This window comes from Halobellus ordinarius, assembly GCF_031823395.1.
Classification (GTDB): Archaea; Halobacteriota; Halobacteria; order Halobacteriales; family Haloferacaceae; genus Haloquadratum; species Haloquadratum ordinarius.
Genome location: NZ_JAVQKJ010000007.1, coordinates 54,170 through 109,238, shown reverse-complemented (window position 1 = coordinate 109,238; position 55,069 = coordinate 54,170). Strand labels below are relative to the sequence as shown.

Below are 55,069 nucleotides of genomic sequence, written 5' to 3'. Positions count from 1 at the left end.
GACGCGGAGCCGCGTTCGGACCTCCTCGGGGGAGAGCACCGTCGCCTCGCCGGGCACGTCGTAGTAGGTGCAGTAGGTGCAGGTGTAGCGGCAGGCAGTCGTGAGGGGGATGAAGACGTTCCGCGCGAAGGTGAGTTCGCCGGCCGCGTCGACGTCGTCGGGCGTCACCGCCAACAGCCGCTCGACTGCCGGCTCCGAAACGTCGACGTCGACTGGGTAGTCGTCGGCCGCGGGAAACATCGTGTGTACGTCCGGTGTCTGGGTACAGCTACAAAAACCGTCGTGCTTCCGGCGGCGTGTGCCGGCGTTTCGCGGTGACTCTCTCACCGTCCTTCGAGGCGGAGGCCCCGCCCTCAAGGAGCAAGCCGAAAGGCGAGTGAGTAGGGCGGGGTAGTTTACTCGTCCGTTGGTATTCCTTCAGAAGAGTCGAATTCGCCGTCCGTCGTGGGCGTCACCGTAGACTCTCCGTCGGTCTGTTCAGGTTCCTCGGAACCATCTTTTGTCTGAAAGAAAGGTCTTCCTTCGCCGCGAGAGACTGCTGGCTGATAGGTATAGAGGTAGCCGTCGTGGACCACGTAATATGCGCCGTCGTCCGGATCTTCGATGACGCTATTGTCGGTGTCGATTGCAAAGTCCACGAGTGCGCCAAGTGACGCCGCCTCGGCCCGTGGGAGATCAAATGCTTGGTTCGGCAGTTTGATCGTCGAAATCCACTCGTCAAAGTCCTCGCGCTCGTCTTCGTAGGCGAGCAGTTCCTGTTCTGTTGAGGAGAGAGCAAGTCGGCCCCTTCTCCGGGCTGCAACAAGACCTCCAAGGACCACGCCGGACCCGAAGAGGAGAGCAGGGCCACCGATAGTCCGTAATGGTCCGTATGTCTGCTGGACCGTTACTGTCCGAGTCGCCTCGTACCGATCGGTTATTCTTCCCTGATCGGTTGGGCGGTAGGTTCCCTGCTCCAGCGCGACTGGTAGCGTATGCTCTACTACCTGGTCAACCTGCTGGCCGTTGACCGTTCCTTGGATATCGACAGTAGCGTGGATCACTATTTCCGGTTGTCCTGGGGGATTGTCGAGTTGTTCGTCAATTTCCTCTGTTCGATTTATCGCCTCGTTCATATTGACCGAAAACGGCACACGGATCGTCTCTCCGGGCTGGATCGAATCACTGGACGTTGTTTCTAACGATCTATTGGTCTGCCAGACCACAGTCGTGCTTTCCTGATTTTCCTCGACACTCTGCAAGACGAGCTGGAGGGCCACCCTCCCGTTCAGGTCGCCACGCTCGCTCGCGTCGTACCTGAATGTGTACGTCCCGTTGAACCACGGCGAAATATCCGTAAAGTAGATCGAGCGGTTGGTGAGCGTGGTGCCGACAGGATATACAGAATTATCCTCTGTGACCGTTGCGGAATGGTCGAACGAGCCTGTCGTCTGCCAGGAGGAGACGATACGCTCTTCAGTGGTAGTATTAGGACTGGCGTGGGTCGTGTAGGTGAACCATCCGCCCACAAGCGCCAATACGACGAGTACAGCAACGACCACCACAAATTGCTTGTCGAGAAGCGCCCGAAGCCGAAGTAGCCAGTCAGCCATCTTGACAGACTACTATGACTCACGTGTTTGTAATGGGATTCGTAATTGTTGAAAGAGATTATTTACCCTGATTAAGGTGACCATATGTTGTAACCCTCTTCTTCCTAAATCCAGCTCTAGAGCGTGTTTGTTATTCATAACTTTCCGTGTAGAGAGTATGCTCCTCCCGACGGAAAGCCAAAGATGAGGACAATTACTCGCCTCCCGAGTAGACCGCTCCGAAGACGAGACGTCGCTGCACTTGACGACGACCGCTTTCAGGTCAGCACCTATGGCGGTATCGTCGAGGAAGACGAGATTCGCATCTACGCGATCAAAATCGCCGCGGGCGACACGGCCTATGCACTCTGCTTCGACGACTCACGGGAACAGTGGCAGCATCTCGCATCGGTGGACGCCGGCGACCTCGCTGCGGCCGACGAGCAACTGGACGCCGCGATCGACGACTGGGTACAGGACAACTACGGTGGACGGTTCGAAGTTCTCAAGCCCCGATGAGGGGCCGACGACTGCCGGTGGCCGGGTACCCTCGGCATCACCGGTAGAGGCCCTGAACCACCCGCCGGATCCGCGTGAACGTGGAGACGTCCCGGCCCCGGGATCGTCGCCGGATGCGACCCTTCCCGACGAGCGCCACGCCGACGAGGTAGAACGGCACCGCGATCAGCGTGTCGATGACGACGATCGGTGCCCACGGATGGAGTTCGTAGAGGCCTCGTATCAGGGGGTGAGGGAGTACGGCGAGGTACCGGTGTTCGGTCACGAACCGCCGGTAGTGGCCGGTCTCCGGCGGCGCGTGCAGCGTCACCGTCGCGTTCGCCACACTTCGCCCCTCGACGTATAGCTCGCGGGGCTGGACCTCGACGCCCTCGCTCGCGGGTTCGAGGTACGTCACGACTGGAATGAAGCCGCCGTTCCCGACCACATAGCGCTGACTCTTCGACTCGCCCGCCGGAATGACGCTCGGACGCTCGGAAGTGAAATCCGCGCTCACGACCTCGTACTGCTGGGTTCCCGCGGGTCCGACCATCGCCGCCGTCGCCCCCACGACGAGCATCGCGGCGAACGCCCCCATCACGAGCCGGCTGTCGACGCCCGCCATCCGCGACGTGATGCGGTCGCGCTCTTTCCCGTGCTTGGCGCGCCACTCCCCCACGACGTACCAGAGCAACGTTCCCGCGAAGAGGAGATACGCGAGGCCCTGGGTTCCTGAAAGCCCGGATATGCCCAGGAGGATAGCGAGCTGCCGCTGGACGGCCGAAAGGACTGACTGGATGCCCTCGACAACCGTGCCGAGATGCGGGATGACGACGACGTTACCGTTCACCTGTAGCGCCGTGGCGACAATCTGCGCCCGTTTCACGGGTGGCTCCTCATCGCTCTGGTCAGTGAACGGGTTCGCGTCCCCCTTCGTTATGAAACCGCGCTCCGTGTCGTCCACGACGCGGTGGGTCGTGAGACCGCCGCCTTGGAGTTCCTCGGCACGAAACACGATGACGTCACCCGTTCGTACGGAGGAATCGATCTGTACGGGGACGGCTATGAATCCGTCACCGGGTTCCAGCGTTGGGGACATACTGTCTGTCTCGACGTATCCCAGGAGGATCGGTTGGCCGAGGACGGACCCGAGAACCAGGAATAGCACGATGAGAAGGACCGCGAGTTGTAGAACTGCACTCCCCACCTTCCTCGGTCCCATATCGGGACGGAAATGTCACTACAGAGGTTTTGTTATGCAGTTGTTTCGATTATCGAAGTGAATCACTCTGGGCTTACGAGGGTAGAAAATTCAGAGACAGTCTGAAAGCCCAGGTAGAGAGAGGCGATCTTCGATGTCCTAATTAGTTCCGCGCGGTTGCGCTAATGCGTCTCGACTGCAGTCGCGGCCCTCTCCGCAAATAGAGAATGTACTCCTGAGTGTTATTGGCCAAAAATGGGAGGAAAGGGGCGCTACAGCCGAGAGTTACGCACTCAAGACGCTAGGCGCTTCCGTACGGCCCGTCGGCATCCGTGACGGCGAATGTGATTTCGCCACCTTGGAGGCTGGTCTTGTCCCGGGCGTCGATCGCCACACCAACCAGCGTAGAGCCGCCTGAGGAAAGGCCGCCTCCGCTTGCGTTGGTGGACTCGTACCCCTGGTAGTTGTCCCAGCTCGGGTAGAAGCTATCTTCGGGGTAGCTGCCACTGTACTCTTCGTACACTTCTTTGGGGACGAAATGCCATCTATCGGGATTGTTCAGCCCGGATTTGTCGATAGTGATGTCGAGGTTGTTCGGGCCGTTATTGGTCATCTGGAAAACGCCATCGAAAGTCGTCACCGAGTCGGGATTGATACCGTCGCCATCGCCATTGTCACTGAAGTCCAGAACGAGTTGCTTCCCGTTGTGCTCCGCGTACGGTGACATTTCCTCCAGACCGAGATACGCGCTCTTGTCACCTGTCACATTTACCCCGACTGTCCGAGTCGCCTCGACACTGGCAAACGCACCTGTACCCATTGCAGCCGCCGAGCCGGCGGCGAGCGATCCGAGTCCGACCACGAATTTGCGTCGTTTCATTGGTTTTCTACCTCGTTTGTCGCGCCAGCGAGCACCGACGTGGCCTCCGTCAGCATCGTTCTCGTCGGCCGCAGCGCGCACTCATCGCTTCCGTAGCCAGGGATATCGTATTCCGGCGCGAGAAGCCGTTTCTCGGGGGTGACGACGTTTTTCTTGGAGTCCAAGCGACTGCCTATACGAGTTTCGTGGAGAGCGAGAACAGTCACGCGCACTCTTCAATTGTCTGTTACTATCGTCTTACTAAAAAAATCACAAAATAACATTGTATGGGGTACACGAAGGCTCTCTCCGTATGTCCCGGACGGGGGAGGTGGCCAGTTCAAACGTCCCTAGCAAAGCGGAGCCGGATAGTGAGAATCCTACGGCGGATGAAAATAGTGAGACTCCTTCAGCCGATGAGTTATACGACATCCTTGCGAACAGACGACGGCGCTACACGCTTCACTATCTGCAGCAGGTAGACGGACGAACCGACTTGGGAGAGATGGCTGAGCAGATCGCAGCCTGGGAGCACAGGAAAGCACGACAGGAGATCACCTCGAACGAGCGGAAGTACGTGTACTCGGCACTCCAGCAACGGCATCTCCCGAAGATGCACGACGTCGGTCTCGTCGGGTTCAACAAGCGTAATGGCACTGTCGAACCCACTCCTACCTTAGACGAGATTGACGTCTATGCGGAAGTCGTCGAGAAAGGCAACGTTCCGTGGGGGATATATTTCTCTGGTCTCTCTGCGGTGCATTTCGTATTGCTCGTTCTCGTCGGCTTCAACGTGGCGCCGCTGACGGCGTTCTCCGACTTCGAGTGGGCTCTTTTTTTCGCGGCCTCGTTTCTCGTGTCATCTCTCGTGTTCCTGTACGACACCAAGCGTATGAAACTCGGCAACAGTGGCGCCCCACCGGAGGTTGAACGTCGATGACGTGGAGGCGATATCTTTTACTTGTCGTCGCGCTGCTTGTTGCAGGATCTCTCATTACACCGACTGCGGGGTTTAGTTCCGCGGCTGCTGATCGGAACGTAGACGTTGCTGTTGTATCCGATGATGAGGCCTATCTTGGCATCCAGAGAGAGTGTAGTGACAATACATTACAGGTGACCGTAACCAATCGGTTTTCCGCCGGGACAACGCTGGATGTCGACATCGCCGTCAATGGAACGACCAAAACAATCGACGACCTTTCATCGGGGGAGTCACAGAGCAAGGCGTTCAATGCGTTCGATACAAACGACACAGCTACGATTGCTGCGTCCGGTTCGGGGATCTCGGTTCATTTGACGCGGTCACTACCGACGGGATGCTGATTCCGCCCGAGTCTTTAAACTGGTTTCTACGGGCGGTTCATTACCCCCGACACGATACGTAACGAATCCACTCGGACGGACAGCGTCTAACTTGGAATTCTGATACCTCGGCTGAACAAGAGTAATCAAAACAGATTATATGAATGACTGAAAAGAACCCTCGGTGAGTATTTCACCTCATACAATTATACGCCCAATCCGGAGGTTAATATCCGATCGGGCGGCCAGCCGTCGTGTGACGTAGCCATCGACCTGCGCCGGGCAGCGATAGTTCGGCACGTCGGCGTGGGGAGCGGTGATCGTGCCGACTGTTCGCCACAGGACACGCTTCTCTCGTCGGAGCTGCCGCAAACTGCCACTGCACGACTCACGACCGGGTGATACCGACGCGGCCGTCGTCGTCCGCGTCGATCTCGAATCCGGCGTCGACCAGCCACTCGCGGGCCCGACCGCGGCCGTGCAACAGCACTTCCACCAGATCGGTCGGTTCGTCGACGTCGGTCGCGAGTCGCATCGAATCGACGACGTCGGCAGAGAGCCCCGCCGTCGCAGCGATCTCCCGGTGATCCCGGACGGACGCGCCGTGGTAATCCACCGAGAACGCCGGGTCCCGGATCACGAGCGCGTTCGTCCCGCCGCCGCGCCCCGGTGCGATGGCGACGTCGCCGCCGCCGGCGAACAACCGCCGCAGCGCCGTCGGCGTCGCGAGCGCGAGGTCGGCCATCACGACCGCCAGTTCCGACGCTTGGCCTCGATCGAGTCGGTCGAGTGCGGCGTTCACGGCGACAGTCAGCGGTCTGTCGTCGACGGTTTCGGAGACGCCGTCGAGGACGTCCGCCGATCCCCCGTTAGCGACGGGATCGTCCGCGGTGACCACGGGATCGGGGGCGAGAAGTTCGGGAGTCCCGCCGGCCTCGCGGACCGCTTCGACGACGTCCCGGAGCATCGCGAGCGAAAACTGGCGGCGCTCGGGCGTTGAGAGAAGTGCAGAGAGTCTACTCTTCGGATCGCGGCCGGTGTAGGGAACCAAAACCTGCATCGAACGGATGGCCCGGCGATCAGCCGAGTTTGTCCGGACCGCCCTGCTGGGAGCGCCAGTAGAGGAACCCGCCGACGAGAAGACCGATCACGACGAGTCCGCCGACGCCGTACAGCGCCAGCCGGAACCGCTGGTTCGATTGTTGGGTCTGTTCCGCCTGCTCTTGGGCCTGTCCGGCCAGGTCGGTCGCGAGGGAGAACTCCTCGCCGTTGTAGGCCTCCTTGGCGTTCTGTAGCCGTCGTTCCGCTTCCTCGTCGTCGACCTGCTCGACTGCCGCGGCGGCGTCGCCGATCGCGTTCCGGGCCTCCCGGCTCTCCTCGGTGTAGTGCGTCGCGGACCAGGTGTCGATCTCGTTGGTCGATCCGCCCTCACGCGTCTGTTCGAGCGCGATGACAGTAAAGGACTGCGCCGGGTCGTACGAGTAGTCGTCGACCGCCGGGACGGTGCCGGTGATGCGGATCTCGACCTCGCTGGTACCGTCGTCGGCGACGACCGATGCGCCGGAGAAGGACTGGCCGTCGTAGGACTCCTGAGAGACCTTCGAGCCGGTCTGGTCGTAGTAGACGACCGTCCAGGTGACGTCTGTCAGTTCGGTGTTGCCGGCGAGCGTCCACTCCTCCAGTGAGGGGTTCTGGTACAACTCGGTCAGCGTGACTGTCGCGGTGACCTCGGTTCCGACCTCCGCGTCGCTCGTGACGGTCGAGTCCCCCACGGAGACGGCAGCGGCGGGGACCGTCGCGACGGAGAGGACGAGGAGACAGGCCAGCGCGAGCTTAGAAAAGCGACTCCAGCTCGTCTTCGTCATCATTAACTAGATTTTCGAGGTTGTCTTCGCTCTCCGATCGGATGTCGTCGATGTTGTCCTGTGCTTCGATGGCGACCTGCTGAAGCTCCTTGATTCGGGGGACGTTCGTCACACCCGAGAGCAGCACTACTGAGGCGACCCGATTCGTGTCTCCCATCGGGTAGTCACCGCCGCGGACTTCCATACTACCGGTCTGCTCTTCGATCCATTTCCGCCCGCGCTCTATGCCTTTCCGGTTGAGATGCCGCGGGGGACCAGCCAGAACCAGCAGGGCTCGTTCGGAGCCTTCGATCTCGCAGGGAAGCGTCAGCCGGCCGAGTGCGGCCTTCCGGACCAGCGACGTGATCCGGTTGGTCGTGTGAGCGGTATCGAGGTTGTCGTCCTCGTCGCTGCCCGTGATCCGCGAAAGTAACCCGCCGCCGGAGGAGTCGGTTTCGACCGTCTCGGAGGCGTAGCCGATCGTCGAGATGCCGCCGCCGGAGAGCGTGTTGATGATCTCCGAGGAGTCGACGACGCTTTCGGCGACCTCGCCGCCCTGTCCGACCTCGCCGGCGCCGAAGAGGACGCCGAACCGGGTGACGATCTCCTCGTTGATCTCGTCGTAGCCGCCCTGGACGGACTCGCCGGTCTTCCGCCAGGCGTCGTTGTCGAAGACGAGGAGGTTGTCGACCTCCCGGACGAACGTCTGGAAGGATCGAGCGGCGTTCAGCGTGTAAATACCGCCCTCGTCGCTGCCGGGCAGGACCCCCAGCCCGTAGACGGGTTCGGTGTAGATCCGCTGGAGGTGTTTCGCGAGCACCGGCGACCCGCCGCTTCCCGTCCCGCCGCCGAGCCCGGCGACGATCAGGAAGGCGTCGATCTCGTGGACCGGGATGCTGTCGATTGCGCCCTGTACTTCGTCGATATCCTCTTCTGCGACTTCCGCGCCGAGTTCGTTGTCGGCGCCGACGCCGTGACCCTTCACGCGCGACTGGCCGATGAGGACCCGCTTGTCCTTCGGGATGTGCTCCAGTCCCATCAGGTCGGCCTTCGCCGTGTTGACAGCGATGGCCGCCCGGACGATGTTCGAGTTGTGGCGCTTGTCGTATTCGACAAATTTGTCGACGATCTTTCCCCCGGCCTGCCCGAAACCGATCATTGCAAGCTTCATATAATGGGTCCCCTCGCCATTGGGTGTATACCAGTGCGAAGGCGGACATAAACCTTGTGATGGGGGGAAATCGGCGGCTCGGCACTCAAACCACAGAAAACGCACGACAGCGGCGGCATCTTAATGACACCTTAGGGACGGTTCTGTCCCGTTGGCGGCTGCATTTATCAGTCTTCATAATGAGAGAACGAGACACTCGGCAGAGGACCTCCCTGAGCGGCCGGAACAGCGTCTCTGATTCGGCACGCGAAACCGCCGCAGTAGCTGGTGGCCGCTGCGAGCAGTACAGATATAGTAGCGTTTGCAACTGGTTGCACATCCGATCGCACGACCGCGTGCGATCGTGTGAGTGAAGACTTGCAAACGCTACTATAGTCGGGTGTCGTGTCACTCCGGTTCGGTGGCCGAGAGAAACCGCCGTATCATACTGATTGCTCCCGTCTCTTCCCGCCGAGCGCAGTCAAGGGGGTTCGCTTGGCGGGAAAAAGGGAGAGTAACCAGTATCAGTCTGCCGCCGCGGCGGTGTCGCTTTTTTCCGTTCCGGCCCGACCGTTCAGATACGCGTCAAGCGTCGTGAGTTCGCCGGTGCCGATCCCGAACGCCTCGATATCGTTGTCGTCGGTGACGTTGTCGAACTGCAGCGAGCGGTACTGGTCTTTCCCCATCGGGAAGCCTGGGAGCACGTCGCCGATAGAGAGGCCGATCTTCGCGAGCGCCATCGGAAGCGGGACAACCGTGGTCGACCGTCCGTCTGAGCTGTGGATCAGCCGGGCGATCTCGGCGAGGCTGAGCTGATCCGGCCCGCCGATCTCGTAGATCTCGCCGACGTGGTCCTCCGCTTCGATGGCATCCGCGAGCATCGGGACTAAGTCGCCGACCCAGATGGGCTGGAACCGGTTTCGGCCACCGCCGGGGAGGAGACTGACGTAGGGGGGCGCGAGCAGTTTCGTGAAGGAAACGAACTCGCCGCCGTCGCCGAACACGACCGAGGGGCGGAAGATCGTGTAGTCCAGGACCGAGTCGGTGACGATCTCCTCGGCTTCGCCCTTCGCGCGGATGTACGCCGTCGGGCCGTCGGGATCGGCGCCGAGTGCACTCATCTGGACGAACCGGTCGACGTCGTGCTTCTCCGCCGCGCGCACGACGTTTTCGGTGCCGCGTCTGTGGACTTTGTCGTGCATCTCGTCGCCGCCGCTCGGCTTGAAAAGCGGCGAGAGCGCGACGAGGTTGTAGACGGCCTCTTTGCCCTCGAAGGCACCCTTGATCGTGTCGTACTTCCTGATGTTTCCCATCACCTTGTTGACGCCTTTCGGCAACTCGTCGCTGCTGGGACTGCGCGAAAGCGCCGTCACATCGTGGTCCCGGTCGAGCAGTTCCCGGCAGAGCGTGCTGCCGATGAAGCCGCTGCCGCCGACGATTAGTACTTTCATACCCGTGATAACTCTCCGGGTGGATGTAAAGGTAATTGCCGGGGTCCGATCAGCGTCGAACCCGGGACCCAATGGGTTTTAACGAGCGTGCCCGCCACGTCGAACTATGCTCATCACGCTGGAGGGACTCGACGGGAGCGGCAAAACCACCGTCTGGGAGTCGCTCCGGGAGGGACGGCCCGACGCGGTGTTCACCTGCGAACCGACCGAGTCGTGGTACGGCGACAGCGTCACGCGATCGATGCAGGACGACGACGCCGACCCGCTGGCGGAACTGTTTCTGTTCACCGCCGATCACGCCGACCACCTCTCGCGGGTCGTCCGCCCCGCGTTAGCCGACGGCCAGGTCGTGATCTCCGATCGGTACACCGACTCGCGGTTCGCCTACCAGGCGGCGTCGCTCGCAGATTCGCCTCTTGCCGACGAACTTGACCCGCTCGAATACATTCAGTCGATCCACGCGCCCTTCACCCGCCCGCCGGACGCGACAATCTATCTCGATATCGATCCCGAGACGGGGGCCGAGCGAGCGGGCGCGACCAACAAGTTCGAGCGGGCCTCGTACCTCGAAGCAGTAGGAGAAAACTACGAACGCCTGATCGAGGCCGACCCCGAGCGGTTCGTCCGGGTCGATGCCGCCCGGTCGCCATCGGCGGTCGCCGAGACTGTCGAGCGACGCGTCGACGAACTGATCGACGACGAGCGATCGTAGTCCTCTACGATTGCGACGACGCCCTACTGCCGGTCGGGAAGGTCGTACTCCTCGGGAGCCGGGACGTAGAGCGTATCGATCGTGAATCCGAGCGCCAGCGGAATGCCGATGGCGGCGCCGAGCAGCGCCGTCGCGCCGAGATTCAACCCGGCGCCGATCGGGAAGACGCCGAAGAACACGAGCGTCGTCACGAGCAACACCACGGGGATGAGCACGAGCGAGTAGATCACGTACCCCCAGCGCGTCTGCAGGCGGAGGCGGAAGAACCGGGTCAACACCGCCGCAAAGAGCGTGTGAAGGGCAAGCACCGCCCCGAAGAGGACGAGTCCGAGGACCGAAACCATACCGGGGATAGACAGGCAGAGAACTTTACGCGTTCGGCTCCCGGTCTCGGGGCTCCATTGCAGTCTGCGGTGCTGCCGGTTCACCCGACCGGCGGTAGTTAATCGTCCATCGAGATGTAGGTCTTGGTGTCGGTAACGCCCGCCAACCCCTGAATCCCGCTTGCCGAGGCATCGAGAATCTCGTACACCGCATCCGCACTCACCTCGGCGATGAGATCGTAGGCCCCCGCGACGACGTGTGCCTCGGTCACGTTCGCGAGCCCGCGGACGTCGTCGAGGACCCGTTCGGACTCCCCTGCGCCGGTCTTTACCAGTATGAACGCGTCGACCATACAGTCGCGGTACGTGATACCTTCCCATAGAGTTTGTGCCGTCGGTGGAATCCCGACCGGTCGTTCCGGAGAAACATTATTCACGCCCGGCGGCGTACGTCGTTGTATGCGGTTCGTTATCATTGGTGCAGGTCGTGTCGGACTCCGGACCGCCCGGGTCCTCAGAGACGAGGGACACGCCATCACGCTCGTCGAGCGGGACCGCGACAACGCCGAGCGCGCCCGCGATCTGGGGTTCGACGTCGTCGAGGGCGACGGCTCCCGCGAGTCGGTGCTCTTCGAGGCCGGCATCGAGGACGCCGACGGTCTCGGCGCGCTGACGAGCGACCTGAACGTCAACTTCGCGGCGTGTTCGATCGCGAAACACCACCGCACGTGGACGGTCCTCCGGGTCGACGAGGACTACCGCGAGGAGGTCTACCGCGAGTACGCCGACGAGGTCGACGAGGTCGTCTACCCCGAACGCCTCGGTGCGATCGGCGCGAAGAACGCGCTGCTCGGCGGGTCAGTACGGGCGATCGCCGACGTCGCCCAGCACATTCAGGTGGTCCTGATGACGGTCACCGAGGACTCGCCGATGCTGGGCTACACGATCGAGGAGGTAGCGTTACCCGCGAGTGCCCGCGTTCTCGCGTTCGGGAAGGCCGACAATCCGATGGGGTTGCCACTCTCGGACGACTCCTTGGAGGTCGGCGATCGGCTGGCCGTCATTGCGGACTTCGACGTTTTAGAGGAGGTCAGACAGCTGATCGTCGGTGAGACGCTCTCGCCCGAAGGAGGGACGGCCTGATGGTCACCGCCTACGTGATGGTGAAGGCGGCAACCGGGGAGGTCGACCGGCTGAAATCGGAGATGTCGGAGATCGACGGCGGCATCGAGAGCGTCAGCGTCGTCGCCGGCGACGTCGACTACATCGTCAAAGTCAACGTCGGGGGCCCGAGCGACGTGAAGTCGGTCGCGACGTCGATCCACGAACTGAGGGGGATCGAGGACACCCAGACGTACATCGCGATGGAGTAGCGCCCCGCCGTCGACTGGAGCCGCTCATAATGGGTACTCTCACGTTTTCCCGCCTAGCGCCGTCAACGGGGGTGGCGCTCGGCGGGAAGAGACGAACGTAATCAGTATCAAAGCGGCGTACCGCCCGGACTCCCGCCCGCAGCGTCGGCCGCCTGTTCGATCAGCCCCGTCACTGGCTCCGTGTACTGGTAGCCGGGGATCACCCCCTGCACGTACGTCCCTTCGACGTACTCGACGGCCGCGACGGCATCATCGACTGCGCGTCGTGCGTCGAGACCAGTGAGCGTGATCCGGACGATCACCGAGTCCGCCGCCCGATCGACGTCGACGGCCGGATCCGAGCCAGCGACCGCGCTGTCGACGTCCTCGGTCCGGAGCGCGAAGGTGTCGAACCAGCCGTCCTCGACGACGGGCGCGACCCGGTCTTCCGTCACAGCATCGAGAGTCGGAACCCGGACAGTCAGCGAAACGACTGCGGCGCTTTCGTCGCTCCCGAGTTCGATCTCCCCCTCGAAGGCTGTCGTCGTCACCGCGTAGTGATCCTCCCGGCGCTCGATCGAGTCGTGGCTCCCGGCGGCGCGTTCAGCGCGCGCGAGTGCGTCGTCCCCGTCGCTTTCAGTCATCGTCTGCAACAGACGCCGCGACGACAAAAGGGTCCCGCGTCCGGGCCCCGCCCGGTCCGGTCGGAGGCAGCGGTCGAAAAAGCCGCCTGGAGATTGTCGCGTCCTCACAGGAGATATTCGCATCACGGCGTCGTAGACGTATCAACCAGCTAATCGTCGTTTCCGAGTGCGGCACGTTTAAGTGTCTACCAGCCGTTCGCTAAAACGACGCTTCGTCTGGAGGGCCGAAGCGTCAGCGGGGACCAATTCAGGGCGGCAGCGGCCGTCCGGGCTGTTCCCGGACGGCTGCTCCCTTTTCGAGGAACTACCGACGGAGAGTCGTCAGTCTCGTTCGGTCTGCTGCCACCGGCCCCGCGACGAGACGACAACAACCCGTAGCGGCGCGTGAGCCGACCGACTGTAGCCTCTGCTGGAGGGAGTTCGACACGTCCCCACTTCGAGCGATTGAAGTACTCACCCGGCCAGTTACCCCGTATGCAGGACCAAGGACGTTCCAAGCGGAAGCGAACCGGCGGTCGACGCCGACGCTCGCACGACAAAAAGCGCCACCAGCTGGGCCGGCAGCCCGCCGAGACGACCGTCGGCGAGCCGCGGTTCCAGGTCATCGATGCTCGCGGCGACGACCACAAGATCCGGGCACTCTCGGCGAACGTGGCGCAGGTCGCCATCGACGGCGAGGTGACCGAAGCCTCGATCGAGAACGTCGTCGAGAACCCGGCCAACGTCAACTACGCCCGGCGGAACATCATCACCAAGGGTGCGATCATCGAGACGGACGAAGGGCGCGCCCGCGTGACCTCCCGACCGGGCCAGACGGGACAGGTCAACGCCGTTCTGGTCGAAGAATAGCGTCGGTCGGACGGCGACGTCAGGGCGACGGCGCGGCTTTCTGGAGCGCGGTCTCGGCGATGTTGCCCCCGTAGTCGGCACTCCGCGAGACCGAGTCGACGATCAGCCCCAGCAGCTGCGCCCGTGCCGGATCCAGTTCCTGCAGCAGTTCGTCCACGTCGCGCGCCCGTTTGTCGATCCCCTGCACCGACTCCCGGGCGTCGTTCGCGAGCTCCGTCGCCTCGGCGCTATCCTCGGTGAAGAGCGCGTTCATTCCGTCGTCGATAATGGAGTGTGACTCCTCGCGGAGCTTCGTGAGCGCCTCGACGACCTCCTCGGGGATCGGCTGCTCGAACTCCAGGGTGAGGTGTGCGATCTTCGTCGCGTGGTCGGCGATCCGTTCGAGCTGACGGGCCGCCGACTGGTAATCGAAACAGACCTCCCGAGTGACGCCGAGTTCCTCGGCGGCCTTCGGCGTCCGGAGCGTCGATCGGAAGATGCGCGAGACCACCATCCACAGCCGGTCGACGTCGTCGTCGCGCTGGATCACGTCGCGGGCCATCTCCTCGTCCAGTTCCGCGAGCGCGTCGACGGCGTCGGAAAGCATCGAAAGCGAGATGAGCCGCATCCGCCTGACTGCGGTGTGGATCGAAAGCTCCGCCGAGTCCAAGAGATCGCGGATGACCACTTCGTCTCTGGTCTCTTCGAGGACTTCGAGGCCGACGAGACTCTGGGTCGCTTCCCTGATCGTCTTCCGTTGACCGGTCGTGATGCGTGAACTCTGCAGAGAGATGATGTCGAAACCGCTGACGTACATCGTCATCACCGCGCGCGTGAGTTCCTCGCCCTCGAGGTCGGTCACGTCGAGCGTTCCCTCGGTGCGTTCCTCGCCGTTTGCGGGCGCCAGAAACAGGGAGTCACCCTCCGGATAGAACTCGACGACGCTCCCGGCCGAAACGTCGTTTTCAGTCGCCCACTCCTTCGGAATCGACACCGTATACGTCGATCCGCCGGTGACCTGCACCTTCCGGGTTTCCACCATAGCCGGCGGTTGGGAAGCTCCCAATATAAAGTTGCTCATATCTATATAGATCCGTGATCTCCTGCCATCGCTGGCGTCGGTATGGCGTCGAAGTCACGGCGGCGCGACGTCGACCCGGAAGATCTGCCCAGTCTGAACCGAGCCGAGCCGCTTCACGCCGGGATCTGTTTTCAGGGGAGAAGAACACCGGGTTCGGGGATATTTTCGCGATTTCGAGTTAAGTACACCGGACCCGGAGCGGGAACTGGACGGCTCTGCCACGGGAAACGTTACCGGGGACCTCGGACGCTCGGTAAAATATAGAACGGTATTTCATCTATATAGCCATATTAGTAGCGGTTTTATTATCCCTACGGATACGGAGAGATAATGAGTCGCGAACCCAGATGCGACCGGACTTTTTCGCGCCGCGATCTCCTCGCGGGGATCGGCGGCCTCGGCGTGCTCGGTCTTGCCGGGTGTACCCAGCGGAATCCGAATCTCGATACGGCTGCGGAACCGACAGCGGCCGGTTCGGGCGGAGGCGACAGCGGGTCGGGAACCCTCTCGGGCGTGATCGACATTGCGGGCTCTTCGACAGTGTTCCCGCTCGCGACGGCGATGTCGGAACGGTTCGAGGCGAAACACTCCGAGGTGGACACCAGCCTCCAGTCGACAGGCTCCGGCGGGGGCTTCGCGAACTACTTCTGTACGGGGGGGACCGACTTCAACAACGCCTCCCGGCCGATTCAGCCGGAGGAAGAAGAGCAGTGTGCCGACACGGGCGTCGAACCGGTCGAACTGAAGGTCGCGACCGACGCACTGACCGTCGTCGTCAACAACGACAACGACTTCATCGGCGAGGGGCTGACCGTCGAGCAACTCCGGCAGATCTGGTCGGCCGAGTCGGCCCCGGAGACGTGGGCCGACGTCAACGACGAGTGGCCCGACGAACCGCTGGAACTGTACGGCCCCTCCGACGCGTCGGGAACGTACGACTACTTCAACGAGGCCGTGATCGGCGAGGAGGGACCGGGCCACAGGCAGGATTACTCGCCGACAGAGCAGGACCGGACCATCCTGCGGGGGGTCGCCGGCTCGACGTATGCGATGGGCTATCTGGGCTTTGCGTACTACAGCCAGAACGACGAGACCGTTCAGGCGGTCCCGATCAGCGAGGGCGACGGCGACTACGTCGAGCCGTCGCTGGAGACCGCCCTCGAAGGGGAGTATACGCCGCTCTCGCGACCGCTTTTCACGTATCCGAAGGTTTCTGCGCTCCGGAAGGAGCACGTCGAGGCGTTCGCCCGGTTCTGGATCGACAACGCGACCAGCCGGGAGATCGTCGCCGACGAAGTCGGCTACGTCCCGCTGAGCGAGGCCGAACGGGAACAGATGTTGGGGCGGATCTATGCGGCTGTCGAGGGGCTGTCGGACGATGACTGACTGCATCCACGGCTGTCAGGCGATGACTGACCGCAGCCACGGCCGTCGGACGACGGCTGACTGCATTCACGGCTGGATGGGCGCTCCCACGGAGGCACATAGATGAGCACGGACGAGTTGGAGACGGACATCACGACGCAGACGGCGAACGCGCCGAGAGAACTCCTGACGCGGACGTTCTTCTTTCTGTGCGCCGCGCTTTCGATCGTCACGACGGTCAGCATCGTCGTCCTCCTCGTCTCGGAGGCGTCGAAGTTCTTCACGGTCACGGCGCCGCTCTTCGGCGTCACCGGGGAGACGGCGTCGCTCGTCGACTTCCTCACCGGCACGACCTGGGAGATAACGAGCGGCGAGTTCGGCGTCCTCGCGCTCGTGTCGGCGACGGTGATGGTCACGATAGGCTCGGCGGTGATCGCGATCCCGCTCGGCGTCGCGACCGCGATCTACCTCAGCGAGTACGCCACCCCGAGAGCGCGGTCGGTGCTGAAGCCGGCCTTGGAGATCCTCGCGGGCGTCCCGACGGTCGTCTACGGCTTTTTCGCACTCATCTACATCACGCCCGCGCTGTCGGTCGTCTTCCCGTCGATCGGGACGTTCAACATGCTCTCTGCGAGCATCGTCGTCGGGATTATGATCGTCCCGATGGTCGCCTCGATCAGCGAGGACGCGATGTCGGCCGTGCCCGACGACCTCCGGCAGGCGGGCTACGGGATGGGGGCGACGAAGTTCGACGTCGCGACCGGGATCGTCGTCCCCGCGGCGCTGTCGGGGATCTTCTCCTCGTTCATCCTCGCGCTCTCGCGGGCGATCGGCGAGACGATGGCCGTGACCATCGCCGCCGGGTCGCGCGCGCAGTTCCTCAACCCGGTCAACCCCGCGTCGTTCCTGGACGGGTCGCTGCCGATGACGGCCGCGATGGTCCAGTTGCTCCTCGGCGACATCACCGGGGGCGGGCTGGCCTACCGCAGCCTGTTCGCCATCGGCCTCGTCCTGTTCGTGATCACGCTGATAATGAACGCCATCAGCGACCTCGTCGCACAGCGATATCGGGAGGAGTACTGAGATGGCTGCCGGAACCGACACCATCGAGAGTTTCGGACAGGTGAGTCGGGTCGCGGACACCGTCTTCCGCTATCTGCTCTTCGCGGCGACGATGGTCGGCATCGTCACGCTCGCGATCCTCATCGTCTACGTCGCCAACGACGCGGTCCGGCCGCTGACAGCGGACCCCGGCTGGCATCTGACTTTCTTCCTCACGCTCGTCGCGCCGGCGCTGCTCGTCGGCTGGATGGTCCGCCGTCGTGACCCCGGCGCGCTCACGTTCGGCGCCCTGTTCGTCGGGATGCTGGTGGTCTCGCTGATGTTCAGCGGCGGCGTCGCGCTCCTCCTGATCGACGTCGTGTTCCCGATCGACGCCGTCGCCGTCGCGCTCGGAGTCGGCGTCCCAGCCGCGGTCGCGGTCGTGCTCACCCGGTACGCCCACCGGATTTCCTTCACCGCGCGACTGCTCGCGACGACAGCCGCGTTCTACCTCTCGCTTTTCGGCCTGCCGGGCCCCGTCGGCAACACCCTCGGCGTCCCGCAGTTACTTCCGAGTCTGGTCCGGTTCGTCCGGTTTTACCCCGTGATCCCGCTCGATTGGATGCTCGTCGTCGCCGTCGTCGGCGTGGGCTCCGCCGCCGCAGTCGGTTCGTTCGTGGCCGGAGTCCAGAACCGAAAGGCAGGACTGATCGCGGGCGGCGCGGCGCTCCTCGGAGCCGTCGCTGCGGGCCTCGGCGGCCCGTTCGTCGGCGTCGATCCGGTCCCGGCGGTCGTGATCACCGGCGTCGCGTTCGTGCCCACCGTGACGTACGCCTGGCGCGGGGCGACAGCCGAGGAGGGGTCGCCGCTGGGACTGGCGTTCGCCGCGACGGTCGTCGGCGGGGCACTGGTCGGCGCCGCGGCCGTCGACGCCCTCGGGTTCGCCGGGCCGCAGTCGTGGGTCGACTGGGGATTCCTGACTGGGGCCCACAGCGGCACCGCCGAGGCAGCGGGCCTGTACCCCGCCATCGGCGGTTCGATCCTCCTGATGGTGACGGTCGCGGCGCTGTCGTTCCCGCTGGGCGTCGGTGCGGCGGTGTACCTGGAGGAGTACGCGCCGGACAACGCCCTGACGCGCTTCGTCGACGTCAACATCTCGAACCTCGCTGGCGTGCCGTCGGTGGTCTACGGGCTGCTGGGTCTCGGGGTGTTCGTGACGTACCTCGGGCGGTCGGCGGGGACGGTACTCGTCGGCGGCGCGACGCTCGCGCTCTTGATTCTGCCGATCGTTATCATCTCCGCGCGCGAGGCGATCCGGTCGGTCCCAGCGGATATGCGGCAGGCCTCCTACGGGATGGGCGCGACCCGGTGGCAGACCGTCAAGAACGTCGTGCTGCCGGAGGCGTTCCCGGGTATCCTGACCGGCACGATTCTCGCGCTCGGCCGCGCGATCGGCGAGACGGCGCCGCTGATTATGATCGGCGCGCCGAACGTCGTCTTCAACCTCCCGACCGGGTTCGGGTCGAAGGTGAGCGCGATGCCGCTGCAGGTGTACGCGTGGTCGACCCTCTTCGCGAGCGAGGACTTCTATACCAAGGCGGTTCCCGCCGGGGTGGTTGTCCTGCTTGCGGTGCTGCTTGCGATGAACTCCGTCGCGATCGTCCTGCGGAACCGATTCGAACGGACTGACTGACAATGAGCAAGGAAACACACGACGAGCGGACGGCACAGGAGAATCGAACGAGGGATCCGACCGACGATGGGATGTCGATCCGGACGGACGTCAGCGGGAGCGTCACCGCGAGTGAGACAGACGCCTTCCGGGACCGCCAAACGGTGGTCCGGGCGGACGACATCAGCGTCTGGTACGGCGACGATCAGGCGCTTTCGGGAATCACGATGGACATCCCCGAACAGAGCGTGACCGCGATGATCGGTCCCTCGGGCTGTGGGAAGTCGACGTTCCTCCGGTGTATCAACCGGATGAACGACCTCATCGACAGCGCGCGCGTAGAGGGCGACCTCTATCTCCGCGGGAAGAACGTCTACGACGACGACGTCGACCCGGTGGCGCTCCGGCGGCGCGTCGGGATGGTGTTCCAGGAGCCGAACCCGTTCCCGAAGAGCATCTACGACAACGTCGCCTACGGGCTGAAGATCCAGGACAAGCCCGGCGACTACGACGAGATGGTCGAGGAGTCGCTCAAGCGCGCCGCGCTGTGGGACGAGGTCAACGACCGCCTCGACGAATCGGGGCTGGAACTGTCCGGCGGCCAGCAGCAGCGGCTCTGCATCGCACGAGCGATCGCGCCCGATCCGGAGGTGCTCCTGATGGACGAACCAGCCTCCGCGCTGGATCCGGTCGCGACCTCCCAGATCGAGGATCTGATCGAGGAACTGGCCGAAGACTACACCGTCGTCATCGTCACGCACAACATGCAGCAGGCCGCCCGCATCTCGGATCAGACGGCGGTGTTTCTCACCGGCGGCGAACTCGTCGAGTTCGACGACACCGGAAAGATTTTCGAGAACCCCGAGAGCGGTCGAGTCGAAGACTACATCACCGGAAAGTTCGGGTGATCGATGGATGGGCATCCATTCATCGCCGTCGACGTCAGCCGATAAGCCGGCCTCGACAGCCTTAAACCGCAATCGAGTGATCCGATAGTTATGCCCAGAGAGGAGTATCAGGAGTCGCTCGCGAGCCTCCGAGACGACGTTCTCTATATGAGCGAGGTCGTCGCCGAACGGCTCCGCTTGGGCCTCGACGCGCTCGAACAGAAGGACAGCGAGGTCGCCCGAGAGGTCGTCGAGGGCGACGACGAGGTCAATCAGATGTACCTCGATCTCGAAGCCGAGTGCGTCGACCTGATCGCGCTGCAGCAACCGGTCGCCTCCGACCTCCGCTTTATTGCGGCGTCGTTCAAACTCATCACCGATCTCGAACGCATCGGCGACCTCGCGGTGAACCTCGCACAGTACGCCGAGGACGCCGACCGCGACGTCTTCCCGGAGGTCGACGTCCAGCAGATCGGCGTCGAGACCCTGGAGATGCTCGAGGCCGCGATGGCCGCCTACGCCGACGAGGACGTGGAAGCGTGCTATGCGGTCGCCGAACACGACGACGAGGTCGACGCGATGTGTGAGGCCGCGAGCGCGACGGTCGTCCGCGACCTCATCGAGAGCGACCCCTTCGGCGAGCGGACCGCCGACGCGGAAGCGTATATGGGCGACATCTCCCGGCTTCTGCTCACGATCCGCGATCTCGAACGCGTCGGCGACCACGCGGTCAACATCGCCGCGCGGACGCTGTACATGATCGAAGACGACGCCGAACTCCTGTATTGATAGTGTCTACTCTCGTCTCTTACCGCCGGGTGCCGCCAACGGGGGTGGCGCCCGGCGGTAAACAGTGAGAGTAAACACTATGAGGCCGTCGGAGAGTCCGTCAGAAGGAGGTAGTTTCACCAAAGGCTTAGGACGACTTAGCCGTCCGGAGAGTGCGGCCCGTAGGGGCTCATCGTCAGTACTGCACCGAGTAGCCTCGCTCAATCCCGCTTTTCGCTGTCATCCAGCAGGGACGAGGTGATGAGTCGCTTGATTCCACGTCGAAGGAGACCGCTGGCTGCAGGTTGTGAGATATCCAATTCAGCGGCGAGTTCGCCGAGCGTTGCGTTCCGTGGTTCCTCGAAGTACCCTGTCTCGAATGCGACGAGGAGTGCTTCCCGTTGGCTATCGGTCAACCCAGCGTCCGTATTGCCCAGGCCGTCGTATTCGTTGACGCGCAGTAAGTCGATATCGATGTCGTTCTGTTGTGCGTAGTCCCAGAGGTGGACCAGATCCGTTCGTTCGGGCATCCATATCGTCAGGATCCAGGCACTCTCGTCGTTCTTCATATCGAGGATGACACCGTTCGCGGCCGAAACCACCGGTGAGAGGACCTTCGCTTCGTCCGTATACTCGAAGCTGTAGATCGCCTCCTCGTCTCTGGTCTCGATGATTCGTTCGAATGCACCGACGGTCCGATCGTTCCGTAATCCGTCTTCGAACCGGTCGAAATCAGCCGATTCGATACGATAGAAGAACTTTCCCGACGTTGGGTCAGTTCCGGCCTCCGAGACCGACGTGACCTTCGAACTTCGGTCGTGAGTAACGGCCCCTGTGAGCACTATATCCGGATGTTTGGCTCGGACGACCGCTTTAATATCGCTCATTGTTCTGTCGGGTAGTAGTGTTCGTGTAGGAAATCATCCAGTCGGGCGTTGTGGGGGTGAGACTCCAGGTTGCGATACTTGCTACCGTGGTCGTACTGTGGCCGTGTGGCGGCTTAACCGAGTCGGTTGGTCTTAGAATGGGCACGCGAGTCGCGTCCTGCTCTGCCGAGACCGTCACCGCCCGCCTCCGGAGCAACGGCTCTCATACTGATGACTCTCGGCTCTTCCCCACGAGCCCAACCCCCTTTGACGGCGCTCGGGGGGAAAGAGTGAGAGTGATCAGTATCACTCGTCCATATCGTCCCTGGCGTGAATCTTGGCCTGTTCGCGAGCGCTGGGATTGACCGACTCTTTGAACGGAACCGTCGCCACCGTCGCGTATACGGGTTCTCCGGGTTCCTCAGCGTACTCGTCCGGGAGGTGTACCTCGAACTCCACGTCGACATCCGCGTCGTATATCGAGTCGTCGAGCGGAACGTCGGTCGCGGCCTGCAGTTTCGCCGCTGGCACGTATCCGAGCCCGATGTTGGTCTCGAGCTCCGGATTCCACCACGCCGACGTCAGGTAGCCACATTCCTCGCCGGTCTCCGGGTCCGAGACGAGCCAGAAGTCCGGTGGGTAGTCCCGGATCGGTTCGCCGGCTATCTTCAGGCCGACCAGTTTGTGCGTGAACGGGAACTCACCGTTCTCGATGGCCTCCTTCTGGCGTTCCAGTTCCGCTTTGCCGACGTACTCGGCGTCCTTGTCGTCGGGAACCTGATAGCCGAGATTGACCTGGAACGGCGACGTCTCGTGGTCCATGTCCTGCCCCAACGACAGGATTCCGGCAGCGATACGTCGTTGATGGGATATCGCTGTCGCGGCACCGCCGTGGGCTTTGACCGTTTCGAGTACCGGATTCCACACTGCTTCGGCGTTCTTCGACGCCTCGCGGACGTATATCTCGAACCCTGCCTCTCCGGAGAAGCCCGTCTGACTCACCAACACCGGGACACCGGCGACCGTCGCTTCCAGCAGTCCGTAGTACGGAACGTCCTCGACCGCGTCACCGATGAGCGACTCCATCACGTCGAGCGATTTCGGACCCTGAATCTGCATCGGCGAGACGTCGATCTCGTCGATGTCGACCTCGAAGTCAGTTCCGAATGTGACCCCCTGCAGCCACTGCAGCAGGTCGGAGTCGGCGATGGAGAACCAGAACTCGTCGTCGTCGGGTCGCAACAGGACGAAGTCGTTGAGGATCCCGCCCTCTTGATTGCAGCAGATGGCGTACTTGCCTCGCATCGTCTCGATGTCGGTCGCATCCCGCGTGATGACGCAGTTGACGAACGCCTCGGCATCAGGCCCCGCGACACGAATCTGCCGCTCGACCGCGACGTCCATCAGCGTGACGTCGTTGACCAGGTGTTCGTACTCGGCTTCCAGTCCTCCCTCTTCGGGGTCGATGTACCCGCGAGGGTGGTACATATCGTTGTAGACCGTCGCCTGCCGACACCCCTCCTCGACGGAGAGGTGCCAAAACGGTGATTTCCGAATCCGGGTGGAGATCAGGAGGTCAACGTCTGCGTCGCCTGTCTGACGGAGGTTTCTGGGAACGGTCCGATTCGATTGGTCGACACTGGGGTGGTTCGGATGCTGTTGGTCTTCCGACATTAGAATCTACTTCCGCGGTCCGACCTGATGGTTGAATAGCGTCGCCCAGATACCCTCGAGCCGGCTGCTTATAAACGACGGGCCGACCCCGGCGGGGAGGTAGAATTTCGATTCAGTCGCTCTGGCTCGGTCGTCGGTGTGGTTCCGCTGTGCCATATATCGATCAGAGGACCCGTACCCGTATTGCTCTGTATCTTAAGCGTTTAACCCACTTATACCGGATTGGGGGATTTCGTGCGTTCCTGACCTCTTCGGCCCGTTACCGTAGTAGCGTTTGCGAGTCTTCGTTCACGCAATCGCACAGACAGCGTGCGCTCGGGTGAGTGACCGGTATCAAAAGATGTTCGCCTGTCGGTAGACGCTGATTCCATCTTCGGTGAGTTCGTAGGGCTTGGTCTCCCGGGAGTGGTTCGCGTCCCGGATCTTCTGAATCTCGATTGCGAGTCGCGTCTCCCGGAAGTCGTTCGGGCGAACGTACTGCAGCACGAACACCGCGTCGGCGAGGTATTCGACGATCCCGAAGCGGGAGACGTAGGAGTTCGATTTGCTCGCCTCGGACGTCAGAAGCGTGGTGATTCCGGCGTTCTTCAGCGACCGAGTGAACCCGAACACCTGGCTCCGGCGTTTCGGGGCGCTCTCGTACATCATCTCCAGCAGTGAGACGGAGTCGAGCACCAGTCGATCGGCTCCGAACTCCTCGATCAGGCCGGGCAGGTCGTTCTGAATGCTGTCGAGGCTGTTTGCCATCTCGACGGGGTCGATGTCGACGACGGCCAGTCGGTTCTCCTCGACGTACTTCTCGAAGGACCAGCCCTTCTCCTCGGCGGTTCCGACGATCCGGTCTTTGCTCTCTTCGAGGGTGATGTAGACCGCATTCTCGCCGTTTTCGAGCCCGTGGTTCAGAAACTGGAGCCCGAACGTCGTCTTCCCGGTCCCGGCGGAACCGATCGCCACCATCAGCGAGCGAATCGGGACACCGCCGAGGATCATCTGATCGAGGCCGTCGATCCCGATGTCGATCCGATCGAGATCGGAGTCGAACTCCGCCTCCTCGAAGTCCTCGGCTCCCGAATCTCCGAAGTCGGCGAAGCCGAAGTCGTCGTCGCCGCCGGAGAGATCGAACGGCTGTTCGCCTCCCGGCCCCGCGGTGTCGGCCCCGCCGGACGAGCCAACTACCGTCCGGTCGGGGTCGCCCGAGTTTCCGGGGACCCCCGGGTCCGGAGCGTCCGCGAGTGCAGAGCCGAAGTCCTCCTCGAAGGGGCTCTCGGTGTCGTCGTCGCCAGCCTCGCTACGGGCGTCCGATTCGGGCCCCTCCGCGTCGGCGCTACCGGCGTTATCCGTGGTATCGCCCCCGGCGGACGCGCCAGCGCCCCCGTCATCGGCCTCCGCGTCCGCGAATTCGCCGGCGTCTGCGGCCTCATCGCTGTCCAGTGTATCCCTGGCATCCGCAGTCGTGTCCGTGGCTCCAGATTCGTCGGTGGCTGCGGTCCCGCTGGTGGCTGCGCTCTCGTCGGTGGCTGCGCTTTCGTCGGTGGCTGCGTTCTCGCCGGCGTCTGCGGCCTCATCGCTGTCCGGTGTATCCCTGGCATCCGCAGTCGTGTCCGTGGCTCCAGATTCGTCGGTGGCTCCAGATTCGTCGGCGGCGTCGGCATCGTCTTCCTCCTGAAGCGCCCGCTCGAACCAGTCATCGTCGTCACTCACGCTTTTCACCCGCCTCTCGGTTCGAGGGACAGCACCGGCATTCGACTCCGCCCCCCCAGGCGCTTCCGGATCTGGACCATCTCCCTTGGCCTACCCGACGGGAGGCGAGGCTTTGAATGTTGCCCGTGGCGGTCAGGAGTCGCCGCGCCGTGACGGAGCCCTTTTTGCGCGGCGCGGTGAATCCGTCGACAGATGAAGGTGGCCATCGTCGCACAGTGGGGCAACGACCGGACCGCGAGCCTCGCAGAGCGGCTCAGAGACCGGCTCCGTGCCGAGGACGTCACGGTGTGGCTCGACGCGGCGACGGCTGCCGAACTCGGCGTCCCTGGCCGCTCCGTCGACGAGTTCGACGCAGCGGACCTCGTGGTGAGCATCGGCGGTGACGGAACCTTCCTCTTCGCCGCCCACGGCGCCGAGACCACGCCCATCATCGGCGTCAACCTCGGCGAGGTCGGCTTTCTCAACGCTGTCGCTCCTGACGAGGCCGTCGAGGCCGTTCTCAGGGAGGTAGAGCGCTTCCGGACCGACGGCCGGGTGCCAACGCGGACGGTGCCGCGGCTCGGGGTGCGGGGCGACGGCTGGTCACTCCCGCCCGCGATCAACGAAGTCGTGGTTCAGGGCGCCCAGCGTGGTCCCGGCGGCGGCGCGTCGATCGAGGTGCGGATCGACGACTCGACGTACGCTGACGCTCACGCCGATGGAGTGTTGATTTCGACACCGACTGGCAGCACCGCGTACAACCTCAGCGAGGACGGCCCGCTGATCCACCCGGGCGTCTCGGGGTTCGTCGTCACCGAAATGGCCGCCGGGGAGGGGATGCCCCCGCTCGTCGTCGACCGCGACGTGACGGTCTCGCTCACGGTCGAGGAAACCCCGGAGGCGGTCGTCGTCGTCGACGGTCGCATCCGCGAGTATCTGGAGCCGCCGGCGTCGATAACCGTCGAGCTCGCCGATGAGCCGGTACGGATGGCCGGCCCGGCCACCGATTTCTTCGAGGCGCTCGGCAAACTGGAGTAAGACTGTCGTACGGACCGGGGACGTGAGCTGTGATCGTCCGGGGGAACCGCACTGGTCGGGGGCTGTGGTAGCAGATCCCGGTAGCGGTATGTGTAATAATTACACGCACGTCCAGCCGAACGTATAGCAATCCACATTAACCCCGAACCCGAATCGATCGATATGACCCAGTCGTACGTGATCATCGGCGACGGTGTTGCGGGGAGCTCCGCCGCCGAGACCCTCCGCGAGGAGGAGCCCAACGCCGATATCACCGTGCTTACGGACGAGGGCGAAGCCCTGTACAACCGGATTCTGATCAAGGAGTTCGCCAAAGGCAAACTCCCGGAAGCGCCCATCTCGATCCACGAGGAATCCTGGTACGACGACCGGGACATCGACCTCCGCTTGAACACGCTCGTCGTCGATATCGACGTCGAGGGCCACACCATCGAGACGCACGAGGGCGAGGTGCTCTCGTGGGACAAACTGCTCGTCGCGATGGGTGGAACCCCGACACAGCTCCCCGTCGACAACTCCGACGCCGAGGGGGTTCATCACTTCTGGACGTTCCAGGACGCCCGCGCGATCAAATCCCACATCGAGCAGGCGGACAACTCCGTCGTCGTCGGGGCGGGCCTGCTCGGAATCGACCTCGCGGCGATCACCGCTGCACAGGGCGTCGACGGCAAGTATCTGATGCGCGGGGACTGCTGGTGGCGCTACGCGCTCTCCGAAGACGGAGCGGAGATCATCCACGAGGCGCTCCGGGAGCGCGGTGTCGACCCCGTCTTCCAGTCGGGCGTCGACCACTTCGAGGTCGACGACGACGGCCACGTGACGACCGCGGTCGACCCCAACGGCGACGAGTACGACGCGGACTTCGTCGGGATCGCGATCGGCCTGAACTTCAACACCGAAATCATACAGGACACACCGATCGAGTGCGACGACGGTATCATCGTCGACGAGTACATGCGGACGAACCACGAGGACGTGTTCGCGGCCGGAGACATCACGGAGTTCCACGACCTCATCCTCGGCGAGCGCGCGCAGAACGGCGCGTGGGGCTCCGCGAAGGAGCAAGGGTCGATCGCGGCGCAGAATATGGTCGACTACGGTTCCGAACCGTTCGAGTGGGTCTCCTCGTACTCGATTACGCACTTCGATTTCCCCTTCCTCTCCTTCGGCCACCCGACGCTCGGCGACGACGAGGCCGAAGCGAAGTACTCCGACACGGAGTGGCGTCGGCTGGCGTTCAAAGACGGCCGGATCGTCGGCGGCGTCCTCATCGGCGACCTCTCCCCGCAGTCGAAGTACAAGAAGCTGATGCGCGAGGGACGGGTCGTCGCCGACCAGAAGGACGTCCTGATGCAGGAGACCTTCGAGCTCGACGAACTCTCCCTGGAAGCCACCGAATAGCGTCGCGTCGCTCTCGGCTCGCGGCAGGGAGATCCGACTGTTCCATAGATTCCGTCTGAGAGATCCCAGCTCAGATCCGCAGGATCCCGACACCGTCTGTCGATTCGCCACAACCTTTATTTTCGACCGTGTTATTCGTTCTCGTATGTCACGATCTATTCGAAGTCCGGAGGCGCTCGACGGGGGGACGCTCGTCGATTGTCGCCCGGCGGCTATCGACCCGACCGACCGCGTCCGGGATCTCGATCAGCTGTCGGCCGACGATCGGCGCGCGTTCCTGGCGGCCGTCGACGGATCAGCGCACTCGCCCGAAATGGACGGGCTCGACAGCGGCGACGTCGTCCGATTCACCAAGTACTACCGGGTTCGCTGAGGCTGAGTCTCGATCGCGACACCGCTCTTCGATTGCGGAGCCGAGGGAGCCGGATCGGTGGGGTTTTCGGCGAGTGAGCGATCCGGACCTGTGGGAGTTCGGCGAGTGAGCGATCCGGACCTGTGGGAGTTCGGCGAGTGAGCGATCCGGACCTGTGGGAGTTCGGCGAGTGAGCGATCCGGACCGATGGGGTTTTCGGCAAGTGAGCGATACAGGCTGGTATGAGCGACGAGCCCTCTGCGTCGGGCGGCCCCGGTGGGGACGCGGATATGACGCTGGCGTTCGAGCTGGAGGCACTCCAGAGCCTCGCGGATCCGAACGCGGTGTTCAACGACGCACGCCAGTGGACCGAATACGTCGGCGTCGTCAGCGAGAAACCGACGTACGTCGTCACGAACTTCACCCGGAAACACCGAGTTCGACAGGATTTCTTTTCCGGACCGCGCGGGGTAGCAGAGAGTCTCACGAACGTCAAAGAGCAGTTCGACACCGACCGACACGTCCTCGTCGGGACGAGCGACGAGGACGCCGAAATCGCCGAGTCGGTGGGATGGGAGTATCTCCCGCTCGAAAACGCCGCCGAGGCCGCCGGCTGGGAACTGGCCGGGGAGTCGGAAGCGGCGGATCCCTTCGAGTCCGAAGAGCGCGACGACTGGCCGTAGCGGCGCCGTCGCTGTCGGCGCCGGGCCCGTCGGCGATGGGAGGGTTGTGGCGTTCCGAACCCCTTAATTCCAGCACCGCGTAGCCTGAAGTATGGAGCTACCACGCGCCGCGTATCGGGCCGCGTTCGACGACGCGCCCGACGGACTCGCGATCGTCGATCCCGAGACGGGGACGATCCGGGACTGCAACCGTCGGTATCGGGAGTTACACGGCGGCGAGGAGTGTCGCGGCCAGGACGTCACCGACCACGTGGTGCCGATCCGCGACGGGGACGGGGGGCTACTGGATCGGCTGGGCGTGGCCGCGACCGACGATGAACCCATCAACTGTCGGTTGCGGGCGGCGGAGTCGGTTCCCGTCGAGTTGCGCCCGTCGTCGATCACGGTCGAGGCGGCCGACCTGCTTCTCGTCAGGGTGACCGAGATCGAAGACGAGACCGAGGAGCGCCGGGACCGCAAGCGGAAGGCCCGCGCGATCGACGAGGCGCCGATCGGGATCACGATCACGGATCCGGCGCAGGCGGACAACCCGCTCGTGTACGTGAACGACGAGTTCGAGCGCCTGACTGGCTACTCGGCGGGAGAGGCACTGGGCCGCAACTGCCGGTTCCTCCAGGGACCGGAGACTGACCCCGCGCGGGTCGCCGAACTGCGGGAAGCGATCGACGCCGAAGAGCCTGGTACTGTCGAACTCCGCAACTACCGGAACGACGGAAGCGAATTCTGGAACCGCGTGACGATCGCACCCGTGCACGACGAGACGGGCGAGTTGGTCAACTTCGTCGGGTTTCAGGCGGACATAACGGCACAGCGCCAGGACCGAGCGGAGTTGGAACTCGCCCACGAACTACTGGAAACCGTCCCGAGCGGCGTCGCCCGCACGGATCCGTCCGCCGAAGGTGGCTTCGAGTACGTCAACCCCGCACTCGTGTCACTTCTGGGGGCGGAATCGGCCGAACAGCTGCACGAGCACAGCTTCGCCGACTTCTACGTGGACCCCAGCGAGCGAACGAAACTGCTCGAGGCGCTGTTCGAGGGAGAGACGGACCACGTCAGCCGCGAAACGCGGCTCGAAACGCTCGACGGCGACATTGCGGACGTAATTATCACAGCGTCGGTCTCCGAGGACGACTCGGGAGATCGACACGTCCACAAGATCATCCAGGACATCACCGAGCGGAAAAGCGACGAACGGGCGTTGGAGCGCTACGAGCGCCTGGTCGAGAGCCTCCCGATCGGCGTCTACCAGAACACCCCGGGATCGGACGGAACGTTTACGCTCCTGAACGACGCGATGGCCGACATCTTCGACGCCGACTCGAAGGCGGAACTCAGACAGCAGCCGGTGCGTGACCTCTACGTCGATCCCGAGGAGCGGGAGGCGTTCAGCGAGCGACTCCGCGAGGAAGGGGCGGTCACGGAGGCGGAACTCAAACTCAGGACGCTCTCCGGGGAGGAGCTTTGGGCCGCCGTCACCGCGATCGCGCGGGAAACCGAGGAGGGAACCGTTTTCGACGGCGTGCTGCAGGACATCACCAGACGCAAGGAGACCGAACAACGGCTCAAAGAGCAGCGCGACAACCTCGATATCCTGAATCAGGTGTTGCGTCACGACATTCGAAACGACCTGCAGCTGGTGACCGCGTACACCGATTTCCTGGGGGAACACGTCGACGAAGAAGGCGAAGAATACGTCGAGACGATCCGACAGAGCGCCGATCACGCGGTCGAACTAACCCGGACGGCGCGGGATATCGCCGACGTGATGCTGACCGCAGATCGGGACCGGCACCGCGTCGACCTCTGGCAGTCGCTTGAGAGCGAACTCGACGAGGTCCGCTCGAAGCACTCCGGCGCGGCCATTACAGTCACCGGGTCGGTCCCGGAGATATCGGTCGTCGCCGACGAGATGCTCGACTCCGTCTTCCGGAACCTGCTGACCAACGCGATCCAGCACAACGACTCGACGATCCCCGAAGTCGACGTCGCCGTGGAGGAACGGCCGGAGACGGCACTCATCAGCATCGCGGACAACGGGCCAGGCATCCCCGACAGACAGAAAGAGGGAGTTTTCGGGAAAGGCGAGAAGGGACTGGAAAGCTCGGGTACCGGGATCGGCCTCTATCTCGTCGAAACGTTAGTGGAGGCGTACGGGGGCGACGTGTGGGTTGAGGACAACGATCCGCGGGGAGCCGTCTTCTTCGTTGAGCTCCCGAAGGTGGAATCGGCCGATAGCTAAATACATCCCTTCGTATCTGGGCGTTTCAGGCTCTCAAAAGCGAGTCCTCGCAGGATTCAGGTAACGAAAGCGTTAATCAAACTGCGTCCTTCGAGAATGACAATGAGTCACCAGCTGCCTGACGTACAGGCGGGCCAGCCCGACGTGACGGTGGGGCTGAGCCAAGTCGGTGTCACCGACGTCGAGAAACTTGTCAAGATCGCACGCGACGGGAAACGGCCGCTCGTGTTGATGGCCGATTTCGAGGTGTTCGTCGACCTTCCGAGCGGTCGGAAGGGGATCGATATGAGCCGGAATATGCAGGTCATCGACGAGACGCTCGAATCTGCGGTTTCGGAGCCGGCGTACCGCGTCGAGGATATGTGCGGCGACGCCGCCGAACGGCTACTTGAGAAACACGAGTACACCTCGACCGCCGAGGTCCGGATGACGGCGGACTTCGTTGTTCGCGAGGACACGCCTGCGAGCGAACTGCCTACCCAGAGCACCATCACCATCGTCGCCAGCGCGACGGCGACCGAGGAGGGGACCCGCGAGGAGATCGGCGCCGAGGTCGTCGGAATGACGGTCTGTCCGTGCTCGCAGGGGATGTCCGCCTCCCGAGCACGCGAAGTGATGCACGATCTCGACGTCGACGAGGAGACGATCGACGAGTTCCTCGAACAGGTCCCACAGCCGGGACACTCCCAGCGCGGCCACGCGACGCTGACGGTCACGGCCGACGGCTCGCCGGACGTCGACCTGATGGAGATCGTCGAGATCGCCCGCGACTCGATGTCCGCCCGGATCTACAACCTCGCGAAGCGCCCCGACGAGGACTTCATGACGTACCACTCGCACGCGAACGCGAAGTTCGTCGAGGACTGCGTCCGCTCGATGGCCGAACAGGTCGTCGACGAGTTCGACCACCTCGCCGACGACGCCGTCGTGCGGATGAAGCAGTCGAACGACGAGTCGATCCACCAGCACAACGCCCACGCAGAGCGTGAGGTCACGCTCGAACAACTGCGCGCCGAACTGAACGGCCAGTAATCGACGGTCGCTCGCTCGGACCGTGGGTACGGCGTGAAAGTCAGCCGCTTGGGCCGTATTACGGGCTGACGGTCACTCGCCCGGGAACGACGACCGCGCGAGCGGCTCCGCCTCCTCCCATTGGGGGTCGAACCGCCCGCGGAGGTCCCCGGCGAACTCGGGGTCTTTCAGATCGATCATCGCGAACGGTTCACCCGGGTCGAGCGGGTTCGGCACTTCGATACACACCTCCACGTTGTCGACGAGTTCGAAAGTCCCGGAGAGCCCCGGCGCCGTCCGGACCGAGAACTCGGGATGGTCTACCAGCTGCTCCGTGTACCGTCTCCCGACGCTCGCCGGAAGGGATTCGACGAGCTCCGGCGCCATCAGTACGGAGACGTCGACGCCGCGGTCGAGGGCGGCATCCAGGGCTTCCGTGACGCGTTCGCCGACCGCGCCCAGGTCGAACTGCGGCGAGACGCCGCCGGCGACGATGATCAGCGACTCCTCCGCCGCAGCGAGGCGTTCGACGAGGAGGTCGATCGAGTCTTCGGTGCCGACTGTGGCGGTCCAGAACTCGCCGTCGACCGGCCCGGCAGTGCCCAGTTCGTCGGTGAGTTCGTCGACGACGCGCTCGTACTGGTCGGCCTGTTCCCGGAGCTTCCGCCGCTGTCGTTCCAGAAGTCGATCGAGCGCCGTATCCGGCTCGACGGCGACGTACTTCTTCGGTCGGCTCGCGGTCTGGCTTCTGACGAGGTTGTGCTGTTCCAGCCCGTTGAGGACGTCGTAGATCCGTCCCATCGGGACGTCGCTCGTCTTCGACAACTCCTTGGCCGTTGTCGGTCCGGTCCGGAGCAACGACCGGTACGCGCGGGCTTCGTACTCGGACAGACCGAGATCCCTGAGGCTCGCCATACCGACACCTCTTGGGCCACGAACAAAAACTAACCGACGGTTTACAGTGCCGGTGCGGCTCTCCCTCCGACTCCGGTGCGTCTCACGCGTCGCTGGAGAGGGCCGCGACCGCATCGAGCAGCGCCTCGGGCGCGGTCGACTCCCGGGTCTCGGCGCCACGGCGGACCACGGCGACGCCATCGTCGACCCCGGGAGCGGCCGGGACCACCACAGCCTCGTGGTCGGCGACGCGGAGCGCCGCGCGGTGAATGTCCGTCCCGGCGGCGTCGCCGACGGCGATCACGAGATCCGGGCGCGTCAGCCGCGCTGCAACCGAGCCGTAACCGGCGACCTGGACGCCGATCCGGTCGCGTGCCCCCGCGAACGCGGCGATGGCAGCGTGTGCGGCGTCGGCGTATCGCTCTCCCGCCGGCGCGTTTTCGTCGCCGTCGTCGCCTTGGTCGTTCGCCTCCGCGTCTGCGGTCTCAGTCAGCAGTGCCGAGAGATCGAGGAGGGCCTCGGCGACCTCGACGGCTCCGTCGAGGGGTCGCAGCGGCCGATCGAGGAGGCCCACGCCCTCCTCGGGCCCGTCGCGGAACGCACCGTCTGGTTCCTGCAGCGTCTCGATAGCTCGATCGGCGACGTCGCGGGCGACGGCGAGCGGATCTCTGCCGGAGCCGAGCGCCTCGGTCCCGAGCACCTGTCGAGCGGTCGTGAGCGCGGCGACGACCCTGGCGTGATCTTCGAGCAGGAGTTTGGGTGCCTGCGGCTCGCCATCGGCGACGTGCGAGACGACGCCGTCCTCGTCGACAAAGTCGCTCGCGAGGGTGTCGAGCACCCGCTCGGCGTACTCCCGGGACTGCTCGTCGTCGGTGTAGGCCGCGAGCGCTAGCAAGGCATCCGCGGCCATCGCGTTCGCGCCCGCGTACGCGGTGAGGTCACGCCGGGGATCGGTATCGTCGTCAGCCGCCGGATCGTCGGGCGCGACGCTCCCGCCGAACGCGGACCCGTTCCAGAGGCGGTCGACCAGGAATTCCCGCGTCCCCTCGGCGGGATCGAGCAGCGACTCGTCGCCGGTGTAGAGGTACCCGTTCGCGAACGCCCGGACGAGCGCGGCGTTGGCATCGAGGACCTTCTCGCGGTGCGGATCAGTCCAGTCTCGCCCCTCCGCGTAGCGGTAGAAGCCGCCGACGTCGTCGTCGTAGAGCGCTCCCCCGATGACGCCCAGCGTCTCCGTCGCCTGCTCGCGGGAGCGCTTCAGCGCGAACTCGATCGTGCGCGGGAGCGGAAACTTCGCGCCGTCACCCCAGCCAGCGAAGCGGTCGTCCCACTTTTCGTCGAGTTGGCCCGCGATGTGGCTCTCGATCCGGTCGTCGACCGGTCCGGCGGGCGTCGGATCGCCGGTCAGCGCCCGGGGCACCCGGCCCGCCTCGTCGCCGCGGTCCGCCCAGACGTCCCGCACCGAACTCAGCACCTGCCGCATCCCGTCGGGACCGAGGTACGTCGCGCCCGTGATGACCTTCCCCGATGGTGTACAGAAGACCGTCGAGGGAAAGCCCCCCATATTGTACCGCTCGCGAACCCGCGGGCGGCGGTCGACGTCGACTCTGACGGGGACGAACCCGTCGTTGACGTTGGCGGCGATCCGCGGTTCGCCGTAGGTCTCGGCGTCCATCTCGTGACAGCTGTCGCACCACGTCGCGGTCAGCGCGAGGAGCACGGGTCGGTCGGCCGCCTCGGCCTCCTCGAACGGCGCAGGGCCCCACTCGCGCCACTCGACGTGTGTCCGGTCGTCGGTCATACTCGCGTTCCGGTGTGGCCGGTGGTAACACTGTCGGACGCGACGCAGTCGAGAATTCCGTGGGGCGAATCTCGTGACACAGTTGTGTTCGACAGTGACGTCTTTCGAGGTGTGGTTGGGGCAGCGCTCACCGCCACAGCGCCCGGTTGTGACACAAGGGCTATGAACGGCGACCCCGAACGACTGGCTATGCGAACGCGCTGGGTCATCGCGCTGCTTTTGGCCATCCCGCTGGCCGACACACTCCTGTTGCTCCCGGTCGCCTCGGCGATCGGGTTCGTCCCGACGGTCCTGCTGGTAGTGCTAACGGGCCTGCTCGGAATGCTGCTCGTCCGCGCGGAGGGCCGCCACACGCTCGCGAAACTCCAGCGGAAGGCCGCGACCGGGGAGGTGCCGACGAACGAACTGCTCGACGGCGGGCTTTTGATCGCCGCGGGCGCGTTCCTCCTGACGCCCGGGATCGTCACCGACGCGCTCGGCTTCGCGCTCGCGCTCCCGGTGACGCGGTATCCGATCCGCGAACTCCTGAAGCGGTACGTCCTCGGCCCGTACCTGGACCGCCGGACTGGCGGCTTCGTCTCCGGCAACGTCTGGGTCGGCGGCTTCCCCGGCGACGACGACGTGGTGAATCTCGATCCCGAGGAGTATGGCCGGTCCGGCGAGGACAACCCCTGATCGGGGGACTGCGCCCCCGGCGTTATCGAAAGGAAACGCTTAAACTACTCATCGGTCAACGAATAAACGCGCTCACCTGGGCCAATAGCTCAGTCAGGTTGAGCGCTCGGCTGATAACCGGGAGGTCCACGGTTCAAATCCGTGTTGGCCCACCTACAACGTCCACGGTCTTTGGCCGTGGCGTGTTAGGGGCCGGGAACTCCCCAGCCACCTAATTCCGTTGGACTAAATCAAGCATAGAAGCTTCTATCTCATATTGGTTGAACCGCAATTCGCTCGCACCGCTGTGGTGTCTGTGTATTCCATCTTGCCGCCTCGAAGAAAAATATCACAGTGATTCACTGAAACGATTGTATACTTAGCGGTGTGACTCGATCTTGATGACCGGGTTTCCGCTCTTGTCGGCAATGATTGTCGCCGTCGTCGAATCCGCCTCGAACTGGAGGGTCATCTTGAGATTATTTTCTTGAAAGAGTCCGTCGAGTGCATCCGTGTTAATGTCCTCACTGATGACCCAAATCTGATCGAGTACATCCTCGTCGTGAGCCTTCGCGACCGCAGTCACGACTGCTGTGCTGAGGTCTTCGTCCTCGTCTGGCTCGTAGTAGAAATCCTTCGCATTCCCCATACCCCGGAATTTGACCGTGATTAAAATACTCGTTGTTACCACTATGTTTTACAGTAGTTGCCTGAGCCGAGCGATTCCTTTTTGATGGGGTTGTGTCACTGTTACAGAATTCAGTATCTATAAGTATTTATCAGTAGTAAATAGTACAAGATGCCACGGTCGTACTCGGTTGGCGAGTTCGCGGATGAACTCGGTGTTCATACCCAGACCGTGAAACGTTGGTGTCGCAACGACGACCTTGACTACACCCGAACACCGGGCGGAGAACGACGGATTCCACACCGAGAACTCCGCCGGCTTGCAGGCGATACTCGTCCAACAGACCGTGTTGCCCTCTACGCTCGCGTCTCAAGTCACGGCCAGAAAGACAACGGTGACCTCGACCGCCAACTCGACCGACTCGCAGAGTACGCTCACGACCACGGTTGGAGTGTCGAAAACACCTACACCGACGTTGGGAGCGGTCTCAATGAAGACCGCCGTGGTCTTGACTCTCTCCTTGATGACGTACAGGACGCTGACTACGGACGCATTCTCGTCACCTACGAAGATCGACTCACCCGCTTTGGCTTCTCGTACCTCGAACGGTATTTCGACTGCTACGGAGTTACAGTCACCGTCATCGAAGACGAGACGGACAAATCTGCACAGGAAGAACTCGTTGACGACCTCATCAAACTTGTCGCCAACTTCAGCGGCAAACTCTACGGTATGCGCTCCAACAAAAAACAACAGGTCGTCAACACCGTCGAATCCGAGGTGAAACCTGATGAGTGACCACCTCTCGCTCCCAATCCATCTGCCAGACGAGGACGCCGAGCGATTCGACCGACTGGCAACACTCACACAACGTGTTGCTACTCACGTCCTCGAAGACCACTGGACGCCAGCCCACCTCAACGGGATTGCTGACTCCCCCCATCAGGCGTGGAAATACTTCGATGAACACGAACCGTTCGAGGAACGTGACCTGTATCTCCCCTCTCGATTCCGGCGGTGCATCTTGCAGAAAGTCGGTGAAACGCTCCGGAGTCACGCCGACCGCCGAGACGCCTTTCAGTCCATCCAGAGCGTGTTGCCCGATCACAAAATCCGACGCATCCACCGTCGTCGCATCAAAGAACAACTCTGGGGCGACGGGGACTACCTCTCGTCAGGCTACGTGGACATCCTCATCGATCAACTCAACAGTTACTACGACCGTCACGGGGTGTATCCTGACACGTATCTTGAAATGCAGGACTGCCCCGAGTATGACAACGGCGTACTCCCGTACTCTGCGGACGACGGCCCAACCAGTGGACAAGCAGTCAACTACCAGTACGACACCGATAGCGAGACGCTGACCATCCGACTCAAAACACCAGACACACTATCGCCGGAGACACGAGGTGACTGGTCGTGGACAGAGTACGAGCGCGGCGGCTACGAAGCGTTTCATAACCTCCTCGCTCACGGCGATCTCTCGGCTCCCGAGTTCCAGCCCTCCCGTCGTAAAACCGGTGCCGCCTACTACGAACTCTCCTTCCCCGTCGAAGTCGAACACGCAAAGAGGACTGACAGCACCGACTGCGTGTTGGCGCTCGACGCCGGGATGCGAAAAGATATGACTGCCGTGGTGGTTACTGACGATGGCGAACAGCGGTCTACGCCACAGTTTATTCAGTTTACTGACCGCGAGAAGATGCGGCGACTCCACCGCGAACGCACCCGACTGAACGACCGACTTGCCGCGTTGCGCCGTGATGGTCGCTCGCATACTGACGAGTTCGCACATATCCAAAGCGAGTACGAGCGGGTGAACAACAAGATTCGACACAAGCGCGATCAACTGGCACACGACGTAGCCAACCAAGTCCTCGCACTCGCACTCCTGTACGACGTGGACGCGATTGTTCACGAGGACTTGCGGTCGCTCTCTCCACCACGTGACGAAGGGTCGTTGTCGTGGGAGTTGTCGTCGTGGGCGCGGCGGGACATCATCGAGAACATCGAGTATCGGGCAGCGAGTGCTGGTGTCGCTCTCGAACGAGTTTACCCGGAAAGGACGAGTCGGTCGTGTCCTCGGTGTGGTTCGACCGGCCACACCTGCAAGTCACCCGAGCATCACGGGGAACTGTGGTGGGGCGGGCACTTCCGGTGTGACAATGCTCGGTGTGGGTTCGAGGGCGACCGCGACTACATCGGCGCACTGAACGTGGCTCGCGTGTTCTTCAGCGACGGCGAGACGCTAGACCACGGTTTCACGTCCTCCTACACGGGGGATTCTGAAATCGTGCTAGCTGGCCGTTCCGCTGGCACGCGGCTCACGTTCGGTCGTGGTGTTGTTGCCTACGAACCCGAACAGGCAGGGGCGACCGCTGGTAGTGGGTCGGCTGTGATAGCGCCCGCCGTCGCCCTGCCCGAGTCGAATGCAGATAGTAGCGATGGACGTGGCCCAGTCGTCCGACAGTGTACCCGATTTAACCGGTGTACTACTGAAAGCTACTGAAAATCGGAACGGTTACTCTGCTCTGACATCTTCCCGCTGTTCAAGCGTACGCCTACGGGTTTACCCCCTACGTAAAATCGCTCAGTAGGGGAGTCTTTTCAACGGTATTGATTACTGAGCAGACATTACGGACTGCTCTTCTGTCGGCTGTTCAAGTTCCTCGCCGAGGGTGGTAGCGAGTAGCAGGACTGCCTCTTGGTGTTTCCCCTTGCGTGCGTGGATAGAGTACGCGTTGGTATGGAGCGCTTCGTATTCGTTCCAGACTCCATCCGAGACTGCGCCGTGATCGGCGAACGACTGTGTGATTTCGACGAGCAAGCCGTGAAGGTGTACGAGTTCTTGTTTGTGCATATCTTCCTCAGCGAAGTTTGATCTGCGTCTTCACGCGTATTCCAGGCTAAGAGGACATCAATCGGGGACATTTTACTCCCATATTCCGTACTTATTAACTGGGTAAACGATATCTGCACCGAGGGTCGCAGAATCTACAATCCGCAGACTCACTCGATAGATCGGTCCAGAAGAAATCACTCAAAGTACCCCGACAAAGACTTGCCACTTGCGAAGGCTAACCTCGACACGGAAGCGGGAGACGCATACGACCAACCCGTGCGGTTCGGGATTCTCGGGACGTTCTCCGATTTCTTCGGTCGGATGCCGGAGGTCGTCATCGTGGACAGACGCGGGGCGGAACCGGAGATCGCGTACGTCCACAAGGGTCGTCCACGTTCGACAGGCCCGAGAGCGACGAGTTGCTCGCGGAACTCGGCAGCCTCCGAGCCACCGAGTGACTATTGCCGCAGGCTCAGCGGCAGCCGAACGCATCCGGGGAGGCTTTACCCGTCGTCTCGCTTTACGGAGCAGTATGTCGGACGTTCCCTCGGATTTCGACCCGGAATCCCCCGAAGACCGCGATATCGCCGGCGAAGCAGCGCGTGACCGCTCGGACTTCCTCTCGCTCATAGGTCACGTCTACCGCGGCGAACTCGGCCGGGCGACGTCGTGGCGGACGCGGATCGATCGAACGACGAACTGGGCTGTCGTGTTGATCGCGACGCTTCTGACGTGGGCGTTTTCCGGCGACGCGCGGCCGCACTACATCCTCCTCGTCGGGATGGTGATGATGACGGTGTTCTTCTGGATCGAGGCGCGTCGCTACCGCATCTACGACATCTGGCGATCCAGAGTTCGGTTGCTCGAAGAGAACGTGTTCGCGAACGCCTTAGATCCGGAGGGGGCAAAACAGCCCGCCTGGCGGGAACTGTTGAGCGAGGACCTCCGCAAACCGGCGATAAAGACGCCGACGATCGAGGCGATCTCCCGCCGACTGCGCCGGATCTACTTCCCGCTGATCACGGTGCTGGTCGGCGCCTGGATCGTCCGGCTGACGGTGTTCGCCGACACCGACGTCGGCATCGTCGGTACCGCTGCCGTCGGTGCGTTGCCGGGACGGATCGTCCTCGTGGCTGTCGGGGCGTACTACGCCGCCATCATCGCGCTCACTGTCTGGCCCGAGCGCCGGCAGGCGAAGGGGAAACTCCGATCCAAGAGCGATACGACGGAGTGGAAATAGGCCCTGAGGCGGGTCGCGGACGGGTTTTTGCGAGTGAAGGCCCGATAAGACGCCGATCGAGACGTTTCGGGCGAGCCACAAGGGCCACTGCTTAAGTCCGGTCCCATCCTTGCTGCGCCAACGAGCATATAGCTATGACGGCCACTGGCGATCCGTCGGAGGTCGACGTGCTGCACGTCGACGACGATCCGAGCGTCGCGGAGCTGACGGCCACGTATCTCGAACGCAAGACCGACCGGATCACGGTCCGAACCGCGAGCGACGCTGCGGAGGGCCGGGAACTGCTGGCCGAAAACGACATCGACTGTGTGGTCTCCGACTACGAGATGCCCGGCGAGAACGGCATCGAGTTCCTCAGGGCGGTTCGCGAGAAGCACGGCGACCTCCCCTTTATCCTCTATACGGGCAGGGGGTCCGAAGAAGTCGCAAGCGACGCCGTCTCCGCCGGCGTGACCGACTACCTGCAGAAGGGAAGTGGGACCGAGCAGTACGAACTCCTCGCGAACCGGATCCTGAACGCCGTCGAGGCATACCGGTCCCGGCGGAAGCTTTCGGAACGAACACGCCGGCTGGAGACGCTCATCGACACCCTCCCGGGGATGGTCTACCGATGTCAGAACGACCCGGCGTGGCCGATGGAGACCGTCGAGGGCGACGTCGAATCGCTCACCGGCTACCCGGCCGACGCATTAGAGCAAAACGAGGTACGGTGGGGTGAGACGATCCTCCATCCCGCAGACCGCGAGCCGATGTGGGAGGCGGTGCAGGAAGCCCTCGATAGCGACCGAACGTTCGAGATCACCTATCGGATCATCACCAAAAGCGGGGACACAAAGGTGATGTGGGAGCGCGGTCGGGGGATCTACGAAGACGGGTCGTTGCAAGCGCTCGAGGGGTTCATCACTGACATCACCGAACGAAAGGAACGGGAAGAGCAACTCGAACGGACCACCGCCCGGCTGGAAGCGCTGTTCGAGAACTCCCCGGATATGATCAATATCCACGACAAAGACGGGACAATCGTCGACGTGAACGGGCGGTTCTGTGAGGTGTTCGATCAGCCACCGGAGGAACTCGTCGGCAAGAACGTCTGGGAGATTGATCGGGAACTCGATCCCGAGGGAATCCGTGAGATGTGGCAGACGATGGCCCCAGGAGACCGATTCGAGGTCGAAACCGAGTTCGGGCGCGCCGACGGCGAGAAGTTTCCCGTCGAAGTGCACGTCACGCGGCTCCCCGAAAACGACGGCCAGCCCCGATTTGTGGTCATCTCCCGGGACATCACCGAGGCGAAGGAACGCGAAGAGAACCTCCGGCGGTACGAGCAGATGGTGAACGCGATGGGGGAAGCCGCCTGTATTTACGACGACGCGGGAAACTACGCGGTCGTCAACGAACGGCTGGCGGAAGTGTACGGGACGGCTCCCGAAGCGCTGGTAGGGGAACCGAGCGAGTTCCTGAATACGGTTCGAGCACGAGCGGACGGTGATCCGTTTCAGGAACTCCTCGACGGCGACCGCGACGAGGTGCGCGGCGAACTTGAATCGGTGTTCGGCGCCTACGGCAATGCCTTCGTCGAGTATCGGCTCACACCGCTCGTGCGGGACGGCCGTGTGGAAGGCGTCGTGAGCGTTACTCGCGACATCACGGAGCGGAAGCAACGCGAACGCGCCCTCGAAGAGGCCCGAAAGGAGTACGAGGATCTCATCAACGGAATGGAAGATTCCGCGTGGGTCATCGATACCGACGACGAGACCTTTCTCCAGGTGAACGACGCCGCCGCCGAACGGACCGGCTACACGAGAGCGGAGTTGCTGTCGATGCGGCCGCACGACATCGACGCCCATCTCGAATGCGAGGAGATTTCGGCCCTCATCGACGACATCGTCGACGACGAGATCCAGGTCTTCGAGACGGTCCACGAGACGAGAGACGGGGCGCGGATTCCCGTCGAAATCAGCGCGACGCTCATCTCGTATCGGGGGGAAACAGCCGTGTTGACTATCGCCCGCGACATCACAAACCGGAAAGAACGGGAAAAGCGGCTGGAGCAGTTCGCGTCCGTCGTCAGTCACGACCTCCGCAATCCGCTCAACGTGGCGGAAGGACGTCTCGAACTCGCCCGCGAGGAGTGCGACACCGAGCACCTCGCGGAGGTCCAACGGGCTCACGACCGGATGAAAGATCTTATCGAGGACCTGCTGACGCTCGCCCGTGACCGCGACGACGATATCCATCGGGAGTGGATCGAACTGGCGCCGTTCGCCCAGCGTTGCTGGCAGAGCGTCGCCACCGGTGATGCGCAGCTCCGGGTCGTCGACAACCGGAGGATCCACGCCGATCCGAGCCGTCTCCGGCGGCTGTTCGAGAATCTGTTGCGGAACGCCGTGGAGCATAGCTCCACGAGTCCCCGTTCGGACACTCAGGGGGACGCCGTCGAAAATAGTTCGACGGCCCCTCCCTCGCAGACACGAGAGGAACCCGTGGATCACGGGACCACGGATTTCTGCTCCGGTACTCACGGGGACACCGTCGAAGGGGACGGAGCAGTAACGATCACCATCGGCGTCCTCGACGACGGATTTTACATCGAAGATACCGGGCCTGGCATCCCCGAAAGACAGCGGATAGACGTCTTCGAGATGGGGTACTCGACCGACACGGACGGGACGGGGTTCGGACTGAACATCGTCAAGCGGGTCGTCGAGAGCCACGGCTGGAAGGTCGAGATTACGGAGGCGTCGGAAGGGGGCGCCCGATTCGAGATCACCGGTGTCGAACACGAGGACTGAAAGCCACCGGTCCGTCGACCGATAGTAGCGTTTGGAAGTCTTCGCTCATCTGATCGCACGACGGCGTCCGGTCGGATGAGCAATCAGTTGTAAAGGCTACTATCTCGGGACGCGAGCGCCCCCTACAAACGACCATTCAGACTTCTACAGACGATCACTCATACTGATTACTCTCGTTCCTTACCGCCGAGCGCCGCCAACGGGGATGGCGCTCGGCGGTAAACAGTGAGAGTAATCAGTATCAGAGGATAACGCACCGTCGTTTCACAAGTGAGATTCCGTCGGAAGCGACACTGTCGCGTCGGTGCCGAACGACCGCATCCGGGTCGGAACATCAAACTATCGGTGAATAGTATACCCACATATACAATTTTAATGATATTTCGGCAATCTCCCACTACTATTTAAACAACCCCGACTAGTTTGGCTCTCACTTTATAAAAACGACATCAAGTTTTTAATAACTGATGTATCTAATATGGGACTGGAGCGATGACGACAAATATAGATACACAGTTGCTGGGGCGCGACGTATCGTTCACCCTCTCGGAACCGTGGCTAGCGTACTGGCTGGTGATAATGCGGCTCGCAGTCGGCTGGTGGTTCCTCCACGCGGGGCTCGATAAGTTCCTCGCGTGGCCGTTCGACGCCAGTTGGTTCGTCGGCGGCGCAGCAGCCGGGACCAGCCTCGCTCCCATCGTGACGCTGTTCTCGGGGGATGCGGGGTTGGCGTTGGTCAACATAATGGTGCCGCTGGGACAGACGCTGATCGGCCTCGGGGTCGTTGTCGGCGCTCTCACGCGTCTGGCCGCGTTCTTCGGGGCGTTCCTGATGACGTTCTTCTACTTCATCAACGGCGAGACCGGCGGGTGGGCCCACGGGCTCGTGACGGGCGAGCTGATGGGTCTTTTGGTGTTCGCGATGATCGCCACGCTCGGTGCGGGACGCGTCCTCGGCATCGACGCGATTCTCGCACGGACCGAGTTCGTCAAGAACCACCCGCGGCTGCGGTACCTGATCGGCTAAGAGGTGACAGAACATGAGTGAACTCAACACAATCGACAAGGTCGCAATGTACGGCGGCGGCGGGCTCGTAGTGCTCGGTGTCGTCGTGATCGGACTGATAGAAATCATCGCGGGCAGTCCCCACCCGGTGTCGAGCGAGGGTCAGATCGTCCACGAGGCGCTGATCCCGATCCTGCTCCGGTCGTATATCATCATTCTGGGACTGCTGATCTGGGCCGTCTACGCCGTCTATAGGTTCGTTGGCACCACGCCGGCCACCGAACCGGCGGCGTAACGACGGCTCCGACACGGTCGCTTTCCAGCTGCCACCTCGCAGCGGATTTTTATTTGGTCAGTTGTGTGATAGCGGAGCCAATGACGAGCCAGGTGGAGTGAAGAGAAGACTACTCGGGGGGAGATCATCACGGAACGGATCGTCAGAGTATCTTTGGCTGGACGACCGTATCTACGGCGTCGTGCGCGGTCGCGAGGCGAGCGACCTGATCGTCCTTGCGCAGCAGCCAGATGCCCATCACGCCGCTGATGATCGTCAGCGCGACGAGAGCAACGATGTAGCCCGTAGGCATACTGGCTGCGTGGAGAGCAGTCACGTCGACGGCGAGATGCCAGACGACGAGCGGCCAGAGACTCTCCAACCGGAACGCGACTGCGGCGAGGCCGATCCCCATCGGAATGATCAGGATGATGCTGACGAGCCACTCTACGGCTGGCCCGCCGAGAATGATCTGTGACACGTGGGTCAGTCCGAACAGGGTCGCCGTCAGGACGCCGGCGAACAGCCGCCCGCGGGGTTCCAGCACGCGGAGGAGTACCCCGCGGTAGAGGAGTTCCTCAGATATCGCGGCTCCCAGAGCCACACCGACGACGATGAGCACGACGGTCAGCCAGGCAGGACGGATCTCGCCTTCGACGAGCGAAACCTCCGGGACTGCCATCCCGAAGACGACCGGCAGGAACACGATCGCGGCAAACGGCAGGAGATAGACGAGCGCCCGGCGGTTTACGCGGGCCGTGAGCCGTATCTTCCCCCACCACCCGAGCCAGGCGACGAGCCCGATGCTGAACGCGACGAAAAGCCAGTTCAGGACGAGTCCGATCCCGGATTGCGTCAACTGCGGGAACAGTGGTTCGAGCACGAGCCGGCTGAAAACCGCCAGTGCGACGATGCCGGCACCGATTCCGAGCGTTACCGCGACAGGACGACGTTCGACGATTGATTGCATCGGCCTCTATACGTCACAGGATTGATTATAGATAATCTGACATTCTGTAGCAGACAAAAACGTCGGCAGCGACTGGAGCGTCGTTCGAGTCCACCACTGCGAATTCCTCCCTCCGTTTTTGCGGTGGAGCAAAGCGACCGGGCGAAAAGTGGAAATGGACCCACCGGTGGCCACAGACCGTGATTTCGGCCATCTCATTCCGCCTACTCAAAATGGTTACTCCTCTCCGAATCAGTTGATAGTCAACTGATAGTTTGTCCAGATGCGGTCGTCGTCGTACTGATTGATGCTCCCGCGATTGGCGTCGAGGATCTTCACGACCGCCGCGGCGAGGCCGTCATCGAAGCGGTCGACGTACTCCCGAAGTCTCTTGCACACAACGAGCCGAAGCACTATATGGAAGACGCAAACCGTAGCTGGTACTTTGTAGAACGACCGACAGGCGAACCAGACCTGGACTGCTTCGATCTGAGAGACGAGCCCGTACCAGAGCCCTCCGAGGGTGAACTGCTCGTCCGTGTCGAGTACCTCTCTGTCGACCCGTATATGCGCGGCCGGATGCGGGACAGGGAATCGTACGCAGAGCCTTGGGACGTCGGAGATGTTCTGAAAGGCGGCGTCGTCGGCGAAGTGGTCGAGAGCAACAGCGAGCAGTACAACACAGGAGATCTCGTGACCGGAGAGGGAACGTGGGCTGACTACAGCGTTCTCGATGCGGACGACGTCGCCCCTGTCGATCCCGAGATAGCCGACCTGCCCGCCTACCTCGGCGTCCTCGGGATGCCGGGCCGGACGGCCTACTTCGGGTTACTCGAGGTCGGCGAGCCCAAGCCCGGCGATACCGTCGTCGTTTCCGGGGCCGCAGGTGCGGTTGGATCGGTCGTCGGCCAGATCGCGAAATTGAACGGCTGCCGCGTCGTCGGATTCGCCGGATCGGACGAGAAGACTCGCTGGCTCACCGACGATCTCGGGTTCGACGCTGCGATCAACTACAAGGAGACCGACGACTACGGAACTGCACTCGACGAGGCCGCACCGGAGGGCGTCGACGTCTATTACGACAACGTCGGTGGACCGATCACGGATGCCGTGTTCACGAAACTGAATCTCGACGCTCGCGTGGCCGTCTGCGGACAGATTGCGCACTACAACGACGAGGATGTCCCGACGGGACCTCGGAAGCTGCCGCAACTCATCGCGCCACGCGCGAAAGTTCAGGGGCTTCTCGTCGCCGATTACGCGACACGGTTCGGGGAGGCGAGCGAACAGCTCGCAACGTGGGTTGCGAGCGGCCAGCTCCAGCACCGTGAATCAGTCGTGGAAGGCTTAGAGAACGCTCCAGACGCGTTCCTCGGCCTGTTCTCCGGCGACAACATCGGAAAGCAGGTTGTCCGAGTGGCTGAATGACCGTTCAGTAGCCACTCGACACTGATAGCAAGAGCAGTTGCCGTCCGCGTATGGTCTATCGACGCGGACCCAATTGTGCTGCGGCTGTCGACCTCCTCGTCGGGCACTGCATCACTATAGTAGCGTTTGCAACTGATTGCTCATCCGATCGCACGACTGCGTGCGATCGTGTGAGTGAAGACTTGCAAACGCTACTATAGCGGCCTCACCGCAGTCTCATTCCTCCTGTTCAACCGTTCATCGAGAGAGTGCCTCGAGAAGCCATTTGAATTCCGCGGGAGTGGCTCGTGTCCCTCCAAACATCTATACCCGGAAGTGGCCCAACGTAAGGTAATGGATGATGCAGGAGAATCCTCCGAACCGGCGGACGATTCCTCTCTCGACGAGATGATGCAACACCTTGGGGAGGCGAAGAAACTGGACAAATCCAGTTTAAACAGCAACCGAACTCAGTGGTCGGGTCTCCAACGCAAAGTCCGAAAGCAGCGGAACGTCGCGATTCTCTCCAAGAACTATTCAGATCGCTTGGCGGAACTCGTCGACCGTACCAAAATCACACACCGATCCGGAAGCCGGCTCGTGTCCGCAGCCGCAGCATTCGATGCCCACGGCCGGCTCCCGATCTATTATCGCACCGGCGATATGGTGACTCATACGGGGATCATCACAGATCTCATCCTCGACCCTGACCCCGAATCCCAGAAGGCAGAGAAGTTCAGATCGCAGATCAGTGAGGACGATGATTATGCGGATTACAACGAGGAACTCGACACGACGACGTACATCGTCGAGCACGGGCGCAAGCTCGATGAGCCGTTCCAGATGACAGAGTTGCGGAAGGTGAGTGATGACGAATCCATCGACGAGGGTTTCTGGCGCTCTCCCGCGTACGTGTTCACCCGTGAAGGGGACTTTCCTTCCCTGCGCGAGTAGTGATAATCGAGTCCGCCGCTTCGTTGCAACGCGGATAATCCACCGGAGCGGACGGCAAACTGATCGGCAATACAGAGGAGTGTCGCGTCTCGTCGACTCGGGAGCGCGTGCCCGTATTCGCTATCGAGCTGATACGCGGCGGCGAAGCGAACAGACGTATCGAGTAGTGCCCGGGGCATTCACTCGGTGTCGACGCCCCACGCGTCGTGATCCGCAGTCGCGTCAGTCTCAGTCTCGCCACCTTCCCCCTCGAAGTCGGCGAAGTTACGGAAGTTCGAGGAGAAAGCCTCGCGCTTCAGCGCGGGAGGAACTCAAACTAGCCGATGGCAAAGTTCGCTGTGCCGAGAGAGTCATAGCGGACGCGGTATCAACGCTCTCGTTCGCGATTCTGTGGGTCGTGCTTCTCAGCGAAGGCTTTTCGGCGTATGCACGAAAAAAGATAGTAATGCGTTCCCCAGTCCGAGGGGTTCAGACGACAGTGGACGGCATCATCTCCGCGTGCACCCGACAGCCGGTTCACTGACCTGTGCCGCCATCATTCGAGCAGTTTGCGAATCAGTTCCGCTCGCTCGCTCCCGACGAGCGAGCGGCTTTCGTCGCTGCACTCCTGCGATCCCGGGAATGGGACATCGACCGCGACGGCCGCCTCATCGTCGCGACCCGGGACGAAGAAACGAAACGGATTCACGTCGGTCCGAATCCACCTGCGGCCGGCGATGTCGACGAACTGGTCGTCGTCCCGTCACGCTTCGAGTCGTTGCCTGCTCTCCTGCCCAGGCAATCCAGGCCGACAGTCGACGACCTCGACTGTGGGTCGGGGGTATCAGTCCTCGATCCGGGCGCGCTCTACCAGCAACTCCTCTACGCCGTCGCACGGGTGGAAGCAAAACGGCTGTATCGAGACCACTTCGGCGCCGAGTTCGACACTGATCACGACGACAGCTCAGCGACACGACTGCCCGGGCGAGCCGCTGTGCTGGCAGGGTTCCTTATCGTCATCGCGGTCGCCTCACCAGTGCTCGCTGGCGTCGTTCCGGGCGTCCTCATCTGGGGTGAATCGACACCGGGTGGCGTGTCGAACCATAGCGGAGGGCAGCCGGACAGCGCCGTCACAGACGACCAGGTGGACGGTGAAACGCTCGCCACGCCAACTCCGACTGGGACCGCGGGCGTATCACCCGAGGTCATCCGCGATCCCGACCGCCTCGCGCGCGCACACACCGACGCACTCCAGGCTCACCCGGTCGCGATGGAGGTGACGTTCACCGGGCCGCGGTTTCTGACCGGGTTCGACACCCGTCGGTCCGGGTTCGACGCCAACGATACGGTCACGATCAGGGCCCACGTCGAGTCCGATTCGCGGTACCACGTTGTCCGGGAAACGAAGTTTACCGGGACCTCTCTTACGAGTACAACCGGGCGAATCGAGCGGTTCGCTGACGGGTCCGGGGTGTATGTCCGTATCGAACGCGGGAACACGACGACAATCCAGCGCCGGGGTCTCAGACCCCTCCGGAACGGTTCGATGGTGATCGACAGCTGGACACGGTTCGTCGTGTTGCGGTATCTGAACACGACCGAGACAGACGTCGAGCAACACACCATCGGCGGGAGGACCCGATACCGACTCGTTGCGACCGGAAACCCACTCACACTCGATCACGAAACGCAGGCGTATCGCGCCGTCGCGGTCGTCGAACCCGACGGCTGGATCCGTGGTATCCGGGTAGCCTACCGACATCCGAACACCGGGTCCCGGGTCGTGGTAACGGTCAGATACGACCGTTATCCGGGCACTGTCGACGCTCCCGGGTGGTACGAGGACTAACTTCACGTCCGCTCTGGGCTTCGTGTTTGCTTCGATCCGCTCGGTCTCGGTCCTCTCACCACGTGTGTCGCGTGGTTTCAGCAGTCGGCACATCGGCACACCCTTCGAGGATGTGGCGTTCACCGACCGTCTTTCGGATACTGCCTCGTTACGTGGGCGGACAGGCCGCCTCCGAAGGACGGTTCGGAATCCGCTCCGTTCCGACCGATCCCTCCCTGCTGAGAGGGTTACCTGTCAGTTAAGCGCCAGTGTTCCGAAACTCGGAGAAGATCGTCGAACGTGGATTCTCTCCCAAGTGCCGGCGCGTATCCACGGCCTGAAGGCCGCGGTATTGCGCCTGTTCAGGCTATAATATCTCCACGATAGCTAAAATCGTAGACACAGTCGTACTGACACCCCAGAAACGAACGACACGCATAAGACTGTCTGTGCCGATCGTCGAATCTCGAAAGATGGCTTGGATAAATGCGAACGGGGCGATCTACAGGACGATGGCCGAAGAGGAGCAATTGGGGTGGATCAACTCCAACGGAGCCATCTATAGAACGATGGCAGAGGAAAAACACTTGGGATGGATCGACTCCAACGGGGCGATCTACAGAACGATGGCAGAGGAAGAACAGTTGGGATGGATCGATTCCAACGGTGTAATTTACGAGACGATGTTCGAAGAGACCGAACTCCAATCGTTCGAGTGACATTCTCGAAGATCCGGTTCTTATAAGCACGAATAACTATGTCTTATTCCACCAAACCGAACGGCGAGACGTCGACCGGCGCGCTCTACTGTCGACTGGAGGTAGTAGATGCACCCTGAACCACCCAATGACGAAGAGCACTGGATTCGAGGAGAGGACGACGAATTGCACCTTCCAGACCAGAACGAAGCCCCGCTGTGTGGCCACGAGACCGACAATTCCCCTTTCCACTACCGTCAGATCGGGCTCAAAGTCGAGAGCATCGAAGATTGGCGACGAGAGCACGTCTGTCGGGACTGCGTGGACAGGTTCGACGGTTGAAAACGGTCTCAGTCGAGCCAAGTCGAGAGGTAGCCACACGAACAGAAACGACTCGGCCCCAAAGATTAGATCGTGTCACAAAGTCCTCTAGAGTTCAGTAGCAACTGACTCCTCTAAGGAAGGGGTCGCCTCTGGTGTCCAACCCACGAGGCAACCTATGCACGCCACAATCGACGTGCGGTTCACGAGTAGCATCGACGAGGACAAAACGGTACCGTTGGCCACGCTTGCCGAGTTCGTTTCCGAGCAGAACGTCGAGTCTGTACTGCTCGGATCGATGGTCGAGAGCCTCGACGCGAGCCGCGTCGTCGAGTTACCGTTGTGACCCCATTTCTCGGCTTGAAGACCGGCGCGTTCGGCCGCTGCCTCGAGGTTTCGACCCACTCGCTTTGCGTTCGTATCGAGGTGTTCGCTCAGGTCGCTGCTGTGCAGATAGGTGAGCGGTTCGTCGCTCAGTTGCTCAAGAAGTAGTGCCGCGAGATCGTCGCGCAGTTGGTCAGACGAGTATATCGAATCTCTGTCAGAACCACCTGAATTCTTCGAGGCGGTCACGCTGACCACCCCCTGATACGACAGATGAGACTACCTCCAATAAATTCCGTTTGTTTATGAGTAGAATGGGACCGCCCGGATTCGAACCGGGGTCACGGGCACCCAAGGCCCGAAGTATACCAGGCTAACCCACGGTCCCGTAGTCGAACATCGCGCCGGAGGCGAGTAAAGGATTTCGTTCGGCCCGTCGGTCAGAACGCGTCCTGCAGCTCCATCTCCGCGACCAGATCGTACGGCTCGGTGCCCGACCGGATGCAATCGAGAATGCGGAACGCGTCCGACGGTGAAAGGAAGTGGCGGCAGACCGCATCGCCGAGCGGCGTGGGGCTGAACCCGTCGATGAACTCCCACTCGAGGAGTTTGCCGATCGCGTGTTTCGTCGGGACGTCCCCGACCATCCGGTCGTTCAACTGCTTGGCGCGCTTGCCGGCGACGACGACGTTCGCCAGCGTCTCCTCGGCGGCCGCCGTCTCGTCGTAGCGGGTGAGTACGTCCTCCATCTCGCCTTTCAGGAGTTTGAACGCGACCTCGTCTTCGGTCATCTCCATCGTGTTGTGGTAGCTGCAGTCGGGTTCGACCAGCAGATAGACTTTCCCCTGATCGTGGTAGTCCGGGCGACCCGCGCGGCCGAGCATCTGCTCGAACTCCTGCACGGAGAGCCACTCGATGCCCATCGCCAGCGAGTCGAAGATCACCTGCGAGGCGGGGAAGTCGACACCGGCCGCGAGCGCGGCAGTCGTGACGACGGCCGCGAGATCCTGGTCGCCGAACTGTCGTTCGACGCGCTTCCGTTGCCCGTAGTCCAGTCCGGCGTGGTACGGCGCGGCGTCGTACTCCAGTTTCCGCGAGATCTCGTGACACCGCCGCCGGGAGTTGGTGAAGACGATCGTCTGCCCGCGGTAGCCCTTCGAGGACTTCGAGTCGAACTCCCGTCTCACGAGTTTGTTGATGATATCCGGCTTCTCGCGGCCGTCGGCGAACGTCACGTGCCGCTCGATCGGCACCGGGCGCTCCTCGAACTCGATCAGCGTCGCGCGGAGCCGCTCGGCCAGCGACTCGGGGTTGCCGACGGTCGCGGAGAGATACACGTACTGGGCACCGTCGTAGCTCCCGCGGCGGTCGGCTCGCCGCTCATTGTAGTATTTCAATCGGCTGATGAGCCCGTCGAGGCGGTGGCCGCGCTCCTCCTCTTTGAGCGTGTGGATCTCGTCGATGACGACGGTGCCGACGTCGCCGAGGTCCTTGCCGGTCCGCAGCGCGTGGTCGATCCCCTCGTAGGTGCCGACGACGACGTCCGCGTTCGGGTCGAAGCGGTTGCCGTCGTCGTTGATCCGAGAGGCGCCGACGCGGATGGTGACGTCGAGGACGTCGCCGTAGCGCTCCTCGAAATCCTCGTGTTTCTGGTTCGCGAGCGCGACGAGCGGGACCAAAAAGAGGAGCTTCCCCTCGCCCTTCAGCGCGCGGTCGATGCCGGCGAGTTCACCGACGAGCGTCTTGCCGGTCGCCGTCGCGCTCACGACGAGCTGGTCGCGCCCCTCGAAGAGCCCGTTGTCGACCGCGAGCGACTGAACCGGCAGCAGCGTGTCGAAGCGATCCTCGACCCGCCGCTGGAACTCTGAGTGCAGATCGAGCGTCGACGTCTCGACGAGGTCGACCTCGTCGGTCGTCGCGCTCACCGTGTCGAACTTCGTGAGGTCGGGGTCGAGCCCCCCGGAGAGGAGACTCGCGATGCGATCCAGATCCTGGGTCTCAAGCAGGAGGTCTTCGAGTCGCTCTTGGGCCGCTCCGGTCAGCCGGCCGGACGCCGAGAAGTCCAGTTCCCGCTCCAGTTCGCGTTTCGCGCAGTTCGGACAGATGTGTTCGCGGTCGGTCTTGATTGCGGTCTCCTCGGTGATCGGCGAGTAGCGGCCGTCGGACGCGCAGTACCGGCAGGTCCGGACGACGAGCGCCTCCTGCTGGTAGCCGTCGAGCATCTCCTGTAGCTCCTCGCGGCGGTGCTTCGAGGTCTGCTCGGAGATGCGGATTCGCGACGCGCGGCGGGCGAGTTCGACGAACTGGCTGGGGTCGCGGGGGTCCTCGGTCGAGCCGCGCTTGACGCGGAATTTCGCGGGGCGGGGCCCCGCATCCGTCTCCTTCAGTTCCAGCACCGCACGGAAGACGCGCTCGCCGTCACGCTCGACGACGACGAGGAAATCGTCGCCGACCTCGTGGAGGAAGAGGGTATCGACGCGGCCGACCTGTTGAGACACGGTTGGCCGTAGGTCGAGGAGGTATTTCAGCGGTTCGTCTGCGACTGGAGGGGCGATGCGGTTGACCACAGGAGCGGGGAGCCCGACCGCCCTCCGGCGTCGCGGTTGGACTTAAGTCCCGTCCCCGATTACTCATCGGTATGCGCGGAATCCGTATCGGCAGCGCGTTTGGTATCCCGATCAAGCTGGATCTCACCTTCCTTCTGGTTCTCCCGCTTTTCGCGTGGCTCATCGGAACCGACATCGCCCAGTTGGTCGGCGTCATCAACAACCTCTTCGGGTCGGTCATCGAGCAGGGGCCGCTCACCGCGGGGTCGATGCAGTGGATTCTCGGGGCGGCCGCGGCGATCGGTCTCTTTGTCTGTGTCCTGTTTCACGAGTTCGGCCACTCGCTCGTCGCAATGCACTACGGCTACGAGATCGACTCGATCACGCTGTGGCTCTTCGGCGGCGTCGCGAGTTTCGCGGAGATGCCCGAAGACTGGCGGCAGGAGTTTACGATCGCTGTCGCCGGGCCGATCGTCAGCGTCGGGCTCGGCGTCGCCTCGTATCTCGCGTTTCTGGTCTTGCCGACGGCGCTGGATCCGGTGAAGTTCGTCGTCGGCTACCTCGCATTGACCAACATCGTCCTCGCAGTGTTCAATATGCTGCCCGGGTTCCCGATGGACGGGGGTCGCGTCCTCCGGGCGCTTCTGGCCCGCAACCGGCCGCACGCGCAGGCGACACAGATTGCCGCCGAGGTCGGCAAGGTGTTCGCGTTCCTGCTCGGGCTGTTCGGGCTGTTCGCCAACCTCTTTCTCGTCGCCCTCGCATTCTTCATCTACATCGGGGCGTCCTCGGAAGCCCAGCAGAGCGTGATGAAGGCTGCCTTCCAGGACGTGACAGTCCGGGACGTGATGACGCCGGCAGACGACCTCGACGTCGTGACTGCGGGGGAGAGCGTCGCCGACCTCCTCGAGCGGATGTTCACCGAGCGGCACACGGGCTATCCGGTGCTCCGCAACGGCCGACTGGCCGGGATGGTGACGCTCGACGACGCCCGGTCGGTCAAGGAGGTCGAACGCGACGCCTACCGCGTCGAGGACGTGATGTCGGACGATCTCACGACAATCGGGCCGGAGGCCGACGCGATGACGGCGCTCCAGGAGATGCAGCAGAACGGCGTCGGCCGGCTGCCGGTCGTCGACGACCACGGCGACCTCGTCGGGCTCATCTCCCGGACGGATCTGGTGACGGCGTTCAACATCATCCAGTCTCGGGGGACGCTGTCGCTCACCAACCGGGAGCGGTCCAGCCTGCCTGACCCCCGGTGAGTCGGTCGACCGTCACGTCTCGTCGTTCGACTCGGTGTCCGAGGCAGCCACGTCGCTGTCGTTCGATTCGGCGTCCGAATGCGCCCTATCTCCGTCGGCACTCTCTCTTTCGGTTTTTTCGCCGTCCGCGAGCGCGATATCAGTCTGCTCGCGAAGCCACTCGACCGCGGTTTCGAGCGTCCCGGCGTCGTTGCCAGTGAGTTTGATCCGTGTCTGCCCGGCATCTCTGTTCGGATAGCTTCCGACCCGGACGCCGAACTGATCCGCGACAGCCCCCAGATGGCTCGCGAGCGCACCCTCGGGCTCCGGCGAGTACAGCGTCCGCGTCGCGACCTCGCCCCCGAACGCGTCGGCGACGTTAGCGAAGACCGCCTCCATCTCCTCGGGGATTCCGGGTAGCACGTACACGTTGTCCGCGACACAGCCCGGCGCGAGTCCCTCGGGGTTCGGAATCGGCGTTGCACCTTCGGGCATCGACGCGTACCACTCCGCACGCAGCTCGAAGTCAAGGTCGGGGTTCTCCTCGAAGATCCGCGCCAGCGTCTCCTCGACGTCGGCCTCGGCGACCGGATTCACGACGAGTTCGCGGTCGAGACCGGCCGCGACGGCAGGCATCGTCACGTCGTCCGGGGTCCCGCCGAGGCCGCCGGTGACGAGCACCGCGTCGAACCGCTCGGCCCACTCACGAATCGTCGCAGCGACCACCGTCTCCTCGTCGGGGACGACGATGATCCGTGCGACCTCGACACCGCGCCCGCTGAGTTCGTTCGCCAGCCACGTCGCGTTCGTGTTCTCGATGTCGCCCGCGAGGAGTTCGTTTCCCACGGTGACGATCGCCGCGTCCATATCCACGACCTCGGACGGCGCGGGCTTAAGCCCTCTCCGACGTGCGGGAAAGCGGAAAGTCCATATCCTCGGACTCGTAGTGACCGGTATGGGACTGTTCGATAGCACTCGTGTGCTCGCCGGTATCGCCCTGATGGTCGTCGGGTCGCTTCTGTTTCTGCCGGCCGTCTATCCGATCTCCTCGCAGCTTTTCACGTACGCGCTCGTCTTGGGAACGGCGCTTCTGACCCTCGGGACCTGGCTCGTCGGGACCTCCGAAGGCGGGCCGGCCGTCTGAGCGGATCGAAAAGAGCATTGTGGTCAGCGGAGAGGGCTGTTCGTCGCCA

The 55,069-nt window shown here is 62.7% G+C and carries 55 protein-coding genes, 2 tRNA genes and 2 pseudogenes (1 of these 59 only partly in view); 34 read left to right on the top strand and 25 right to left on the bottom strand.

Annotation, left to right across the window (positions count from 1 at the left end; translation table 11 throughout):
• Both cofG and RJT48_RS11515 read right to left on the bottom strand, forming a co-directional pair.
• A protein-coding gene (gene cofG, locus RJT48_RS11520; RefSeq protein ID WP_311172429.1) for a 7,8-didemethyl-8-hydroxy-5-deazariboflavin synthase subunit CofG crosses the window boundary here: on the bottom strand, positions 1-240 show its 5' end (the start). 930 nt of this gene lie to the left of the window's left edge; only the first 240 of its 1,170 coding nucleotides appear in the window; its start codon is at positions 238-240; its stop codon lies off the left edge, out of view.
• A 155-nt stretch (positions 241-395) separates the two neighbouring features.
• Complete coding sequence (locus RJT48_RS11515) at positions 396-1,592, bottom strand: DUF5305 domain-containing protein (protein WP_311172428.1); 1,197 nt, start codon at positions 1,590-1,592, stop codon at positions 396-398.
• A 183-nt stretch (positions 1,593-1,775) separates the two neighbouring features.
• Between RJT48_RS11515 and RJT48_RS11510 the strand changes: the two genes are divergently transcribed.
• The gene (locus RJT48_RS11510) at positions 1,776-2,090 is read left to right on the top strand and encodes a DUF7964 domain-containing protein (RefSeq protein WP_311172427.1); all 315 of its coding nucleotides are present in this window, start codon (positions 1,776-1,778) and stop codon (positions 2,088-2,090) included.
• Between the two features lie 37 nt (positions 2,091-2,127).
• Here the strand turns inward: RJT48_RS11510 and RJT48_RS11505 are convergent, their stop codons facing one another.
• Positions 2,128-3,291, bottom strand: a complete 1,164-nt coding sequence (locus RJT48_RS11505; protein ID WP_425604715.1) for a signal peptidase I — start codon at positions 3,289-3,291, stop codon at positions 2,128-2,130.
• Between the two features lie 280 nt (positions 3,292-3,571).
• On the bottom strand, positions 3,572-4,150 hold the full coding sequence (locus RJT48_RS11500) for a DUF1102 domain-containing protein (RefSeq protein WP_311172425.1): 579 nt from the start codon (positions 4,148-4,150) through the stop codon (positions 3,572-3,574).
• Positions 4,151-4,442: 292 nt separating this feature from the next.
• On the opposite strand from RJT48_RS11500, the gene RJT48_RS11495 reads away from it, so the two are divergent.
• Together RJT48_RS11495 and RJT48_RS11490 are read left to right on the top strand one after the other, a co-directional pair.
• Positions 4,443-5,069, top strand: coding sequence for a DUF7344 domain-containing protein (locus tag RJT48_RS11495; RefSeq protein ID WP_311172424.1), 627 nt, complete (start codon positions 4,443-4,445; stop codon positions 5,067-5,069).
• Positions 5,066-5,452 carry a hypothetical protein gene (locus RJT48_RS11490; RefSeq protein ID WP_311172423.1) on the top strand — a complete coding sequence of 129 codons (387 nt, stop codon included), beginning with the start codon at positions 5,066-5,068 and terminating at the stop codon, positions 5,450-5,452. The genes RJT48_RS11495 and RJT48_RS11490 overlap by 4 nt, the downstream gene beginning before the upstream one ends.
• Before the next feature lie 367 nt (positions 5,453-5,819).
• Here the strand turns inward: RJT48_RS11490 and cofC are convergent, their stop codons facing one another.
• The 4 genes from cofC to RJT48_RS11470 form a co-directional block, all read right to left on the bottom strand.
• Positions 5,820-6,491 carry a 2-phospho-L-lactate guanylyltransferase gene (cofC, locus tag RJT48_RS11485; protein ID WP_311172422.1) on the bottom strand — a complete coding sequence of 224 codons (672 nt, stop codon included), beginning with the start codon at positions 6,489-6,491 and terminating at the stop codon, positions 5,820-5,822.
• Between the two features lie 19 nt (positions 6,492-6,510).
• Positions 6,511-7,296: a hypothetical protein gene (locus RJT48_RS11480; protein WP_311172421.1), complete on the bottom strand. Its 786-nt coding sequence runs from the start codon at positions 7,294-7,296 to the stop codon at positions 6,511-6,513.
• The gene (locus RJT48_RS11475) at positions 7,265-8,446 is read right to left on the bottom strand and encodes a tubulin/FtsZ family protein (protein ID WP_311172420.1); all 1,182 of its coding nucleotides are present in this window, start codon (positions 8,444-8,446) and stop codon (positions 7,265-7,267) included. Before RJT48_RS11475 ends, RJT48_RS11480 begins: the two co-directional genes overlap by 32 nt.
• A 503-nt stretch (positions 8,447-8,949) precedes the next feature.
• Positions 8,950-9,876 carry a complex I NDUFA9 subunit family protein gene (locus tag RJT48_RS11470; RefSeq protein WP_311172419.1) on the bottom strand — a complete coding sequence of 309 codons (927 nt, stop codon included), beginning with the start codon at positions 9,874-9,876 and terminating at the stop codon, positions 8,950-8,952.
• A 106-nt stretch (positions 9,877-9,982) separates the two neighbouring features.
• Between RJT48_RS11470 and tmk the strand changes: the two genes are divergently transcribed.
• Positions 9,983-10,588, top strand: a complete 606-nt coding sequence (tmk, locus tag RJT48_RS11465) for a dTMP kinase (protein ID WP_311172418.1) — start codon at positions 9,983-9,985, stop codon at positions 10,586-10,588.
• Between the two features lie 23 nt (positions 10,589-10,611).
• Here the strand turns inward: tmk and RJT48_RS11460 are convergent, their stop codons facing one another.
• Positions 10,612-10,932, bottom strand: a complete 321-nt coding sequence (locus RJT48_RS11460) for a DUF7991 family protein (protein ID WP_311172417.1) — start codon at positions 10,930-10,932, stop codon at positions 10,612-10,614.
• 98 nt (positions 10,933-11,030) lie between these two features.
• On the bottom strand, positions 11,031-11,264 hold the full coding sequence (locus RJT48_RS11455) for an Lrp/AsnC ligand binding domain-containing protein (RefSeq protein ID WP_311172416.1): 234 nt from the start codon (positions 11,262-11,264) through the stop codon (positions 11,031-11,033).
• A 106-nt stretch (positions 11,265-11,370) separates the two neighbouring features.
• Here RJT48_RS11455 and RJT48_RS11450 point away from each other — a divergent pair, with 106 nt between their 5' ends.
• Positions 11,371-12,054 carry a potassium channel family protein gene (locus tag RJT48_RS11450; protein WP_311172415.1) on the top strand — a complete coding sequence of 228 codons (684 nt, stop codon included), beginning with the start codon at positions 11,371-11,373 and terminating at the stop codon, positions 12,052-12,054.
• Positions 12,054-12,284: an Lrp/AsnC ligand binding domain-containing protein gene (locus RJT48_RS11445; RefSeq protein ID WP_311172414.1), complete on the top strand. Its 231-nt coding sequence runs from the start codon at positions 12,054-12,056 to the stop codon at positions 12,282-12,284. The genes RJT48_RS11450 and RJT48_RS11445 overlap by 1 nt, the downstream gene beginning before the upstream one ends.
• A gap of 107 nt (positions 12,285-12,391) precedes the next feature.
• On the opposite strand, the gene RJT48_RS11440 is transcribed toward RJT48_RS11445, so the two are convergent.
• Entirely contained in the window at positions 12,392-12,907 is a 516-nt protein-coding gene (locus RJT48_RS11440; RefSeq protein WP_311172413.1) for a DUF5813 family protein, read from the bottom strand.
• Positions 12,908-13,381: 474 nt separating this feature from the next.
• Between RJT48_RS11440 and RJT48_RS11435 the strand changes: the two genes are divergently transcribed.
• Positions 13,382-13,756 (top strand): 30S ribosomal protein S8e, encoded by a 375-nt coding sequence (locus RJT48_RS11435; protein WP_311172412.1) that lies wholly within the window; start codon positions 13,382-13,384, stop codon positions 13,754-13,756.
• 19 nt (positions 13,757-13,775) lie between these two features.
• Here RJT48_RS11435 and RJT48_RS11430 read toward each other — a convergent pair whose 3' ends face one another.
• Positions 13,776-14,777, bottom strand: coding sequence for a PhoU domain-containing protein (locus RJT48_RS11430; protein WP_311172411.1), 1,002 nt, complete (start codon positions 14,775-14,777; stop codon positions 13,776-13,778).
• A 369-nt stretch (positions 14,778-15,146) separates the two neighbouring features.
• Between RJT48_RS11430 and RJT48_RS11425 the strand changes: the two genes are divergently transcribed.
• From RJT48_RS11425 to phoU, 5 genes are all read left to right on the top strand, one after another.
• Complete coding sequence (locus RJT48_RS11425; RefSeq protein ID WP_311172410.1) at positions 15,147-16,202, top strand: PstS family phosphate ABC transporter substrate-binding protein; 1,056 nt, start codon at positions 15,147-15,149, stop codon at positions 16,200-16,202.
• A 102-nt stretch (positions 16,203-16,304) separates the two neighbouring features.
• Positions 16,305-17,264, top strand: coding sequence for a phosphate ABC transporter permease subunit PstC (gene pstC / locus RJT48_RS11420; protein WP_311172409.1), 960 nt, complete (start codon positions 16,305-16,307; stop codon positions 17,262-17,264).
• A gap of 1 nt (position 17,265) precedes the next feature.
• Positions 17,266-18,915: a phosphate ABC transporter permease PstA gene (gene pstA, locus RJT48_RS11415; RefSeq protein ID WP_311172408.1), complete on the top strand. Its 1,650-nt coding sequence runs from the start codon at positions 17,266-17,268 to the stop codon at positions 18,913-18,915.
• 2 nt (positions 18,916-18,917) lie between these two features.
• Positions 18,918-19,802 carry a phosphate ABC transporter ATP-binding protein PstB gene (gene pstB / locus RJT48_RS11410; protein ID WP_311172407.1) on the top strand — a complete coding sequence of 295 codons (885 nt, stop codon included), beginning with the start codon at positions 18,918-18,920 and terminating at the stop codon, positions 19,800-19,802.
• Between the two features lie 90 nt (positions 19,803-19,892).
• Positions 19,893-20,570 (top strand): phosphate signaling complex protein PhoU, encoded by a 678-nt coding sequence (gene phoU / locus RJT48_RS11405; RefSeq protein WP_311172406.1) that lies wholly within the window; start codon positions 19,893-19,895, stop codon positions 20,568-20,570.
• 200 nt (positions 20,571-20,770) lie between these two features.
• On the opposite strand, the gene RJT48_RS11400 is transcribed toward phoU, so the two are convergent.
• The 3 genes from RJT48_RS11400 to RJT48_RS11390 all read right to left on the bottom strand — a co-directional run bounded on the left by RJT48_RS11400 (position 20,771) and on the right by RJT48_RS11390 (position 24,790).
• Positions 20,771-21,436 carry a helix-turn-helix domain-containing protein gene (locus RJT48_RS11400; RefSeq protein WP_311172405.1) on the bottom strand — a complete coding sequence of 222 codons (666 nt, stop codon included), beginning with the start codon at positions 21,434-21,436 and terminating at the stop codon, positions 20,771-20,773.
• A gap of 285 nt (positions 21,437-21,721) precedes the next feature.
• Complete coding sequence (locus RJT48_RS11395) at positions 21,722-23,089, bottom strand: glycine cleavage T C-terminal barrel domain-containing protein (protein WP_311172404.1); 1,368 nt, start codon at positions 23,087-23,089, stop codon at positions 21,722-21,724.
• 333 nt (positions 23,090-23,422) lie between these two features.
• A complete protein-coding gene (locus RJT48_RS11390) occupies positions 23,423-24,790 on the bottom strand; it encodes a KaiC domain-containing protein (protein ID WP_311172403.1) in 1,368 nt (455 codons plus the stop codon).
• 192 nt (positions 24,791-24,982) lie between these two features.
• Here RJT48_RS11390 and RJT48_RS11385 point away from each other — a divergent pair, with 192 nt between their 5' ends.
• From RJT48_RS11385 to mptA, 6 genes are all read left to right on the top strand, one after another.
• Positions 24,983-25,807, top strand: a complete 825-nt coding sequence (locus RJT48_RS11385) for an NAD(+)/NADH kinase (RefSeq protein ID WP_311172402.1) — start codon at positions 24,983-24,985, stop codon at positions 25,805-25,807.
• A 162-nt stretch (positions 25,808-25,969) separates the two neighbouring features.
• Complete coding sequence (locus RJT48_RS11380) at positions 25,970-27,208, top strand: NAD(P)/FAD-dependent oxidoreductase (RefSeq protein WP_311172401.1); 1,239 nt, start codon at positions 25,970-25,972, stop codon at positions 27,206-27,208.
• A gap of 145 nt (positions 27,209-27,353) precedes the next feature.
• Positions 27,354-27,581, top strand: a complete 228-nt coding sequence (locus RJT48_RS11375; RefSeq protein WP_311172400.1) for a DUF7979 domain-containing protein — start codon at positions 27,354-27,356, stop codon at positions 27,579-27,581.
• Positions 27,582-27,850: 269 nt separating this feature from the next.
• Positions 27,851-28,243, top strand: a complete 393-nt coding sequence (locus RJT48_RS11370; RefSeq protein ID WP_311172644.1) for a DUF7124 domain-containing protein — start codon at positions 27,851-27,853, stop codon at positions 28,241-28,243.
• A gap of 91 nt (positions 28,244-28,334) precedes the next feature.
• Positions 28,335-30,482 carry a PAS domain S-box protein gene (locus RJT48_RS11365; RefSeq protein ID WP_311172399.1) on the top strand — a complete coding sequence of 716 codons (2,148 nt, stop codon included), beginning with the start codon at positions 28,335-28,337 and terminating at the stop codon, positions 30,480-30,482.
• A gap of 102 nt (positions 30,483-30,584) precedes the next feature.
• Positions 30,585-31,514, top strand: coding sequence for a GTP cyclohydrolase MptA (mptA, locus tag RJT48_RS11360; protein ID WP_311172398.1), 930 nt, complete (start codon positions 30,585-30,587; stop codon positions 31,512-31,514).
• A 72-nt stretch (positions 31,515-31,586) separates the two neighbouring features.
• On the opposite strand, the gene RJT48_RS11355 is transcribed toward mptA, so the two are convergent.
• Both RJT48_RS11355 and RJT48_RS11350 read right to left on the bottom strand, forming a co-directional pair.
• On the bottom strand, positions 31,587-32,408 hold the full coding sequence (locus tag RJT48_RS11355; protein WP_311172397.1) for a TrmB family transcriptional regulator: 822 nt from the start codon (positions 32,406-32,408) through the stop codon (positions 31,587-31,589).
• Between the two features lie 82 nt (positions 32,409-32,490).
• Positions 32,491-34,188, bottom strand: a complete 1,698-nt coding sequence (locus RJT48_RS11350; protein ID WP_311172396.1) for a DUF255 domain-containing protein — start codon at positions 34,186-34,188, stop codon at positions 32,491-32,493.
• A gap of 189 nt (positions 34,189-34,377) precedes the next feature.
• On the opposite strand from RJT48_RS11350, the gene RJT48_RS11345 reads away from it, so the two are divergent.
• Together RJT48_RS11345 and RJT48_RS11340 are read left to right on the top strand one after the other, a co-directional pair.
• Complete coding sequence (locus RJT48_RS11345) at positions 34,378-34,863, top strand: FxsA family protein (protein ID WP_311172395.1); 486 nt, start codon at positions 34,378-34,380, stop codon at positions 34,861-34,863.
• 78 nt (positions 34,864-34,941) lie between these two features.
• Positions 34,942-35,015: transfer RNA gene (locus RJT48_RS11340), tRNA-Ile, on the top strand.
• 206 nt (positions 35,016-35,221) lie between these two features.
• Here the strand turns inward: RJT48_RS11340 and RJT48_RS11335 are convergent.
• Positions 35,222-35,491, bottom strand: a complete 270-nt coding sequence (locus RJT48_RS11335; RefSeq protein WP_311172394.1) for a HalOD1 output domain-containing protein — start codon at positions 35,489-35,491, stop codon at positions 35,222-35,224.
• Between the two features lie 150 nt (positions 35,492-35,641).
• On the opposite strand from RJT48_RS11335, the gene RJT48_RS11330 reads away from it, so the two are divergent.
• Both RJT48_RS11330 and RJT48_RS11325 read left to right on the top strand, forming a co-directional pair.
• Entirely contained in the window at positions 35,642-36,268 is a 627-nt protein-coding gene (locus RJT48_RS11330) for an IS607 family transposase (RefSeq protein ID WP_311172393.1), read from the top strand.
• Positions 36,261-37,982 carry a zinc ribbon domain-containing protein gene (locus RJT48_RS11325; RefSeq protein WP_311172392.1) on the top strand — a complete coding sequence of 574 codons (1,722 nt, stop codon included), beginning with the start codon at positions 36,261-36,263 and terminating at the stop codon, positions 37,980-37,982. Before RJT48_RS11330 ends, RJT48_RS11325 begins: the two co-directional genes overlap by 8 nt.
• Before the next feature lie 111 nt (positions 37,983-38,093).
• On the opposite strand, the gene RJT48_RS11320 is transcribed toward RJT48_RS11325, so the two are convergent.
• Positions 38,094-38,333 carry a UPF0058 family protein gene (locus RJT48_RS11320; protein ID WP_311172391.1) on the bottom strand — a complete coding sequence of 80 codons (240 nt, stop codon included), beginning with the start codon at positions 38,331-38,333 and terminating at the stop codon, positions 38,094-38,096.
• Between the two features lie 514 nt (positions 38,334-38,847).
• Between RJT48_RS11320 and RJT48_RS11315 the strand changes: the two genes are divergently transcribed.
• The 4 genes from RJT48_RS11315 to RJT48_RS11300 all read left to right on the top strand — a co-directional run bounded on the left by RJT48_RS11315 (position 38,848) and on the right by RJT48_RS11300 (position 43,647).
• Positions 38,848-39,555 (top strand): DUF2270 domain-containing protein, encoded by a 708-nt coding sequence (locus tag RJT48_RS11315; protein WP_311172390.1) that lies wholly within the window; start codon positions 38,848-38,850, stop codon positions 39,553-39,555.
• A 134-nt stretch (positions 39,556-39,689) separates the two neighbouring features.
• On the top strand, positions 39,690-42,347 hold the full coding sequence (locus RJT48_RS11310; RefSeq protein ID WP_311172389.1) for a PAS domain S-box protein: 2,658 nt from the start codon (positions 39,690-39,692) through the stop codon (positions 42,345-42,347).
• A 492-nt stretch (positions 42,348-42,839) separates the two neighbouring features.
• Entirely contained in the window at positions 42,840-43,373 is a 534-nt protein-coding gene (locus tag RJT48_RS11305; protein WP_311172388.1) for a DoxX family protein, read from the top strand.
• Positions 43,374-43,386: 13 nt separating this feature from the next.
• A complete protein-coding gene (locus RJT48_RS11300) occupies positions 43,387-43,647 on the top strand; it encodes a hypothetical protein (RefSeq protein WP_311172387.1) in 261 nt (86 codons plus the stop codon).
• A gap of 142 nt (positions 43,648-43,789) precedes the next feature.
• Here the strand turns inward: RJT48_RS11300 and RJT48_RS11295 are convergent, their stop codons facing one another.
• Both RJT48_RS11295 and RJT48_RS11290 read right to left on the bottom strand, forming a co-directional pair.
• Complete coding sequence (locus RJT48_RS11295; RefSeq protein ID WP_311172386.1) at positions 43,790-44,596, bottom strand: CPBP family intramembrane glutamic endopeptidase; 807 nt, start codon at positions 44,594-44,596, stop codon at positions 43,790-43,792.
• Between the two features lie 231 nt (positions 44,597-44,827).
• A complete protein-coding gene (locus RJT48_RS11290; protein WP_311172385.1) occupies positions 44,828-44,974 on the bottom strand; it encodes a hypothetical protein in 147 nt (48 codons plus the stop codon).
• Positions 44,975-44,992: 18 nt separating this feature from the next.
• Between RJT48_RS11290 and RJT48_RS11285 the strand changes: the two genes are divergently transcribed.
• From RJT48_RS11285 to RJT48_RS11260, 6 genes and pseudogenes are all read left to right on the top strand, one after another.
• Positions 44,993-46,003, top strand: a complete 1,011-nt coding sequence (locus RJT48_RS11285) for an NADP-dependent oxidoreductase (RefSeq protein WP_311172384.1) — start codon at positions 44,993-44,995, stop codon at positions 46,001-46,003.
• Between the two features lie 333 nt (positions 46,004-46,336).
• Positions 46,337-46,936, top strand: a complete 600-nt coding sequence (locus RJT48_RS11280) for a hypothetical protein (RefSeq protein ID WP_311172383.1) — start codon at positions 46,337-46,339, stop codon at positions 46,934-46,936.
• 526 nt (positions 46,937-47,462) lie between these two features.
• Positions 47,463-48,764 carry a hypothetical protein gene (locus tag RJT48_RS11275; protein ID WP_311172382.1) on the top strand — a complete coding sequence of 434 codons (1,302 nt, stop codon included), beginning with the start codon at positions 47,463-47,465 and terminating at the stop codon, positions 48,762-48,764.
• Between the two features lie 491 nt (positions 48,765-49,255).
• Positions 49,256-49,462, top strand: coding sequence for a hypothetical protein (locus RJT48_RS11270; protein WP_311172381.1), 207 nt, complete (start codon positions 49,256-49,258; stop codon positions 49,460-49,462).
• Between the two features lie 108 nt (positions 49,463-49,570).
• Positions 49,571-49,783, top strand: a complete 213-nt coding sequence (locus RJT48_RS11265) for a hypothetical protein (protein ID WP_311172380.1) — start codon at positions 49,571-49,573, stop codon at positions 49,781-49,783.
• Between the two features lie 157 nt (positions 49,784-49,940).
• A pseudogene (locus RJT48_RS11260) lies at positions 49,941-50,099 on the top strand (ISH6 family transposase); the annotation flags it as partial.
• A 47-nt stretch (positions 50,100-50,146) separates the two neighbouring features.
• Here RJT48_RS11260 and RJT48_RS20880 read toward each other — a convergent pair.
• From RJT48_RS20880 to RJT48_RS11250, 3 genes and pseudogenes are all read right to left on the bottom strand, one after another.
• Positions 50,147-50,335 (bottom strand): annotated as a pseudogene (locus RJT48_RS20880) (hypothetical protein); the annotation flags it as partial.
• A 66-nt stretch (positions 50,336-50,401) separates the two neighbouring features.
• Positions 50,402-50,474, bottom strand: a tRNA-Pro gene (locus tag RJT48_RS11255).
• 52 nt (positions 50,475-50,526) lie between these two features.
• Positions 50,527-52,584 carry a DEAD/DEAH box helicase gene (locus tag RJT48_RS11250; protein WP_311172379.1) on the bottom strand — a complete coding sequence of 686 codons (2,058 nt, stop codon included), beginning with the start codon at positions 52,582-52,584 and terminating at the stop codon, positions 50,527-50,529.
• 140 nt (positions 52,585-52,724) lie between these two features.
• On the opposite strand from RJT48_RS11250, the gene RJT48_RS11245 reads away from it, so the two are divergent.
• A complete protein-coding gene (locus tag RJT48_RS11245) occupies positions 52,725-53,897 on the top strand; it encodes a CBS domain-containing protein (RefSeq protein WP_311172378.1) in 1,173 nt (390 codons plus the stop codon).
• Positions 53,898-53,909: 12 nt separating this feature from the next.
• Here the strand turns inward: RJT48_RS11245 and RJT48_RS11240 are convergent, their stop codons facing one another.
• Complete coding sequence (locus tag RJT48_RS11240; protein WP_311172377.1) at positions 53,910-54,743, bottom strand: competence/damage-inducible protein A; 834 nt, start codon at positions 54,741-54,743, stop codon at positions 53,910-53,912.
• 88 nt (positions 54,744-54,831) lie between these two features.
• On the opposite strand from RJT48_RS11240, the gene RJT48_RS11235 reads away from it, so the two are divergent.
• A complete protein-coding gene (locus tag RJT48_RS11235) occupies positions 54,832-55,020 on the top strand; it encodes a DUF8178 family membrane protein (RefSeq protein WP_311172376.1) in 189 nt (62 codons plus the stop codon).
• The last annotated feature ends 49 nt before the right edge of the window (positions 55,021-55,069 follow it).

What these genes read in the sequence shown, in the direction of transcription:
- mptA (WP_311172398.1), top strand. Translation starts at nt 30,585, where the DNA reads ATGAGTCACCAGCTGCCTGACGTACAGGCGGGCCAGCCCGACGTGACG.
- pstC (WP_311172409.1), top strand. Translation starts at nt 16,305, where the DNA reads ATGAGCACGGACGAGTTGGAGACGGACATCACGACGCAGACGGCGAAC.
- RJT48_RS11345 (WP_311172395.1), top strand. Translation starts at nt 34,378, where the DNA reads ATGCGAACGCGCTGGGTCATCGCGCTGCTTTTGGCCATCCCGCTGGCC.
- RJT48_RS11510 (WP_311172427.1), top strand. Translation starts at nt 1,776, where the DNA reads ATGAGGACAATTACTCGCCTCCCGAGTAGACCGCTCCGAAGACGAGAC.
- RJT48_RS11370 (WP_311172644.1), top strand. Translation starts at nt 27,851, where the DNA reads ATGACGCTGGCGTTCGAGCTGGAGGCACTCCAGAGCCTCGCGGATCCG.
- RJT48_RS11350 (WP_311172396.1), bottom strand. Translation starts at nt 34,188, where the DNA reads ATGACCGACGACCGGACACACGTCGAGTGGCGCGAGTGGGGCCCTGCG.
- RJT48_RS11400 (WP_311172405.1), bottom strand. Translation starts at nt 21,436, where the DNA reads ATGAGCGATATTAAAGCGGTCGTCCGAGCCAAACATCCGGATATAGTG.
- RJT48_RS11505 (WP_425604715.1), bottom strand. Translation starts at nt 3,291, where the DNA reads ATGGGACCGAGGAAGGTGGGGAGTGCAGTTCTACAACTCGCGGTCCTT.
- cofC (WP_311172422.1), bottom strand. Translation starts at nt 6,491, where the DNA reads ATGCAGGTTTTGGTTCCCTACACCGGCCGCGATCCGAAGAGTAGACTC.
- RJT48_RS11460 (WP_311172417.1), bottom strand. Translation starts at nt 10,932, where the DNA reads ATGGTTTCGGTCCTCGGACTCGTCCTCTTCGGGGCGGTGCTTGCCCTT.
- RJT48_RS11480 (WP_311172421.1), bottom strand. Translation starts at nt 7,296, where the DNA reads ATGACGAAGACGAGCTGGAGTCGCTTTTCTAAGCTCGCGCTGGCCTGT.
- RJT48_RS11515 (WP_311172428.1), bottom strand. Translation starts at nt 1,592, where the DNA reads ATGGCTGACTGGCTACTTCGGCTTCGGGCGCTTCTCGACAAGCAATTT.
- RJT48_RS11240 (WP_311172377.1), bottom strand. Translation starts at nt 54,743, where the DNA reads ATGGACGCGGCGATCGTCACCGTGGGAAACGAACTCCTCGCGGGCGAC.
- RJT48_RS11430 (WP_311172411.1), bottom strand. Translation starts at nt 14,777, where the DNA reads ATGGTGGAAACCCGGAAGGTGCAGGTCACCGGCGGATCGACGTATACG.
- RJT48_RS11440 (WP_311172413.1), bottom strand. Translation starts at nt 12,907, where the DNA reads ATGACTGAAAGCGACGGGGACGACGCACTCGCGCGCGCTGAACGCGCC.
- RJT48_RS11435 (WP_311172412.1), top strand. Translation starts at nt 13,382, where the DNA reads ATGCAGGACCAAGGACGTTCCAAGCGGAAGCGAACCGGCGGTCGACGC.
- RJT48_RS11325 (WP_311172392.1), top strand. Translation starts at nt 36,261, where the DNA reads ATGAGTGACCACCTCTCGCTCCCAATCCATCTGCCAGACGAGGACGCC.
- RJT48_RS11320 (WP_311172391.1), bottom strand. Translation starts at nt 38,333, where the DNA reads ATGCACAAACAAGAACTCGTACACCTTCACGGCTTGCTCGTCGAAATC.
- RJT48_RS11270 (WP_311172381.1), top strand. Translation starts at nt 49,256, where the DNA reads ATGGCCGAAGAGGAGCAATTGGGGTGGATCAACTCCAACGGAGCCATC.
- RJT48_RS11495 (WP_311172424.1), top strand. Translation starts at nt 4,443, where the DNA reads ATGTCCCGGACGGGGGAGGTGGCCAGTTCAAACGTCCCTAGCAAAGCG.
- pstA (WP_311172408.1), top strand. Translation starts at nt 17,266, where the DNA reads ATGGCTGCCGGAACCGACACCATCGAGAGTTTCGGACAGGTGAGTCGG.
- RJT48_RS11305 (WP_311172388.1), top strand. Translation starts at nt 42,840, where the DNA reads ATGACGACAAATATAGATACACAGTTGCTGGGGCGCGACGTATCGTTC.
- RJT48_RS11490 (WP_311172423.1), top strand. Translation starts at nt 5,066, where the DNA reads ATGACGTGGAGGCGATATCTTTTACTTGTCGTCGCGCTGCTTGTTGCA.
- RJT48_RS11470 (WP_311172419.1), bottom strand. Translation starts at nt 9,876, where the DNA reads ATGAAAGTACTAATCGTCGGCGGCAGCGGCTTCATCGGCAGCACGCTC.
- RJT48_RS11235 (WP_311172376.1), top strand. Translation starts at nt 54,832, where the DNA reads ATGGGACTGTTCGATAGCACTCGTGTGCTCGCCGGTATCGCCCTGATG.
- RJT48_RS11500 (WP_311172425.1), bottom strand. Translation starts at nt 4,150, where the DNA reads ATGAAACGACGCAAATTCGTGGTCGGACTCGGATCGCTCGCCGCCGGC.
- RJT48_RS11375 (WP_311172400.1), top strand. Translation starts at nt 27,354, where the DNA reads ATGTCACGATCTATTCGAAGTCCGGAGGCGCTCGACGGGGGGACGCTC.
- RJT48_RS11385 (WP_311172402.1), top strand. Translation starts at nt 24,983, where the DNA reads ATGAAGGTGGCCATCGTCGCACAGTGGGGCAACGACCGGACCGCGAGC.
- RJT48_RS11475 (WP_311172420.1), bottom strand. Translation starts at nt 8,446, where the DNA reads ATGAAGCTTGCAATGATCGGTTTCGGGCAGGCCGGGGGAAAGATCGTC.
- phoU (WP_311172406.1), top strand. Translation starts at nt 19,893, where the DNA reads ATGCCCAGAGAGGAGTATCAGGAGTCGCTCGCGAGCCTCCGAGACGAC.
- RJT48_RS11295 (WP_311172386.1), bottom strand. Translation starts at nt 44,596, where the DNA reads ATGCAATCAATCGTCGAACGTCGTCCTGTCGCGGTAACGCTCGGAATC.
- RJT48_RS11300 (WP_311172387.1), top strand. Translation starts at nt 43,387, where the DNA reads ATGAGTGAACTCAACACAATCGACAAGGTCGCAATGTACGGCGGCGGC.
- RJT48_RS11445 (WP_311172414.1), top strand. Translation starts at nt 12,054, where the DNA reads ATGGTCACCGCCTACGTGATGGTGAAGGCGGCAACCGGGGAGGTCGAC.
- RJT48_RS11335 (WP_311172394.1), bottom strand. Translation starts at nt 35,491, where the DNA reads ATGGGGAATGCGAAGGATTTCTACTACGAGCCAGACGAGGACGAAGAC.
- pstB (WP_311172407.1), top strand. Translation starts at nt 18,918, where the DNA reads ATGAGCAAGGAAACACACGACGAGCGGACGGCACAGGAGAATCGAACG.
- RJT48_RS11380 (WP_311172401.1), top strand. Translation starts at nt 25,970, where the DNA reads ATGACCCAGTCGTACGTGATCATCGGCGACGGTGTTGCGGGGAGCTCC.
- RJT48_RS11310 (WP_311172389.1), top strand. Translation starts at nt 39,690, where the DNA reads ATGACGGCCACTGGCGATCCGTCGGAGGTCGACGTGCTGCACGTCGAC.
- RJT48_RS11450 (WP_311172415.1), top strand. Translation starts at nt 11,371, where the DNA reads ATGCGGTTCGTTATCATTGGTGCAGGTCGTGTCGGACTCCGGACCGCC.
- RJT48_RS11365 (WP_311172399.1), top strand. Translation starts at nt 28,335, where the DNA reads ATGGAGCTACCACGCGCCGCGTATCGGGCCGCGTTCGACGACGCGCCC.
- RJT48_RS11455 (WP_311172416.1), bottom strand. Translation starts at nt 11,264, where the DNA reads ATGGTCGACGCGTTCATACTGGTAAAGACCGGCGCAGGGGAGTCCGAA.
- RJT48_RS11355 (WP_311172397.1), bottom strand. Translation starts at nt 32,408, where the DNA reads ATGGCGAGCCTCAGGGATCTCGGTCTGTCCGAGTACGAAGCCCGCGCG.
- RJT48_RS11285 (WP_311172384.1), top strand. Translation starts at nt 44,993, where the DNA reads ATGGAAGACGCAAACCGTAGCTGGTACTTTGTAGAACGACCGACAGGC.
- RJT48_RS11265 (WP_311172380.1), top strand. Translation starts at nt 49,571, where the DNA reads ATGCACCCTGAACCACCCAATGACGAAGAGCACTGGATTCGAGGAGAG.
- RJT48_RS11330 (WP_311172393.1), top strand. Translation starts at nt 35,642, where the DNA reads ATGCCACGGTCGTACTCGGTTGGCGAGTTCGCGGATGAACTCGGTGTT.
- tmk (WP_311172418.1), top strand. Translation starts at nt 9,983, where the DNA reads ATGCTCATCACGCTGGAGGGACTCGACGGGAGCGGCAAAACCACCGTC.
- RJT48_RS11280 (WP_311172383.1), top strand. Translation starts at nt 46,337, where the DNA reads ATGGATGATGCAGGAGAATCCTCCGAACCGGCGGACGATTCCTCTCTC.
- RJT48_RS11425 (WP_311172410.1), top strand. Translation starts at nt 15,147, where the DNA reads ATGAGTCGCGAACCCAGATGCGACCGGACTTTTTCGCGCCGCGATCTC.
- RJT48_RS11245 (WP_311172378.1), top strand. Translation starts at nt 52,725, where the DNA reads ATGCGCGGAATCCGTATCGGCAGCGCGTTTGGTATCCCGATCAAGCTG.
- RJT48_RS11395 (WP_311172404.1), bottom strand. Translation starts at nt 23,089, where the DNA reads ATGTCGGAAGACCAACAGCATCCGAACCACCCCAGTGTCGACCAATCG.
- RJT48_RS11315 (WP_311172390.1), top strand. Translation starts at nt 38,848, where the DNA reads ATGTCGGACGTTCCCTCGGATTTCGACCCGGAATCCCCCGAAGACCGC.